This window comes from Psychroflexus sp. S27 (assembly GCF_002810405.1).
GTDB classification, from domain to species: domain Bacteria; phylum Bacteroidota; class Bacteroidia; order Flavobacteriales; family Flavobacteriaceae; genus Psychroflexus; species Psychroflexus halocasei_A.
Window position 1 is genome coordinate 57672 of the sequence record NZ_NEXQ01000019.1, and the last position, 57671, is coordinate 115342.

General features: G+C 33.7%; 55 protein-coding genes and 1 tRNA gene (2 of these 56 cut by a window edge). 24 read left to right on the forward strand and 32 right to left on the reverse strand.

Annotated elements, in window-relative coordinates:
- The 5 genes from CAP47_RS02940 to CAP47_RS02960 all read left to right on the forward strand — a co-directional run.
- Positions 1–373 carry the 3' portion of a GbsR/MarR family transcriptional regulator gene (locus CAP47_RS02940; protein WP_100775318.1) on the forward strand. Its footprint begins 98 nt before the window's first position, so 373 of the gene's 471 nt are visible here — the last part of the coding sequence; the start codon falls outside the window, past its left edge; the stop codon is at positions 371–373.
- Positions 374–398: 25 nt separating this feature from the next.
- Positions 399–1505: an efflux RND transporter periplasmic adaptor subunit gene (locus tag CAP47_RS02945; protein WP_100775319.1), complete on the forward strand. Its 1107-nt coding sequence runs from the start codon at positions 399–401 to the stop codon at positions 1503–1505.
- A 6-nt stretch (positions 1506–1511) separates the two neighbouring features.
- Positions 1512–4661: an efflux RND transporter permease subunit gene (locus CAP47_RS02950; protein WP_100775320.1), complete on the forward strand. Its 3150-nt coding sequence runs from the start codon at positions 1512–1514 to the stop codon at positions 4659–4661.
- Positions 4661–6070 (forward strand): efflux transporter outer membrane subunit, encoded by a 1410-nt coding sequence (locus tag CAP47_RS02955; RefSeq protein WP_100775321.1) that lies wholly within the window; start codon positions 4661–4663, stop codon positions 6068–6070. The genes CAP47_RS02950 and CAP47_RS02955 overlap by 1 nt, the downstream gene beginning before the upstream one ends.
- A 131-nt stretch (positions 6071–6201) precedes the next feature.
- Positions 6202–8277, forward strand: a complete 2076-nt coding sequence (locus CAP47_RS02960) for a M1 family metallopeptidase (RefSeq protein ID WP_192869933.1) — start codon at positions 6202–6204, stop codon at positions 8275–8277.
- A 15-nt stretch (positions 8278–8292) separates the two neighbouring features.
- On the opposite strand, the gene CAP47_RS02965 is transcribed toward CAP47_RS02960, so the two are convergent.
- Entirely contained in the window at positions 8293–8817 is a 525-nt protein-coding gene (locus CAP47_RS02965) for a hypothetical protein (RefSeq protein WP_100775323.1), read from the reverse strand.
- A 116-nt stretch (positions 8818–8933) separates the two neighbouring features.
- On the opposite strand from CAP47_RS02965, the gene CAP47_RS02970 reads away from it, so the two are divergent.
- The 3 genes from CAP47_RS02970 to CAP47_RS02980 are packed head-to-tail and all read left to right on the forward strand — an operon-like array spanning position 8934 to position 12509.
- The gene (locus CAP47_RS02970) at positions 8934–11255 is read left to right on the forward strand and encodes an ATP-dependent helicase (RefSeq protein WP_100775324.1); all 2322 of its coding nucleotides are present in this window, start codon (positions 8934–8936) and stop codon (positions 11253–11255) included.
- The gene (locus CAP47_RS02975; protein WP_100775325.1) at positions 11255–11881 is read left to right on the forward strand and encodes a potassium channel family protein; all 627 of its coding nucleotides are present in this window, start codon (positions 11255–11257) and stop codon (positions 11879–11881) included. Before CAP47_RS02970 ends, CAP47_RS02975 begins: the two co-directional genes overlap by 1 nt.
- A 10-nt stretch (positions 11882–11891) precedes the next feature.
- On the forward strand, positions 11892–12509 hold the full coding sequence (locus CAP47_RS02980; protein WP_100775326.1) for an L-threonylcarbamoyladenylate synthase: 618 nt from the start codon (positions 11892–11894) through the stop codon (positions 12507–12509).
- Between the two features lie 78 nt (positions 12510–12587).
- On the opposite strand, the gene CAP47_RS02985 is transcribed toward CAP47_RS02980, so the two are convergent.
- Positions 12588–13607: a M28 family metallopeptidase gene (locus tag CAP47_RS02985; RefSeq protein ID WP_100775327.1), complete on the reverse strand. Its 1020-nt coding sequence runs from the start codon at positions 13605–13607 to the stop codon at positions 12588–12590.
- A gap of 202 nt (positions 13608–13809) precedes the next feature.
- On the opposite strand from CAP47_RS02985, the gene CAP47_RS02990 reads away from it, so the two are divergent.
- A tRNA-Ser gene (locus CAP47_RS02990) sits at positions 13810–13894 on the forward strand.
- 340 nt (positions 13895–14234) lie between these two features.
- Here CAP47_RS02990 and CAP47_RS02995 read toward each other — a convergent pair.
- From CAP47_RS02995 to CAP47_RS03010, 4 genes are all read right to left on the reverse strand, one after another.
- Positions 14235–14870, reverse strand: coding sequence for an SDR family oxidoreductase (locus CAP47_RS02995; protein ID WP_100775328.1), 636 nt, complete (start codon positions 14868–14870; stop codon positions 14235–14237).
- A gap of 83 nt (positions 14871–14953) precedes the next feature.
- Positions 14954–15658 (reverse strand): type 1 glutamine amidotransferase domain-containing protein, encoded by a 705-nt coding sequence (locus tag CAP47_RS03000; RefSeq protein WP_100775329.1) that lies wholly within the window; start codon positions 15656–15658, stop codon positions 14954–14956.
- 19 nt (positions 15659–15677) lie between these two features.
- Positions 15678–16673 carry an NADP-dependent oxidoreductase gene (locus tag CAP47_RS03005; protein ID WP_100775330.1) on the reverse strand — a complete coding sequence of 332 codons (996 nt, stop codon included), beginning with the start codon at positions 16671–16673 and terminating at the stop codon, positions 15678–15680.
- A gap of 77 nt (positions 16674–16750) precedes the next feature.
- Positions 16751–17329, reverse strand: coding sequence for a TetR/AcrR family transcriptional regulator (locus tag CAP47_RS03010; protein WP_100775331.1), 579 nt, complete (start codon positions 17327–17329; stop codon positions 16751–16753).
- A gap of 374 nt (positions 17330–17703) precedes the next feature.
- On the opposite strand from CAP47_RS03010, the gene CAP47_RS03015 reads away from it, so the two are divergent.
- On the forward strand, positions 17704–19236 hold the full coding sequence (locus CAP47_RS03015; RefSeq protein WP_100775332.1) for a GH3 auxin-responsive promoter family protein: 1533 nt from the start codon (positions 17704–17706) through the stop codon (positions 19234–19236).
- Here the strand turns inward: CAP47_RS03015 and CAP47_RS03020 are convergent.
- The 3 genes from CAP47_RS03020 to CAP47_RS03030 form a co-directional block, all read right to left on the reverse strand.
- Complete coding sequence (locus CAP47_RS03020) at positions 19233–19832, reverse strand: hypothetical protein (protein WP_093240871.1); 600 nt, start codon at positions 19830–19832, stop codon at positions 19233–19235. The genes CAP47_RS03015 and CAP47_RS03020 overlap by 4 nt on opposite strands.
- A 75-nt stretch (positions 19833–19907) precedes the next feature.
- Positions 19908–20552, reverse strand: a complete 645-nt coding sequence (locus CAP47_RS03025) for a DUF2306 domain-containing protein (protein ID WP_100775333.1) — start codon at positions 20550–20552, stop codon at positions 19908–19910.
- Between the two features lie 28 nt (positions 20553–20580).
- A complete protein-coding gene (locus CAP47_RS03030) occupies positions 20581–21084 on the reverse strand; it encodes a DUF421 domain-containing protein (protein ID WP_100775334.1) in 504 nt (167 codons plus the stop codon).
- A gap of 162 nt (positions 21085–21246) precedes the next feature.
- Between CAP47_RS03030 and CAP47_RS03035 the strand changes: the two genes are divergently transcribed.
- Positions 21247–23130 carry a hypothetical protein gene (locus CAP47_RS03035; protein WP_100775505.1) on the forward strand — a complete coding sequence of 628 codons (1884 nt, stop codon included), beginning with the start codon at positions 21247–21249 and terminating at the stop codon, positions 23128–23130.
- 126 nt (positions 23131–23256) lie between these two features.
- Entirely contained in the window at positions 23257–23790 is a 534-nt protein-coding gene (locus CAP47_RS03040) for a hypothetical protein (RefSeq protein WP_192869934.1), read from the forward strand.
- A 5-nt stretch (positions 23791–23795) separates the two neighbouring features.
- On the opposite strand, the gene CAP47_RS03045 is transcribed toward CAP47_RS03040, so the two are convergent.
- The 4 genes from CAP47_RS03045 to CAP47_RS03060 all read right to left on the reverse strand — a co-directional run bounded on the left by CAP47_RS03045 (position 23796) and on the right by CAP47_RS03060 (position 28273).
- Positions 23796–24224 (reverse strand): hypothetical protein, encoded by a 429-nt coding sequence (locus CAP47_RS03045; protein ID WP_100775335.1) that lies wholly within the window; start codon positions 24222–24224, stop codon positions 23796–23798.
- 20 nt (positions 24225–24244) lie between these two features.
- On the reverse strand, positions 24245–24763 hold the full coding sequence (locus CAP47_RS03050; protein ID WP_093240851.1) for a hypothetical protein: 519 nt from the start codon (positions 24761–24763) through the stop codon (positions 24245–24247).
- Between the two features lie 101 nt (positions 24764–24864).
- The gene (argS, locus tag CAP47_RS03055; RefSeq protein WP_100775336.1) at positions 24865–26640 is read right to left on the reverse strand and encodes an arginine--tRNA ligase; all 1776 of its coding nucleotides are present in this window, start codon (positions 26638–26640) and stop codon (positions 24865–24867) included.
- A gap of 112 nt (positions 26641–26752) precedes the next feature.
- Positions 26753–28273, reverse strand: a complete 1521-nt coding sequence (locus tag CAP47_RS03060) for a GH3 auxin-responsive promoter family protein (RefSeq protein ID WP_100775337.1) — start codon at positions 28271–28273, stop codon at positions 26753–26755.
- 77 nt (positions 28274–28350) lie between these two features.
- Between CAP47_RS03060 and CAP47_RS03065 the strand changes: the two genes are divergently transcribed.
- Positions 28351–29145, forward strand: a complete 795-nt coding sequence (locus CAP47_RS03065; RefSeq protein ID WP_093240841.1) for a DUF2797 domain-containing protein — start codon at positions 28351–28353, stop codon at positions 29143–29145.
- Between the two features lie 73 nt (positions 29146–29218).
- On the opposite strand, the gene rpsU is transcribed toward CAP47_RS03065, so the two are convergent.
- The 3 genes from rpsU to CAP47_RS03080 form a co-directional block, all read right to left on the reverse strand.
- Entirely contained in the window at positions 29219–29413 is a 195-nt protein-coding gene (gene rpsU / locus CAP47_RS03070) for a 30S ribosomal protein S21 (RefSeq protein ID WP_093240838.1), read from the reverse strand.
- 83 nt (positions 29414–29496) lie between these two features.
- Positions 29497–32163 carry an AsmA-like C-terminal region-containing protein gene (locus CAP47_RS03075; RefSeq protein WP_100775338.1) on the reverse strand — a complete coding sequence of 889 codons (2667 nt, stop codon included), beginning with the start codon at positions 32161–32163 and terminating at the stop codon, positions 29497–29499.
- A gap of 7 nt (positions 32164–32170) precedes the next feature.
- Complete coding sequence (locus CAP47_RS03080) at positions 32171–32872, reverse strand: queuosine precursor transporter (RefSeq protein ID WP_100775339.1); 702 nt, start codon at positions 32870–32872, stop codon at positions 32171–32173.
- A 104-nt stretch (positions 32873–32976) separates the two neighbouring features.
- Here CAP47_RS03080 and folK point away from each other — a divergent pair, with 104 nt between their 5' ends.
- A complete protein-coding gene (folK, locus tag CAP47_RS03085) occupies positions 32977–34104 on the forward strand; it encodes a 2-amino-4-hydroxy-6-hydroxymethyldihydropteridine diphosphokinase (RefSeq protein ID WP_100775340.1) in 1128 nt (375 codons plus the stop codon).
- A gap of 10 nt (positions 34105–34114) precedes the next feature.
- Positions 34115–35041, forward strand: coding sequence for a peptidylprolyl isomerase (locus tag CAP47_RS03090; RefSeq protein ID WP_100775341.1), 927 nt, complete (start codon positions 34115–34117; stop codon positions 35039–35041).
- A 61-nt stretch (positions 35042–35102) separates the two neighbouring features.
- Here the strand turns inward: CAP47_RS03090 and CAP47_RS03095 are convergent, their stop codons facing one another.
- The 3 genes from CAP47_RS03095 to CAP47_RS12350 are packed head-to-tail and all read right to left on the reverse strand — an operon-like array spanning position 35103 to position 37844.
- On the reverse strand, positions 35103–35636 hold the full coding sequence (locus CAP47_RS03095) for a DUF4136 domain-containing protein (protein WP_100775342.1): 534 nt from the start codon (positions 35634–35636) through the stop codon (positions 35103–35105).
- A gap of 12 nt (positions 35637–35648) precedes the next feature.
- Positions 35649–37670, reverse strand: a complete 2022-nt coding sequence (locus CAP47_RS03100) for a urocanate hydratase (RefSeq protein WP_100775343.1) — start codon at positions 37668–37670, stop codon at positions 35649–35651.
- Between the two features lie 12 nt (positions 37671–37682).
- Entirely contained in the window at positions 37683–37844 is a 162-nt protein-coding gene (locus CAP47_RS12350; protein ID WP_192869935.1) for a DUF5522 domain-containing protein, read from the reverse strand.
- Positions 37845–37934: 90 nt separating this feature from the next.
- Here CAP47_RS12350 and CAP47_RS03105 point away from each other — a divergent pair, with 90 nt between their 5' ends.
- The 4 genes from CAP47_RS03105 to CAP47_RS03120 all read left to right on the forward strand — a co-directional run bounded on the left by CAP47_RS03105 (position 37935) and on the right by CAP47_RS03120 (position 42083).
- The gene (locus CAP47_RS03105) at positions 37935–38852 is read left to right on the forward strand and encodes a 1-aminocyclopropane-1-carboxylate deaminase/D-cysteine desulfhydrase (RefSeq protein WP_317042685.1); all 918 of its coding nucleotides are present in this window, start codon (positions 37935–37937) and stop codon (positions 38850–38852) included.
- The gene (locus tag CAP47_RS03110) at positions 38852–39691 is read left to right on the forward strand and encodes a glucosaminidase domain-containing protein (RefSeq protein WP_100775506.1); all 840 of its coding nucleotides are present in this window, start codon (positions 38852–38854) and stop codon (positions 39689–39691) included. Before CAP47_RS03105 ends, CAP47_RS03110 begins: the two co-directional genes overlap by 1 nt.
- 7 nt (positions 39692–39698) lie before the next feature.
- Positions 39699–40988: a glutamate-1-semialdehyde 2,1-aminomutase gene (gene hemL, locus CAP47_RS03115; protein WP_100775345.1), complete on the forward strand. Its 1290-nt coding sequence runs from the start codon at positions 39699–39701 to the stop codon at positions 40986–40988.
- A gap of 150 nt (positions 40989–41138) precedes the next feature.
- Positions 41139–42083 carry a formate/nitrite transporter family protein gene (locus CAP47_RS03120; protein WP_192869936.1) on the forward strand — a complete coding sequence of 315 codons (945 nt, stop codon included), beginning with the start codon at positions 41139–41141 and terminating at the stop codon, positions 42081–42083.
- A gap of 112 nt (positions 42084–42195) precedes the next feature.
- Here the strand turns inward: CAP47_RS03120 and CAP47_RS03125 are convergent, their stop codons facing one another.
- From CAP47_RS03125 to CAP47_RS03145, 5 genes are all read right to left on the reverse strand, one after another.
- Positions 42196–43656 carry an aminoacyl-histidine dipeptidase gene (locus CAP47_RS03125; RefSeq protein WP_100775346.1) on the reverse strand — a complete coding sequence of 487 codons (1461 nt, stop codon included), beginning with the start codon at positions 43654–43656 and terminating at the stop codon, positions 42196–42198.
- Positions 43657–43717: 61 nt separating this feature from the next.
- Positions 43718–44125, reverse strand: coding sequence for a DUF2752 domain-containing protein (locus CAP47_RS03130; RefSeq protein WP_093240796.1), 408 nt, complete (start codon positions 44123–44125; stop codon positions 43718–43720).
- 3 nt (positions 44126–44128) lie between these two features.
- The gene (locus CAP47_RS03135) at positions 44129–44407 is read right to left on the reverse strand and encodes a CD225/dispanin family protein (RefSeq protein WP_100775347.1); all 279 of its coding nucleotides are present in this window, start codon (positions 44405–44407) and stop codon (positions 44129–44131) included.
- Between the two features lie 6 nt (positions 44408–44413).
- The gene (locus tag CAP47_RS03140) at positions 44414–44740 is read right to left on the reverse strand and encodes a CD225/dispanin family protein (protein ID WP_100775348.1); all 327 of its coding nucleotides are present in this window, start codon (positions 44738–44740) and stop codon (positions 44414–44416) included.
- Positions 44741–44753: 13 nt separating this feature from the next.
- Positions 44754–45113, reverse strand: a complete 360-nt coding sequence (locus tag CAP47_RS03145; protein ID WP_100775508.1) for a DUF805 domain-containing protein — start codon at positions 45111–45113, stop codon at positions 44754–44756.
- A gap of 125 nt (positions 45114–45238) precedes the next feature.
- Between CAP47_RS03145 and CAP47_RS03150 the strand changes: the two genes are divergently transcribed.
- Both CAP47_RS03150 and CAP47_RS03155 read left to right on the forward strand, forming a co-directional pair.
- The gene (locus CAP47_RS03150) at positions 45239–45511 is read left to right on the forward strand and encodes a hypothetical protein (protein WP_238140938.1); all 273 of its coding nucleotides are present in this window, start codon (positions 45239–45241) and stop codon (positions 45509–45511) included.
- A 1-nt stretch (position 45512) separates the two neighbouring features.
- Positions 45513–46040: a Smr/MutS family protein gene (locus CAP47_RS03155; protein WP_100775349.1), complete on the forward strand. Its 528-nt coding sequence runs from the start codon at positions 45513–45515 to the stop codon at positions 46038–46040.
- 36 nt (positions 46041–46076) lie between these two features.
- Here CAP47_RS03155 and CAP47_RS03160 read toward each other — a convergent pair whose 3' ends face one another.
- Positions 46077–47015 (reverse strand): hypothetical protein, encoded by a 939-nt coding sequence (locus tag CAP47_RS03160; RefSeq protein ID WP_153043480.1) that lies wholly within the window; start codon positions 47013–47015, stop codon positions 46077–46079.
- 92 nt (positions 47016–47107) lie between these two features.
- Between CAP47_RS03160 and CAP47_RS03165 the strand changes: the two genes are divergently transcribed.
- Complete coding sequence (locus CAP47_RS03165; protein WP_100775351.1) at positions 47108–48244, forward strand: cysteine desulfurase family protein; 1137 nt, start codon at positions 47108–47110, stop codon at positions 48242–48244.
- Here the strand turns inward: CAP47_RS03165 and CAP47_RS03170 are convergent.
- The 7 genes from CAP47_RS03170 to msrB (CAP47_RS03200) all read right to left on the reverse strand — a co-directional run bounded on the left by CAP47_RS03170 (position 48241) and on the right by msrB (CAP47_RS03200) (position 56209).
- Entirely contained in the window at positions 48241–50703 is a 2463-nt protein-coding gene (locus CAP47_RS03170) for a TonB-dependent receptor (RefSeq protein ID WP_100775352.1), read from the reverse strand. The genes CAP47_RS03165 and CAP47_RS03170 overlap by 4 nt on opposite strands.
- 9 nt (positions 50704–50712) lie before the next feature.
- Positions 50713–52368: a M23 family metallopeptidase gene (locus CAP47_RS03175; protein WP_238140939.1), complete on the reverse strand. Its 1656-nt coding sequence runs from the start codon at positions 52366–52368 to the stop codon at positions 50713–50715.
- 84 nt (positions 52369–52452) lie between these two features.
- Positions 52453–53235 carry a TrmH family RNA methyltransferase gene (locus tag CAP47_RS03180; protein WP_100775509.1) on the reverse strand — a complete coding sequence of 261 codons (783 nt, stop codon included), beginning with the start codon at positions 53233–53235 and terminating at the stop codon, positions 52453–52455.
- 56 nt (positions 53236–53291) lie between these two features.
- A complete protein-coding gene (lpdA, locus tag CAP47_RS03185) occupies positions 53292–54683 on the reverse strand; it encodes a dihydrolipoyl dehydrogenase (RefSeq protein WP_100775354.1) in 1392 nt (463 codons plus the stop codon).
- Between the two features lie 112 nt (positions 54684–54795).
- Complete coding sequence (locus CAP47_RS03190) at positions 54796–55335, reverse strand: hypothetical protein (RefSeq protein ID WP_100775355.1); 540 nt, start codon at positions 55333–55335, stop codon at positions 54796–54798.
- A 2-nt stretch (positions 55336–55337) separates the two neighbouring features.
- Positions 55338–55712 (reverse strand): peptide-methionine (R)-S-oxide reductase MsrB, encoded by a 375-nt coding sequence (msrB, locus tag CAP47_RS03195; RefSeq protein WP_100775356.1) that lies wholly within the window; start codon positions 55710–55712, stop codon positions 55338–55340.
- Positions 55712–56209 (reverse strand): peptide-methionine (R)-S-oxide reductase MsrB, encoded by a 498-nt coding sequence (gene msrB / locus CAP47_RS03200; protein ID WP_100775510.1) that lies wholly within the window; start codon positions 56207–56209, stop codon positions 55712–55714. The genes msrB (CAP47_RS03195) and msrB (CAP47_RS03200) overlap by 1 nt, the downstream gene beginning before the upstream one ends.
- Before the next feature lie 80 nt (positions 56210–56289).
- On the opposite strand from msrB (CAP47_RS03200), the gene CAP47_RS03205 reads away from it, so the two are divergent.
- Both CAP47_RS03205 and CAP47_RS03210 read left to right on the forward strand, forming a co-directional pair.
- Positions 56290–57105 carry a M48 family metallopeptidase gene (locus tag CAP47_RS03205; RefSeq protein WP_100775357.1) on the forward strand — a complete coding sequence of 272 codons (816 nt, stop codon included), beginning with the start codon at positions 56290–56292 and terminating at the stop codon, positions 57103–57105.
- Between the two features lie 4 nt (positions 57106–57109).
- Positions 57110–57671, forward strand: the start of a protein-coding gene (locus CAP47_RS03210) for an MFS transporter (RefSeq protein ID WP_238140940.1). Its footprint extends 764 nt past the window's final position; the window shows 562 of its 1326 coding nt (coding positions 1–562); it begins with the start codon at positions 57110–57112; its stop codon lies beyond the right edge, outside the window.

Sequence of the window (57671 nt, forward strand, 5' to 3'; positions counted from 1 at the left end):
TTTTTCATTGATTATTCTATCAGGGAAAAAGGGAGTGACATTTGAAGAGCTCGTCTGTCGCTTAAAAGCTGGTAAAAGCACGGTTTCTACACATCTAGAAAGTTTACAATTACATAATAAAATAGAATATTTCACTTTAGTTGGTGATAGAAAAAGATATTTTATAGTCAATAAAGATTTAATGCTTAACTCTCTAGATGAATTACAGAAGCAATGGACAGAACAAAAATCACTTTTTCAAGAAGTTTTGTCTTTCAAAAAAGAATGTATGGCTGAGGACGAATCTGGTGAGGAAAACTTTGATCTTCAATTTCAAAAAAACTTCATCGCTTATGCAGATGATATTCTGCAGTCTATCAGTAAAATAAAATAAATCCTAAATACAACAAACACTAATAATGAAAAAAAATATTTTAAGTTTCGTTTTTTTATGTGCTCTATTTGTTTCTTGCGGTGATGATCAACCTCAACAACAAGCAAGAGGACCGATGCAGGTACCCGTCATTGAACTACCAACAAAAACATTGACGGATTTCAACACCTATCCAGTCAGTATTGAAGGTGTTGTCAACAGTGAAGTTCGACCTAAAGTTTCAGGATACATCACTAAAGTTGTTGTAGATGAAGGTCAATCTGTTAAGCAGGGAGATGTTTTATTTACTTTAGAAACAGAATCCTTAAGTCAAGATGCACAAGCTGCTCAAGCAAATGTCAATGCGGCTCGTGTTGAGGTTGAAAAATTAAAACCTCTTGTGGACAAAGAAATTATTAGTAAAAGCCAGCTTGAAACGGCAAAAGCAAAATTAGCTCAAGCTAAAGCTTCATATAGCAGTATTGCTGCAAACATTGATTACGCAACGATTAAGAGCCCAGTTGATGGAGTCGTTGGTTCTATTCGATACAGAAATGGTTCTTTGGTAAGTCCAGAGTCTAAATTAACGACAGTTTCTCAAGTTGATGAAGTTTATGCTTTTTTCGGAATGAATGAAAAAGACTATATCACTTTCTTACAACACGCTGAAGGCAAAGATGTGAAAGAAAAAATTGCAAATTTTCAAGCAGTTAAATTAGAATTAGCCACTGGTGATGTATACGAACATGAAGGCGAAATTCAAACCGTTTCAGGTCAAGTGAATCCACAAACTGGAACAGTTAATTTTAGAGCAAAATTCCCTAATCCAGGTCGTTTATTGGCGAATGGAAATAGTGGACGCATTATGATTCCTGAAACTTATGAAGATAAAGTTGTTGTCCCTGAATCAGCAAGCTTTGAAAGACAAGGTTTAATTTATGTTTATGGTATTAAAGATGATTCTCTGGCAGTATCAAAATCATTTCAAGTTGATGCACGAGTTAAGAACTTCATTATCGTTAAGTCAGGTTTAGAAAAAGGTCAAAAAATTATTGCAGATGGTGTTGGCCAGATCAGAAACAACATGCCTGTTAAACCTCAGTTGAAAGATTTTGACAGCATTGTAAAACCAATTAATAAAGTTTTTAAATAATATAAGATGTTAAAGAAATTTATAGAAAGACCTGTTTTATCAACGGTCGTTTCCTTAATTATAGTCATTTTAGGTATACTCGGGATCACGGCTTTGCCAGTGTCTCAGTATCCTGATATTGCGCCACCAACGGTGCAAGTGACAGCCAATTACCCTGGTGCAAGTGCTGAAACTGTTCTTGAGAGTGTTATCATTCCTATTGAAGAACAAGTGAATGGTGTTGAAGGGATGGATTATATTACATCGACAGCAAGTAATAGTGGTCGTGCCGAAATTCAAGTTTTTTTTAAACAAGGTTACGATGCTGATATCGCTGCGGTAAACGTTCAAAACCGTGTTGCAAGAGCCAATCCATTATTGCCTCGTGAAGTTATTCAAGGAGGTGTGATTACTCAAAAGCAGCAAACGAGTGCTTTGATGTTTATGTCTTTACTTTCTAAAAATGAAGATTATAATTCGACATATATTCAGAACTATTTAAACATTAATGTTATTCCAGAACTCAAAAGGATTGATGGTGTAGGTGATGTTCAAGTTTTTGGTTCTAAAAATTACTCGATGCGTATTTGGCTTCAGCCAGAAAAAATGACTGCTTATAACTTAGTTCCTGCAGATGTTACAGCAGCAATTAACGAACAAAGTTTGGAAGCTGCAGCAGGTTCTTTAGGTCAGAATAATGCAGAAGCTTTTGAGTATGTGATCAAATATCCAGGTCGTTTTAAAACTGAAGATCAGTATGAAAACATCATCATTAAGTCTTTAGGTAACGGTGAATATTTGCGTTTAGCTGATGTTGCTGAAATTGAGTTAGATGCTGAAGGTTATAGTGTTGTTTCTGAAACAAACGGCTATCCAGCGATGAACATGGCAATTTATCAAACACCAGGATCAAATGCACAGGAAATTATTCAAAACGTTCACAAGAAAATTGATGAATTAGAGGTAAATTTCCCTGAGGGTGTAGAGTCTTACATCAACTTAGATACCAACGAATTTTTAGAAGCTTCAATTGATAAAGTGATAACGACACTTATTGAAGCTTTCTTATTGGTATTTATTGTCGTTTTTATTTTCTTACAAGATTTTAGATCAACATTAATTCCAGCGATTGCTGTTCCAGTATCAATTATCGGTACATTCTTCTTTTTGAATTTATTCGGATATTCGATTAACTTATTAACTCTTTTTGCTCTCGTTTTAGCTATTGGTATTGTGGTGGATGATGCTATTGTGGTTGTGGAAGCAGTTCACGCCAAACTTGAAGAAGGTGCTGATTCAGCATTAAGCGCAACCCGAACTGCGATGGACGAAATTACTGGCGCAATTATCTCCATTACACTTGTGATGGGTGCTGTTTTTATTCCAGTGACATTTATTTCTGGTCCAACAGGTGTTTTTTATGAGCAATTTGGTATTACTTTAATTGTGGCGATTGCAATTTCAGCAGTTAACGCTTTGACATTAAGTCCTGCTTTATGTGCTTTATTTTTGAAAACTAATAAAGAAAAAGAAAACAGTAAAAGTTGGTTGCAAAATTTCTACGATAAATTTAATGCAGCTTTTGAAGCGACAACAGAGCGTTACGTTAAAAGCTTATCTTTCTTATTTAAACATAAATGGATTACACCTGCCGTGATTGCTTTTTCAATTTTTGGTATCTACATGGGTCTTGAGAAAACGCCGACTGGCTTTGTTCCAAATGAAGATAGAGGTGTTATTCTTGCAAACATTGAGTTACCAGCTGGTGCTTCTTTAGATAGAACGGTTGGTATTACAAAACAGTTTGAAGATCAAGTGACATCAATTCCTGGTATTAGTGGAATTACATTAGTCAATGGTTTTAGCTTAATTAGTGGACAAGGGAGTAACTATGCAATTGGTTTCGTTAAGCTTGATCCATGGGAAGAAAGAGAAGAAGATTATTTATCTTCTGATGCAATCACGGGTCAATTATTCCAATTAGGCGGAAGTATCACAGGAGCTGAAATGGTTTTCTTTGCACCGCCAAGTATTCCAGGTTTTGGTAGCTCAGCTGGTTTTGAGTTTAAACTACTTGACCGTTCAGGAGGTTCCTTTGATAAATTAGATCAGCAATCCAAAGAGTTTTTAGGAAAACTAAATCAAAGACCAGAAATTCAATATGCGCAAAGTTCATTTAATATGAATTATCCGCAATATGAGTTAGATATTAACATTCCTAAAGCTAAAGAAGCTGGCGTTTCTATCAGTCAAATTTTTGGAACACTTCAAGGTTATATCGGTAGTATTTATGCAGCTGACTTTTCTAGATATGGTAAACAATACCGTGTTTATATACAAGCTAAACCAGAAGATAGAGCTAATGAAACCGACTTAAATATGTTATATGTCAGAAGCGGTTCAGGTGAGATGGCACCGATTACGGAGTTTGCTGATCTTAGAAGAGTTTACGGTCCGCAAGCAGTAACGCGTTTTAACCTCTTTAACTCTGCATCGGTAACAGGTGCCCCAGCGCCAGGTTACTCTTCGGGTAATGCTATTAATGTTGTTCAAGAAGAGGCCTCAAAATTATCAAATGATTTTGATATTGGTTTCTCAGGTTTATCTCGTGAGGAAGTTTCCGCAGGATCACAATCTCTATTTATTTTCTTATTGAGTATAGTGTTTGTTTATTTCATTTTATCAGCGCAATATGAAAGTTATTTAATTCCATTCTCTGTCTTATTTACTTTACCATTAGGTGTGATGGGAGCTTATATATTTACCTATTATTTAGGATTAGAGGCAAATATTTATTTCCAAATTGCATTGATTATGTTACTCGGTTTATTAGCCAAAAATGCTATTTTGATAGTTGAGTTTGCTATGCAAAGGCGAGCAGAAGGTATGAAGCTTGTTGATGCGGCATTAGATGGAGCAAAAGTTCGTTTAAGACCAATTTTGATGACATCACTAGCATTTATTATTGGTTTGATGCCATTGGTATTTGCATCAGGTACAGGTGCAGAAGGTAACAGATCGATTGGAACAGGAGCTGTTGGCGGATTATTAATAGGAACAATTCTCGGTGTATTTATTACACCTATGTTATACATTTTCTTCCAATGGTTACAAGAAAAGATTTCACGTAAGAAACCAAATTCAGATGAATCATCAACTGAAATAAAAGAAGCATAATGAAAAAGAGTCATATTTTTAGAGTTTTAATATTAGGAGCAGTTCCATTTTTGTTGGTCTCTTGCTTTGCTGCTAAAGATTATCAAGAACCTGATTTAGTAGAGCAAGAAGCTCGCTACAGAACAGATAGTTTGCCATCGGATAGTTTAACGATGGCAGATGTTTCTTGGAAAGATATTTTTGAAGATCCCGTTCTTCAAAATCATATTGAAAGAGGTTTAGAAAACAATATTGACATCCGTGTTGCCGTTCAGCAAATGAACGCTGCTATGGCTTATCTTCAACAAGGAAAGGCTGGTTACTTGCCGAGTTTAGGAGTTGAAGGGACTTGGACACACTCCAACTTGTCAGATAATAGCCAACAAGGTGTTTTGTTTGGTGGAGGTGGTGAGTCTGATCAATATCAATTGGCTGCAAACCTTTCTTGGGAAGCAGATGTTTGGGGAAAAATCAGAAGTCAAAAACGTGCTTATGGTGCAAGTTACCTACAAAGTGTTGCTGCTCATAAAGCCGTAAAAACACGATTGATAGCATCAATTTCTTCCACATATTTTCAATTACTTGCGCTCGATGAGCAAATTGAAATTACAGAAGAGACAATTGAAAACCGTGTTAATAGTTTAGAAACAACTTCTGCCTTAAAAGAGGCTGGAAATGTCACTGAAGTTGCTGTAAAACAAACAGAAGCTCAGATTTATACAGCGAAAGCAATTCTTGTTGATTTAAAAAAGCAAAGTAAACTTTTAGAAAATACTCTTTCGATATTATTAGGAGATTCTCCACATGAAATATCAAGAACTTCATTGGATCGTCAAGAAATCAATACAGAATTAAAAACAGGTGTTCCTGCTCAATTATTGAGCAATCGCCCTGATGTTATCGTCGCAGAAAATGCTTATCGCAATGCCTTTGAAATGACAAACGTAGCGAGAAGTCAGTTTTATCCTTCGATTACTTTATCAGCATCTGGAGGTTTTCAGAGTTTAGATGCTAGTGAACTTTTTGATGCTAATTCACTTTTTGCAAATTTAGTTGGCGGATTGGCTCAACCTCTTTTTAATAAAAGAAAAATCAGAACTGGATATGAAGTTGCTCAGTCTCAACAAGAACAAGCTTTATTAAGATTCGAAGAGTCTTTGTTAAATGCAAGTAAAGAAGTTTCTGACGCATTATATTCTTATGATTCTGCAACACAAAAAATCGATTTAAAAACCAAAGAGTTTGAAGCTTATCAATTAGCGACAGATTACTCTGAAGAGCTTTTAAATAATGGTTTGGCCAACTATTTGGAAGTTCTAACAGCTAGAGAAAATGTGTTGAACTCTCAGTTAAATCTTGTTGACGCAAAGTTTGATCAATTAAATTCAATGATTGACCTTTACCGTGCTTTAGGTGGCGGATGGAAATAGTTTATTTGTGATTTAGATTTTTAGATTTGTTGAAAACCTCATTTTTTGAAATGAGGTTTTTTTATGCCCTGTTTTTTAAGCTATCTTTAAAACAAGCTTTATTTTTACCTTTTATAATTGATTATAGACTTATGAAATCTTTCTCTATTCTTTTCTTTTTTCTGCTCACATCATTTGCTTTCTCTCAATCGCAGTCTATTGATGTTCAAAATATCACAGCCCATGTTACAATCAATCCAGATGAAAAACAGATATCAGCTGATTATCGATTTAGTTTTCTGACTAAATCAAAATTGGATACCGTTTTTCTGGACGCTAAAAATTTAGAAAATATCAAGTTTGTCAACACTGAATTTGAAATTTATAACTCAGGAAATAAACTTTTTTTTATTGGAAATTTTAAAAAAGACAAATCTTACACTTTTGATTTTTCATATCAAGTTAAACCAAAACAAACAGTTTATTTTATAAAAAAACTTCCTGAACATGATAACTCTGCGCAAGTTTGGACGCAAGGTCAAGGCAAGTACACTTCTCATTGGTTGCCAAGTTTAGATGATATGACGGACAAAATTATCTTTAATCTCAGCTATACTTTTCCTGATCAATATGAGCTCACAGCTAATGGAGCATTGGTTTCTGAAGAAAAAAATGAAAATCTATTAACAAGGCATTTCGAAATGAAAAATCCTATGAGTAGTTATTTGGTTGCTTTTGCTGTTGGAAACTTCAAAGCCGTCCGCGATACAACTGACTCTGGTGTGCCTTTGAAAATGTATTTACCTGAACAGTACAATGATTATTTCAGATTTACTTATCAAAATTATAACGAGATTTTTTCGATACTTGAAGATAAAATTGGCGTGGCTTACCCTTGGCAAAATTATAAACAAGTTCCTGTCAGAGATTTTCTTTATGCAGGAATGGAAAACACTGGTTTGACTATTTTCTCTGAAGAATTTATTGTCGATGAAATAAGTTATAACGATCAAAACTTCACAAACGTCCATGCGCATGAATTGGCTCACCAATGGTTTGGAAATTCAATCACCGAGAAAAGTTCTGTGCATCATTGGCTTCAAGAAGGTTTTGCAACATATTTTGCATTATTAGTTGAGCAAGAACTTTTCGGAAATGCTTATTTCGAAAATCAACTTTTTGAAGATGCAGAACAATTGAAGTTAGCCAGCGATAGAGGAGAAGGAGAGAAAATAATGAGTAAAAATGCGAGTTCTTTAACCTATTATAAAAAAGGCGCTTGGGCTTTACATGCTTTACGAAATAGAATTGGAGATGCTGTATTTTTTGATTCTGTCAAAGATTTTCTTAACCAAAATGCATATCAAATTGTTGAAGTTGACGATTTTTTGAAAATTGTAGAAGAAAAGTCTGGACAAAGTATGTTAGACTTCAAGAAAGAATGGTTGCTACAAACCTCTTTTCCTGCGGAAGAAGCACTTTCAATTCTGGGTAAGTCAGAATTTATTGATCAATTATTTAAGTTAAAACTAAAACGAGGTAAACCACTCAAAGACAAAATTCTACTTATCAAAAATGCTTTGCTTTCAAGGCATAATGCATTTTTAGGACCAGAAGCTGTTTTGCAAATCATTCCTGAAAAAGGATCCCAGCGAGAAGATTTACTTTATTTAGCTTTCTCGACAGGAAATATTGAAACACGTCAATTTTTAGCCAAAAATTTGAAGCAAATCTCTAAAGATTTAAAAGAGAAATATGAAGATCTTTTAAAGGATCAATCTTACGTAACAAGAGAGCATGCTTTATTAAACTTATGGATGAACTTTCCTGAAGATCGCCGTGATTATTTAGCGCAAATGAAAGGTCAGGAAGGAACAATTCACAAAAATATCGAGTTGTTGTGGCTGATGCTCAAAGTCACAACAGAAAAATCAAAAGAAGCCCGAAAAGCTTTTCATCAATTAACAGATTATACAGACTCAGCTTACGCATATCAGATAAAACGTCAAGCTTTTATATATTTATTTCAGATAGATAAATTAACAGACCAGTCAATTATTAATCTCTCAAAAGATCTTAATCATTCCGTTTGGCGTTATCGTAATTTTGTAAAACAATTACTTACCGAATTAATCAAAGATCAAAATCATCGAGCTGATATTATCAAACTTTTAGAAAAAGATCAATTATCAAATAAAGAAAAAGTCAAAGATATTTTGAAGGTTTAATATGGTAAATCTACTTTACCAAAGCTGTTGAGCTTCATTTTTAAGAAATTCTAAACCAGTTTCACTTGGGGATTGTTTGTCTAATAATTCAGTTAAAACGGCCTCTCTTAATTTTTGAGCTGTCGTGATTTTTTCATTCATATTTATTTGACGAATCAAAGAAATTGTCGCGCCTTTTGAAGCTCTAATCGCTTGCCAAGTTTTATTGCTCACATAAATTTGCTGTATCAAATTATGTTCGTATTCCTGCTCGATCGTAGCAACTAAAAGTTGCTCGTAAGTATGTTTGTCTTCACTTGTTGGATTGACGCGTTGCAATAAATTTCCTGGATGAATACGCTCTAAAAAAAGTGTCAATCTTTCAAAAGCTTGAAGTCTTACTGGTAAACTCTCTTTTTTAAGTTCATTCAAGTCTTCGTTATATTTTAATTGCGCTAAATGATCAGTATGAGTTTTAAAGAAATAATAAGCTACTGCGCCAACAACTAAAGTTGGTAAAAGATAGATAAGTATTGTTAGGATAGAGTCGTAATTGTCCATTGCATTTTTTTTTCAAATATATTAAAGTATTTTAGATGGGTATTTATGATTAGAAAGTAATTCTACTTTGGTATAAATCCTTATTTTTGAAAATCAAATTTTTAAGCTAAAAAACATTGCAAGACCATATTAATCAACTTAATGAAGCCCAGCGTGCAGCTGTTTTACAAAAGGATGGCCCTATGATTGTGATTGCTGGTGCTGGTTCTGGAAAAACAAGAGTTCTCACCTTTCGTATTGCACATTTGATGCACCAGGGTGTTGACCCTTTCAATATTTTATCATTGACTTTTACCAACAAAGCAGCACGAGAAATGAAAAATCGTATTGCTGATATTGTGGGAGGTAATGAGGCTAAAAATTTATGGATGGGAACCTTTCACTCTGTTTTTGCGAAAATTTTGCGAATTGAAGCCGATAAATTAGGTTATCCATCAAACTTTACAATTTACGATTCAAAGGATTCTCAACAATTGATGAGAACCATCATCAAAGAGATGAAACTCGATAAAGATATTTATAAATATAAACAGGTCTTATCTCGTATTTCTTCATTTAAAAACAGCTTGATTACAGTTAAAGCTTATCGTAAAGATCTTGAATTACAAGAAGCTGATGCCATGGCAAAACGCCCAAGAATGGGTGATATTTATCAAGAATATGTAGAGCGTTGTTTTAAAGCTGGCGCGATGGACTTTGATGATTTATTATTACGAACCAATGAACTTTTAACACGTTTTCCTGATGTTTTAGCCAAATACCAAAAACGTTTTAAATATATTTTGGTAGATGAGTACCAAGATACGAATCATTCTCAATATTTAATTGTGAGAGCTTTAAGTGATCGCTATCAAAACATTTGTGTTGTGGGTGATGATGCGCAAAGTATTTATGCTTTTAGAGGTGCAAATATTAATAATATTCTGAATTTCCAGCGTGATTATGATAAAGTTGAATCTTTTAGGTTAGAACAAAATTACCGTTCAACTAAAAACATTGTTGAAGCTGCAAACTCAGTGATTGACAAAAATAAAACCAAACTTGAGAAATTGGTTTGGACAGCGAATGATGAAGGTTCCAAAATTCATGTTAATCGCTTGATGAATGATGCCGAGGAAGGTCGTTTTGTTGCAAGTTCCATTATGGATAAACGCATGCAAGAAAATGCTAGAAATGGTGAATTTGCAGTTTTATACAGAACAAACGCGCAAAGCCGTGCAATAGAAGATGCTTTGCGCCGTAAAGATATTCCTTATCGAATTTATGGTGGGCTTTCTTTTTACCAACATAAAGAAATCAAAGATGTATTGGCATATTTAAGATTAATTGTCAATCCGCAAGATGAGGAAGCTTTTAAACGTGTTGTCAATTTTCCTGCAAGAGGTATTGGACAAACAACGATGGATAGATTGACTTTAGCTGCCAATCATTATAAAAAATCACTTTTTGAAGTTGCAGAAAATATTCATAAAATAGACCTGAAAATAAATAAAGGGACAAAGACAAAACTGATCAATTTTGTCAATATGCTCAAAACTTTTCAAATCGCTGCAAAGGAAAAAGATGCCTTTTATCTTACCGAATTGATTATCAAAAAAACAGGTTTAATTCAAGAATATAAAAAGGATTCTTCTCCAGAAGGTATTACAAGAATTGAAAATGTAGAAGAACTTCTCAATGGTGTTCGTGATTTTGTAGAAGGTCAGAAAGAAGTTGCAGATTCTGATGCAAGTTTAGCTGAGTTTCTTGAAGATGTTGCGCTCGCGACGGATATGGACAAAGAGGTCGATGATGATGATCGTGTCGCTTTGATGACAATTCACTTAGCAAAAGGTCTTGAGTTTCCATACGTATATATCGTTGGTCTTGAAGAAGATTTGTTTCCTTCTGCGATGAGTTTAAATACACGTTCAGAGCTAGAGGAGGAGAGACGTTTGTTTTATGTGGCATTGACCAGAGCTGAAAAAGAAGCTTATTTAACCTATGTGATTTCGCGTTACCGTTGGGGTAAATTAATCGATGCAGATCCGAGCCGATTTATAGAAGAAATTGATGATGATTTTTTGAACTTCATGGTTCCGAAAGATGATTATAAATTTAATTCATTCATCGATAGAGATATTTTTGATGATGATGTTGATAAGTCAAAACTAAGACAAACAAAACCTAAAAGTTCTACACCTCCGCCGAGTCACAAGCCTTCTGAAAAGCAATTGAGACGCTTAAGAAAATTAAAACCAGAAGGAGAGGATCTGTCAGGTACTGCAAAACCTATTCAATTAGAAAGTGGGCAAGAGGTTGAGCATGCGCGTTTTGGTAGAGGAGAAGTGATTGAGGTTACAGGTGCAGGAAATGATGCTAAAGCTTCTATAAAATTTAAAACAAGCGGTGTTAAAAACTTAATACTTAAATTTGCAAAATTAAATATAATTAACTGATGCTCAGTGTTACAAAACTAATTATAGCCTTATTATCTCTTTTCAGTATAGGCTTATTATCAGCGACTTTTTTTCTAGATCCTACTTCTGAGGTGAGTCGACTTATTGAGTATTACGATGTTCTTTTATGTCTTGTTTTCTTTATTGATTTTTGCAGCCAAATGTATAAGGCAGAAAACCGAACAAAGTTTTTCTTTACAACAGGCTGGTTAGATTTGATTTCATCAATTCCAGTGATACATGAATTTAGATATGTGAGAGTTTTTCGTATTTTTCGTGTTTTTCGTATTGTTAAATCCTTTCGCTTACTGATCAATTTTATCAAAACACATAAAGTACAAAGTCTTTATGGCGTGATACTTTTTGTTTCAATCACAACAGTTATTTTGACTTCTACTTTTGTGCTTTATTTTGAGAAAGATGTGGGTAATATCAAAACTGCTGAAGATGCGATATGGTGGAGTTTTGTTTCAGTAACAACTGTTGGTTATGGAGATCATTATCCTGTGACAACAATTGGTCGTGGACTTTCAATACTATTAATTTCAACAGGTATTGCACTATTTGGAGCATTAATTTCTTATATTACAGCATCAGTTGAATCGATCAAAAATCAGGGGAAATAAATTATAAGATATGGCAGAAATAATCAAACTTTACGAAAAAAATACGTCAGAAAAACATCTTCAAAAAATCGCAAAAGTTCTTAAAGATGGTGGCGTTATCATCTATCCAACCGATACAGTCTATGGTTTGGGTTGTGACATCAATAATAATAAAGCTCTGACAAAAGTCGCTCGACTTAAAAATGTTAAGCTTGAAAAAGCAAATTTTTCATTTATTTGTGAGGACTTAAGTAATTTATCAGACTATGTTTCTCAAATTCCAACAAATACTTTTAAAATTTTAAAAAGAAATCTACCTGGTCCTTATACTTTTATTTTACCAGGAAATAATAATTTACCCAATGTCTTTAAAAAGAAAAAAACAGTTGGGATACGTGTTCCAGATAATGTGATTGCGCGTTCGATTGTTAGCACATTAGGAAACCCAATTGTATCGACTTCAATATACGATGAAGATGATTTGGTAGAATACACCACAGATCCTGAACTGATTGCTGAAAAATGGAGAGATCTAGTTGATATTGTTGTTGACGGAGGTTATGGTGATAACACTGCGTCAACTGTGATCGACTTAACAAAAGATGAACCTGAATTAATCCGTCAAGGAAAAGGATCGATAGAGATTTAATGATATTATAATTCTTACTAAAAATGGAAAAGCCAGATGAGAACTCTCGTCTGGCTTTTTTATGAAGTTAAAAATTAATTATTTTTTTAAAGTCGGGTTATCTACAAGAGGACGTTCACTTCTGTTAGCCAATTCCCATGCTGTATAGAAAATGAGTTTTGCTCTTTTCTCTAAAATATCATACTCAATTTTCTCAACAGTATCTGTTGGCATATGATAATCAGCATGAACACCGTTAAAATAGAAGATAACAGGAATATCAAATTTAGCGAAGTTATAATGATCACTTCTGTAGTAGAATCGATTTGGATCATCTTCTTCATTATATTTATAATTCAAATCTAAATTTGTATAAGTTGCATTTGCATCTTCAGAAATTTGATGTAATTCTGAACTCAATCTATCACTACCTATTAAATAAACATAGTTTCCATTGTTTTGATGAGCTTTATCACGTCTACCAATCATGTCAATATTAAGATTGGCAATGGTTTTATCAAGATCATAAATAGGGTTTTCAGTATAAAACTTAGAACCTAGTAAACCTTTCTCTTCACCTGTAAAATGTAGAAAAATAACAGTTCTTTTAGGTTGATGACCATTACGTGCAGCTTTTTTAAAAGCTTCTGCAATTTCCATCACAGCAACAGTGCCCGAACCATCATCATCAGCTCCGTTGTATATTTGTCCATTTCTTTTTCCTAAATGGTCATAATGTGCTGAGATCACTAAATATTCATCTGGCAATTCGCTGCCTTCAATCATAGCAATAACATTTTCTGAATCTCCAAATCTATCATCATAAAACTCAGAAGGTATATTTTGATAGTAAGGGGTATTGTCTCTAATGTCTCCACCTTTAATATTGAGGCTAGCATAGAAATTTTTCAAAAATTCAGCTGCTTTTTTTTGTCCAGGTGTACCAGTTTCACGGCCTTCAAATTCATCTGAGGCTAAAACATTGAGGTAGTCACTTAAATCTGCAGACTTAATAGATTTAGCATATTCGACAGGATCATTAAGGTTTGTTTGATTTTGCGTACTTTTACATGAAAAGGCTGTCACGGCAATCATGCAAATAAGTAATAATTGTTTCATGAGATTGTTTTTTTGCTAATATAAGTAATTTTGATAGTCATAAAGTGAAGGAAGTTTTAAAATATAACTCTCACGTAATTTTTTGATTTTTAGTTGATTGAGATGTTTTTTGATTAAAAGTTGAATTTCTCTATCAAAAACTTAAAAAAATATTTTGAGAATTGAAATAACTGACTATCTTTGCAATCGCAAAACGATGCACGGAGAAATGGCAGAGTGGTCGAATGCGGCGGTCTTGAAAACCGTTGAGGGTCAAACCTCCGGGGGTTCGAATCCCTCTTTCTCCGCAAAAGGAAACCCACAATTTTTAATTGTGGGTTTTTTATTTTCAGAAAAGACGCAAGCCGTTTATTGGCTTGCAAGTCTTAGATGTAAATAAAAAATCAGCGTCGCCTTTTTGGCGAGGTGCGGGTTTCTATGTTTGTTCAGGATACCATATTTTGAATCAACGCAGTTAATCCCTCTTTCTCCGCAAAAGGAAACCCACAATTTTTAATTGTGGGTTTTTTATTTTTAGAAAAGACGCAAGCCGTTTATTGAATCAATTTCAATTGATATATTTATAAATAACTATAATCAATTTATAAAAATTAATCCCGAATATTTGAATTCTAGGATTCGTACTATTTATTGAACAGCTTCCTTTATTGGCGTATCACCAGCCATTATTTCAAAGGTTTCATTAAGCTTGACTTTATCCGCCAGAACTTCAACCAATGTTTTTGCAACATCAGCTCTCGTAATGTTACCACCTTTATTTAATTCAGCGATATCGCCAGTTTGAATTTTTCCAGTTGCATTATCATTAGTCAATGCGCCTGGACGAACAATAACGTAATCTAAACCGCTAGAGCGCAAATACTCATCAGCATTTTGTTTAGCTTTGAGGTAGTCTGTAAGATCGCCACCTTGTGAAGGGTCATCGGTTCCAATAGAACTTAACATGACAAACTTTTTGAGATTAGCTTTTTTTGCTGCATCCACCATTTTCTTGGCGCCATCTTGATCGACTCCAACCACATTTTTACCACCGGAACCTGCTGCGAAAATAACTTTATCAGCATCTTGAACAGTCTGATTGACATCACTTTCTAAATCAGCCAAAATTGTTTGAACTTTTTGATTTTCAAAATGTTCTTTTTGTTCTTGCTTGCGAACCATCGCAATTGGATTATATATTTCTGATTGTTTTAAGATGTTGATGATAATTTTTCCTGTGGTACCATTAGCACCGGCAACTAGTATATTTTCTTTTGTATTCATTGTCTTTTGATTTTAAATTTTAATAATTACAGGAAGGAACTCTCAGAGTAAATTCTCATCTGAAAGTTTAATTTCCCGACAATTTATTTTTTCTTATTTAATTGGTTTAATAACAGTTCAGCTACTTTTTTTGAAGATGCAGGATTTTGGCCTGTAATGAGTAAACCATCTTCTAAAGCGTATTCTTCATAATCGTTGGCTTTACTGTAGATAGCTCCATTTTCCTTGAGCATATTTTCTACTAAGAATGGGACTACTTCTGTAAGTCCTGCCATGTCTTCTTCTGAATTAGTAAAGCCTGTCATTTTTTTATCCTTCACCAAAGATTCTCCAGATTGGTCTTTCGCCTTTTTCAAAGCGGCAGGTGCGTGACAGACAAACGAAATTGGTTTATCTGATTGATAGAAATCTTCGATTAATTTCGCTGACTCCTCACTTTCGGCCAAATCCCATAACGGACCATGACCTCCAGGATAAAATACAGCATCGTAATCTTTAGCAGAGACCTCAGAGAGTTTAAGCGTAGATCTTAATTGCTTTTTCAAGGCTTCATCTTTATCATAACGCTTTGTCGATTCTGTTTGATTTTCGTCTTGTGCACTTGTCGGATCAACTGGAGGCTGTCCACCTTTTGGAGAAGCAAGCGTGACCTTTGCTCCATGATCAATTAAATGATAATATGGCGTGGTAAACTCTTCAATCCAAAATCCAGTTTTATGTCCGGTGTTCCCTAATTCTTCGTGTGAGGTTAAGACGATTAATATGTTTTGTTGCTTGATATTTTTCATAAATTCTTTGTTTTAAAAATTATACTTTAACGATCATTTTTCCTTTGTTTTTGCCTTCAAAAAGATCTAAAAAGGCGTTTGGAATATTGTCAAAACCTTCAACAATCGTTTCCGAAAAATCGAGTTTTCCAGCTTTTAGCCATTGAGATAATTGCTCTATACCTTCTGGGAATTTGTCAGAAAAATTATTGACAATGAAACCTTGCATCAGTACACTTTTTTTAATTAAAATAGGCTCAATACGAGGTCCAGTTGGTAATGAAGTACTGTTGTAAAGTGAAATTGCACCACAAACGACAATGCGTCCAAAGCGATTGATATTTGCATGAACTGCATCAGAAATAGTCCCACCGACATTATCGTAATAAACATCAACACCCTTTGGTGCTGCATCAGCAATGGCTTTAGTCATGTCTTCAGTTGTTTTGTAGTTAATCGCAGCATCAAACCCATATTTAGACTTAAGCATATCAACTTTTTCATCACTTCCAGCGATACCAATGACGCGGCAACCTAATATTTTACCAATCTGACCGACGGTGCTTCCCACAGCACCTGCAGCACCTGATACAACAATTGTTTCACCTTCTTTTGGTTTTCCAACTTCAGTTAAACCGTGATAGGCAGTCAAACCTGTCATTCCGAGGATTCCTAAATAGGCGGATAGCGGTGCTTTATCAGCATCAACTTTGAGCAAGTCTTTGCCATTATGTGTTTGCTGTTCTTTCCAATCTAACATACCAGAAACAAAATCACCTTTAGTATAAGAATCATTTTTTGACTCGATAACTTCGGCAATGATGCCTGAATTAATGGGTTTATTTAGTTGAAAAGGTTCAATATAAGATTCTGCCTCGCTCATTCTGCCTCTCATATATGGATCGACAGAAACATATTTTGTTTTAAGAAGAATATCTCCATTGTTCACTTTAGGAACATCTTCAGATGTAAATTTAAAATCAGATTCTTGTGGTTTTCCGTTTGGACGATTATTTAAAAGAATTGTCTTGTTCATAAAATTATTTTTTTGGTTTTACTTTATTTTAAATTATTTATTAATGAATGTTCATTCATTACTTAAGTCAATTTTTTTTATATTTTAATGGCATCCCATGCACTTTGAAAAGCTTTCTGACGCATTTCATCATTCAGGCTGTAGTAACTTTTTTGTTGAATCGCCAATAAAAATGACAAAGGATAAATTGTGTATGCGTAAAGTATGTAGTTAGAAAGCGGCTTGACGATACCTTCTTCTTTTGCTTTTTCCCATAAATCGAGTAGGGGTTGAAGATGTTTTAAACCTTCCTCTGCAGCAGTCGCATCAATAATTGGCGTGTTGTCACATTGCGACAGAAAAGTCGCTTCATCGATTTTATTTAATTTGTAATCAGCGATGTTATACCATATAATTTCAAAGCCTTTTTTAACAGGTAGGTCGTCTCGATAATCCTTAAAAGCATATTCGCTAAAAGATGATTTGACTGTCAAATACAGTGAGTTGATCAAATCTTGCTTATTTTCAAAGTATAAATAAATCGTTGCTGGTGCAACCTTGGCCAGCTTTGCAATCTTTGACATTGATGCCTTGTGAAACCCGTCGTTGTTGACGAGATTTAAGGTGGCATCTAAAAGTGCTTTCTTTTTATCAGTGACTTTTTCTTGTTGGTTCATTTTTATTTTTTTGTTTAAAATGATTCAGGGTTTTTGCTGTGAGAATTTCATCTGTTGATGATATTTCATCATGCTAGATTTAAATGAATCATAATCTTTACACTGCAAATATATAATAAATGAACGTTCATTCTTTTTTTAGTTTTAGTTTTAACATGACTTTAATTTTGAACTGAAATTAAAAGTCATTTACAGAACTTCATTAGTATTAGCTAAATAGGTGACTATATAATAAAGATTGTTTTTGAATTTGTCTCAAGCTTTTGAAGGTTGATTGCAGATTTCATCCAAATTAACGAATATTTATCAACGAAATGGATTCATAAATTAGTCAATAAATTATCTTTGAGTGAACTTGTTTATAAAAATTCATCATGGCAATTATAGGGTCGGTTATCAAAAACATTATCAATGTCACAGACAGTATTTCAACTGAAAATCATCCAGAGGAAAATCAGCGAAAAGTACTTAAAGAACTTTTAGAAAAAGCCAAAGAAACAGCTTTTGGAAAATATTATGGTTTTGAAAAAATCCTTGAAAGCGATGAACTTGAAAAAACTTTCAGTGAAAAAGTTCCTTATTTTGATTACCATCAAATGAATGAAAAATGGTGGCACAGACTGCATGAAGGTGAAGAAGATATCAGTTGGCCAGGCGCGCCATCTTATTACGCTATAAGCTCGGGAACAACAGGTAAAACAAGTAAAAAAATTCCTGTTTCTCAAGAAATGTTAGATGCAATTAAGCAGTCAGGTATTAAACAAGTAACCGCATTAGCAAATTTCGATTTACCTTCTGATTTTTTTGAAAAAGAAATTATGATGCTCGGAAGCTCGACAAACCTTGATAAAAAAGACGATCACTTAGAAGGAGAAATTAGCGGGATTAGCGCAAGTAATATCCCTTTTTGGTTTAGAGGTTATTATAAACCTGGAGAAGAAATTGCAAAAATTGATGATTGGGACGAGCGCGTGAAGCATATTGCAGAAAATGCGAAGAATTGGGATATCGGTGCTTTGAGTGGGATTCCTTCTTGGATGGAATTGATGCTGAAAGAAGTGATTGATCATCACAATGCTGAAACCATTCATGATGTTTGGCCTAATTTACAAGTTTATACATCTGGTGGTGTTGCTTTTAAGCCTTACGAAAAGAGTTTTAATGCTTTACTAAAACATCCGATCACAGTTATTGATACTTATTTAGCTTCTGAAGGATTCATAGCCTGCCAAACACGGCCAGAAACATCGGCGATGCAGTTGATTACAGATAACGGAATTTATTTTGAATTTGTTCCTTTTGAGCCAGATTATATTCAGCAAGATGGCTCTATCTCTGATGATGCGCCAGTGGTCAGTTTTGCTGATGTTGAAGAAGGAAAAGATTACGTTTTGTTGATGAGCACAGTTTCTGGTGCATGGCGATATTTAATTGGTGATACAATTGCCTTTACAGATAAAGAACGTGCTGAAATAAAGATTACTGGCCGTACAAAATTCTTTTTAAATGTGGTTGGCTCTCAACTTTCTGTTAATAAAATGAATGATGCCATTCAAGAGTTGGAAAATAAATTTGACATTAAATTACCAGAATTTACTGTTTCTGCTGTTAAAGTTGATGGTGAGTTTCATCACGTTTGGCATTTAGGAACTGATGATAAACTTGATATTAGTGAAGAAGGTTTGGCTAAAGCACTTGACGATATTTTAAAAAATGCAAATAAAAATTATAAAGTTGCACGCTCAAAAGCACTCAAAGGTGTCAAAGTAAAAGTCTTGCCAATGGAAGTTTTTTATGAGTGGAGTGGTGCCAACAAGAAAAAAGGTGGACAAGTGAAAATGGAAAAAGTGATGGGTGAAGAAAAATTTAAAGATTTTGAGGCTTTTGTCAAGAAGCAATTATCTTAAGCCTTCTTTTCTTTGATTTCCTCTTTAACCTTTTCCTCAACTTCATCAGGCTCTAAATTGTTAACAAGCTCCATGATTTCTTCAGGTGACATGTAAAGTTTTTTAATTCTGGCTTTATATTCAGAGCTAATACTCGTGTTGTTTAAAATGAAATTTTTTGTAGCTAAAATGTATTCATACATTCCATGTTCAACAGCAAAAGTATCTGCAGCTCTTTCAACTTCCTTAATATGCGCACTTGAAAACAAATATTTCAAGCCGAAAATAATCATATCAAATTTCCCTCTATCTCTGTAATCCATTACGTGACCGAGTTCATGGCCTATCCAGCCAATCATAATATCATCATCAACATCAATAACTTTAAACTCTTCACCTTCAATGTGAAATTTTTCACTGATGAGAATAACATAACTTCTACTTCCTCTGGGCTTTAAAAGGCTAGCAAATTTTGGCTGAGCCTGCATCGTTGACTTGTTAATATTTTTTTTAAACTTAAAAGTAATGGGTGTGTCTTTCAGTTCAGGGTAATATGAAAGTGCTTCTTCAACTTGAGGTTTTATAATGTTAGGAATTGTTTTATTTGTAAATTTCATGAAATGAATCTATGTTTACTTTCAATTTAAATCAAGCTAAGCAAAAAGCTTATTAAAAGACTCATAAAACTTGAATTACTTCTTTAAAGTAACTTTTGGTTTGGCGACTTTTTTTATCCAGTAAAAAATAATAAATCCGCCAATGATTCCAGGTATAAACCACGCTGAGATGCCAGAAATAAAATTATTGACAACGACAAAAGCTGTTGTCGCAGATATGAAGCCACCAATCATTTTGCCAAGATGTAATTTTAACCAAGCTTTCCTTAATCTATCTGGCTTGCGATAGAGGAGAAGATCTTTTACTGAAAAAAATATGCCGACAATAGCAAAAACAACAAGAATCAAATTAATTGTTCTTGAATAAATATAAGGTAAGAAAATCATTAAAGTTCCAGTAAAAATCATCAGTACTGAAATCAGTTTATCAGCCATCAAAACAGGATTTTTCTTTTTAAAATTTAGGGCTCTTTTTCCTGTAATCACAAAGTATAAACTGAAAATACCGATAGCAAACAAAAATGGATTTTCATGATTTGGTAAAACTGAAATGATAAGCGCGCTGATTCCTGAAAGTATCATTCCATAGAAAAAAACAAGTCCTGATTTACGGTGAATATTTTTCCCTTTTTTAAAAATGAGTGCAATAAAACCTGCAATGAGAGCAATGCCACCAAAGCTTGCGTGAATGATGATGAGTAAGTAAATGTATTTTTCCATTCAAAATTTTATTAAAATAATCATTGATTTAACTCATTACATCTTCAGTGATAACTTCATCAATTTTGATGTCATCAGAATTATGTAAGACAGAAATATCTCCTGTGCTTTCAAAAACAACAGCTTTTACATCAGTTAATCGATGTACATTTGCCTCTCGGAGTTTTGCCATCAAGTCGCCTTGATCAACATTACATTGTTTGAGCTTGTCATGAAAAATTTCTCCATCCTTCATTAAAAACTGAGGTTTGTTTGTGAAAAGTTTTTTAAAAGTATCGTTTTTTCTAGTCAGATATGCAAATAGAGCTTGAAACGCAATAATGGAAATTAATGCAATTGCTCCTTTCATAATACTTTGATCTTTATTTATAATGATACTAGCCAATATTGAGCCTATGGCAATAGTAGAGGCGAAATCAAAACTTGACATCTTTGCAAATGTTCTTAAGCCAAAAACTCTAGTGATTAAGATAATAATCGTGAATATTGCGATGACAGAAGCAATGACTAATAAAGCATTTTCTAAGTCCATAAGGTTGAATATTTTAAAAGATGATTAAATGTACTTTTAAAATTTTAGAAAAAAAATATTGACTCAATTTTATGTTTTAAAAACTTTAATTTGAGCTTGATTTATTTCAAATATATTAACTTTTGCGCCGTTAATTTTATCATGCAATTTTGTTTTAAAACTATGTTTAAACTGAACAAATATTATTTTGTTTTTTCTCTTTTATGTTTATTTTTTGTTCAATCTGTTTTCTCTCAGGTGAATAAAAAAGAGAAGGATTCGACAGACACAGTTTATGATAAAATTGAAGATTTATCAGAAGAAACGAAAATTTCAAAATTTTTCCATCGTCTTATTTTTAAATCAAATAAAAAATCTAAGAATAAAACAAAGGTGAGAGAGCGACAGGATCTTGAGCCTTATCAAGGCAAAATTATCAGAAAGATTGAAGTCGATAGCCACGATCCGTTTGGTTTTTCCTTTACAGATTCTACAAAAACAACGAGAAATTGGTTGGAACGGACAGGGAATTTACTTCACATAAAGTCTAAAGATTTTGCGATAAAGAATTACGTGATTATCAAGAAAAATCAAGCACTTGATGTTTCAAAAATTAAGGAATCTGAGCGTCTAATAAGATCTCAGAAATTTGTGAGAGATGTTGAAATCACCGTTCAACCCGTTGAGAAAAGTCAAGATTCAGTTGATGTGATTATCACTTCTTTAGACTCGTGGAGCTGGATACCCAAAGCTTCATTTTCTGGGTCAAAAATGAAAATAAAACTTACAGATTATAATTATTTAGGCTTTGGACATCAGTTTGACATCGGTATGCAAAATCGCTTCAGCTCAGGAAAAATTGCACCGCAATTCTTTTATAAACTACCAAACTTTAAGAATACTTACATCAGTTCGTATGTTGCTTATGAAGAAGACTTGATTGGGAACTACAATAAACGCTTTAATGTTGATCGAAATTTTTTCTCGCCATTTACAAAATGGGCAGCAGGTATTTATGTAGATGAACAATATAAATTAAAATTTTTGCCAGGCATGGATGTCGCTGTTGATGATCCGCAGGCTTTTAAATACAGGTCTCAGGATATTTGGGGAGGTTATTCTTTTCATTTATTTAAAGGGCAATCTGATAGAGAGCGAAAAGCAAATATTATTGCGACTTCAAGGCTTCTTCATGTTGATTACAGTGAAAAACCAAGTGCGGAATATGATAAAATCAACTTCTTTACAAGTGAAACTTTTTACTTGGGTAGCATTGGTATTTCTTCAAGACAATTTTTAGAAGATAGGTTTATTTTTAGAGATGGAATTATTGAAAACGTACCTGTTGGAGATATTTATTCGATCACACTTGGAAATCAGTATAAAAACCAAAGTAACCGATTTTACTTCGGAGCAAAAGTTGCTCATGGAAATTATTACGATTGGGGTTATTTAAATGGAAGTCTTGAATATGGAACTTTCATGAAAGGTTCAGTTCCTGAGCAATCGGCTTATGCGTTGCGTATTAATTATTTTACAAATTTGATAGAGTTGGGGCCAAAATGGCGAATGCGTCAATTTATTAAACCTCAATTTATTATTGGTAAAAACCGTTTAGATTCTTTTGGTGATCGATTAACAATTGATGAAGTGAATGATTTTGGTAATTTTTACGGCAATCAAGAAGGCTTAAAAAACAGTATTGGTATCCCTGGTTTTGATAGTGATTTGTTAGGAACTTCAAAATATGCTTTGTCTTTACAAACGCAGTTTTACTCCTCACGTGAACTTTTGGGATTTAGACTTAACCCTTATTTTAATATGAATGCAGCTATTTTGGCAGGGAATGAATCTTACAGCAGCAATAAACTTTTTTCATCTTTCAGTATCGGACTTATTTTAAGGAATGATTATTTGGTCTTTAATTCTGTTCGATTCTCCTTGTCATATTATCCTGAAATTCCAGCTGAAGGCAAAAATATTTTTAATACTGATAGTAATTATTTCGATGAAGGAGGTTTGCAAGGTTTTGAAATAGGTAAACCTTCCCCAGTTTGGTATAATTAAGTCGTCTTTAAATTATTTTAGAATTTAATTTTTGAAAATATTTTCATTATAATGTTTATCAAATTAGGAATCTTACTTATTGGTTTTACGCAAGCCAGCTTATTGCCTCACTTTATCAAAAAGGCTTTGAAGTTTGTTGATTTAGATCTGAACAAATTTACTTTGAGTTTTTTAAGCAACAAAGATCTATATGGTGATAGCTTTGTTAAAGGTTATAAGTGGCTTCTATTTGTAACGGCTTTTTTAACTTATTTTTTCTTTCTTTTACTCACTAGCTTTTATGATTTAAGAGGTTACAATCAATTAATGCAATACATTGATTTTGGATGCCTTTCCTTAGCTTCGCTAGCTTTTGTACCTCACAATATTAGGCCTTTTAGTAAAGAAGCTGTTAAAACAAATATGCAAAGGATTTTGCATAATCTTTTAGCTGTGATTGTTTTTTTATCACTACCAGGACTTATTCTGACATTTCAGTTGATTGTTTTGGCAGATTTTAAAGTTTTGGGAGTTGTAGGAACTATCATTATCGGATTAATGATGATCTTTGTCGCCCTTTCAATTATTAAAAATGGCATCAATGGGATTACAGAATTAATCTTTATTAATGGCATTAGCTTATGGACTATTTTTGTAACTATAATGACAGTTTTGGGATAGTCTTTTTATAAAACTTTTGTCATTTCAATGACAGTTCTTTCAACAGTCAAATCAGTAGTTTTTGTTTTAGATGCTTCAAATACCTTTACATTTTTGATAATCAGTTTTCTTGTGCTATTTATTCTGTAAATCCATTTTTGTGTTGAATCAGTCTGCGTATAATATAAAAGTTTAAGCTTGTCACTTTTATCTAAAGAATGCTTAGAGGAGAGAATTTCGGAAGCTTCATCATGAGAAAGAAAGCCTTTATTGATAGAAGATTTAAAATTATTAAGAGAAAGACTTTTTTCATCTGGTTCGGTATGTAACAAATCACTGAAATTATCAGGATTGATGTTCGTATTTTCGATCAGATTGGTTTCTTCGTTCTTATTATTATTTTCATGACAAGAGAATAATAGTAATATCAGACTAAAAAGTAAGGTTGTTTTCATTTTAAAATTTACTTTAATGATTAAAGACTAACACTCACACCGCCAATAGGGCGCAAGCCGTTTGAGAATATACTCTCGTTATCTTTGTAAAGTACGTTATACATTAAACCAAAGTAAACTTTAACGCGTCCGCCACTTTGATAACCAGCGCCTAGCCACAAAGCGTTTTCATCAAAACTTGTTGAGTTTGATGTGAGTTTATTTTTTTGAGTTCCATTATAATATTCATAATGCGCTCTCAAAAATAAATTTTGAATCGCATAATAATTCAAATATGGTCCAGTGTTAAGCATGTGTTGTTTTGAGTATTTCCAGTCAGAATAACGATAACCAACCGTGATTCCACCTTCCAAACCTTCAGTGATTTTATAACCTATACTAGGTGCGATACCAAAGCCAAAATAATCGTTACTCCCAAAACTTAAACCAATATTTCCGCCAACTCGCCATCTGTTTTCCGTTTGTGATTTCGAAACATTGATTTGGCTAAAAGCTATTGTTGATGAGAATATAAGTGCAATCAATAATGAGTTTTTCATGGTGATAGGTTTGTGTTAGTTTTCTAAAGATAGAAATTATTCATAAAAAAAGGAATGCACTTAAGATACATTCCTTTAAAAGTTAATATAAATGAAATAACTTACATACGTTGTGGACTCTCAATTCCTAATAAATTCAAGTTTAAAGCAATTGTTTTTGCAACTTGATCAGCGATTGAAATTCTAAATTGTGTGACATTTTTATCCTCAGTAATAATCGGTGAATTTTGATAAAATGAATTGAATAGCTTCACCAAATCATAAGTATAATTACAAATCAAGGCAGGGTTGAGTTCATCTCCAGCTTGTGATATTGTCGATGGCAGTTTTAATAAATGCTTGATGATGTCTTTTTCTTTAAGGTCTAAAGCATTTTTATAATCAACAACTGAAAAATCAGTGACATTTGCTTTGCGTTTAAGCGACTGAATTCTCGCGTGTGTGTATTGAATAAATGGACCTGTGTTCCCTTGGAAATCGATAGATTCTTTAGGGTCAAAAAGCATATTTTTTCTTGGATCTACTTTTAAAATAAAATATTTCAAAGCGCCTTTACCTATTGCTTGATAAAGCTTCTGTTTTTCTTCTTTTTCTAAATCGTCAATCTTGCCTAATTCTTCAGCAATTTCTTGAGCTGATGTTACCATTTCTTCAATAAGTTGATCAGCATCAACAACAGTTCCTTCACGGCTTTTCATTTTTCCGTCAGGAAGTTCAACCATGCCATAACTCAAATGATATAAATGTTCCGCCCAAGCAAAGCCTAATTTTTTTAGAATTAAAAACAAAACTTTAAAGTGATAATCTTGTTCATTTCCTACGGTATAAACCAAACCGTTAATCTGGAAATCTTTAACTCTTTGTATGGCTGTCCCAATGTCTTGCGTTATGTAAACCGAAGTGCCATCTGCTCTGAGCAATAGTTTCTCGTCGAGTCCGTCTTCAGAGAGATCAACCCAAATACTGCCATCTTCTTTCTTATAGAAAATGCCATCTTTTAGACCTTTTAAAACAAACTCTTTTCCGAGGATATATGTTTCACTTTCGTAGTAGTTTTTATCAAAATCAACACCTAAATCACTGTAGGTTTTCTCAAAACCTTCATAAACCCAGCTGTTCATTTTGTTCCATAAAGCAACTGTTTCTGTATCATTTTTTTCCCACTTTTTAAGAAGTTTTTGCGCTTCTAAAAGCAGTGGTGCTTGTTTTTTTGCTTCTTCTTCAGTGCGGCCTTTTTCTGTAAGTTCTTTAATTTCTTCTTTATACTTCTGATCAAAAATCACGTAGTATTTTCCAACAAAATGGTCACCTTTCATTTCTGTTGATTTAGGTGTTTCACCTTGACCAAATTTTTGCCAAGCCAACATTGATTTACAAATGTGAATTCCTCTATCATTGATAATTTGTGTTTTAAAAACTTCTTTGCCATTGGCTTTCAATATCTCAGAAACTGAGTGACCTAAAAGATTGTTTCTAACGTGTCCTAAATGCAGAGGTTTGTTAGTATTTGGCGAAGAAAACTCAACCATCATTTTGTCAGATTTTTCATCTTTCTGCTGTGTTCCAAAATCTTGTGTTGTGATGATTTCTTCAAGCTGATTAACAAAAAATGAATTTGTAAAGCTGAGGTTTAAAAAACCTTTGATGACGTTAAATGCACAAATTTGCTCAACATCCTTAACCAAATGTTCGCCCAACTCTTCTCCAAGTTTAACGGGATTTGTTTTAACATATCTCAATAATGGAAAAACCACAAGCGTTGTATCACCTTCAAATTCTTTCCGAGTTTGCTGAAATTCAAAACTTTCAACGGTAACTTCATGTTTTTTTTGAAGATAATCTTTTACTGAATTTTCAATGCTATGTGTCATGTCCATAATCTTATCATTTGGCTGACAAAGATAATCTAATTATCTACGCCATTAAAGCCATTGTTTGTTTTCTAAAATGTTTTCGGATTGCTTTTTTTGAAATTTTCAAAAGCAAAAGTTAGAGTTGTTGGTTGATTCTTAAAAGCTCCTCAACGTAGTCGCGTTTATTAGAGAGGCGCGGAATTTTATGTTGTCCGCCGAGTTTATCATTTTGTCTTAACCATTCATGAAAAAGTTGTGGTTTTGCAATATTTAATTGAAGTTTATTAAGCGTCATATTGTTGTAGCGTTTAGCTTCGTAATCACTATTGACTTTTTGTAAATTTAAATCTAACCGATCTCTAAATTCGTCTGGATTTTTCGGTGCTTTTCTAAATTCTATAATCCATTCATGCGCGCCTTTTGTTTTACCATCCATAAAAATTGGCGCAGCTGTAAATTCAACAATTTCAGATTGCGTTTCTTGTATAGTTTGACGGATGGCTTCTTCAGCATTTTCAATAATTAATTCCTCACCAAAAGCGTTTATATGATGTTTTGTTCTGCCTGTGACTCTTATTTTATAAGGGTTAATAGACGTGAACTTGATAGTGTCTCCAATTTTATAACGCCATAAGCCTGCATTTGTCGTGATAACAATTGCATAATTTTGGCCGACTTCAACTTCACTTAAAGGAATGATTTTTTCGTCTGGTGTTCTATAAGTTTTCATCGGAATAAACTCATAGAAAATACCATAATTGAGCATTAATAGTAAATCTTTTGAGTTGTTTAAATCTTGAGCGGCAAAGAAACCTTCAGAAGCATTATAGATTTCGTAATATCTGAAATTATCTTGTTTAATAATGGAGTCATATTGCGTTTTATAAGGTTCAAAACTAACACCCCCATGAAAGTAAACTTCAAGTTCTGGCCAAACTTCACTAATTTTTGTTTTTCCTGTTTTCTCTAAAATATTATTGAGTAAAACCAACATCCAAGACGGAACTCCAGCTAAACTTGTCACGTTTTCTTTCATTGTTTCATTTACAATGGCTTCCATTTTTGTGTCCCAATCATTCATCAACGAAATTTCGTTGCTGGGCGTACTTTTGTAGTTTGCCCAAAATGGCATATTATCAATGAGTAATGCTGATAAATCGCCGTAAGACGTGCCTTTATCTTTATAAATTTCTTTACTACCACCAAGTCGTAAACTTTTACCAGTAAATAGTTTTGCATTCTCATTATTATTTAAATACATGCACAAAATATCTTTCCCGGCGGCATAGTGACACTCTTCTAAAGATTCTTGACTGACAGGAATAAATTTACTTTTAGAACTCGTTGTTCCACTTGATTTTGCAAACATCTTGATAGGCGTCGGCCAAATGATATTATTTTCGCCATTTCTGCTGCGTTCAATCGTATCTTCCAAATCTTCATAATAGGTGAGAGGCACGCGATCTGCAAAATCTTGATAACTATTGATCGATTTAAAGTCGTATTTTCTTCCGATTTCAGTATTTTTTGCAAACTGAATAAGATCAGTCAATAACTCTGTTTGAACTTCGTTTGGATATTTTACAAAAAGTTCCATTTGGTGGATTCTCTTTTTTAAAATCCAAGATGCAATTGAGTTAAAAATGGGAATTGGCATGAATTATTTTATCTTTATAACTTCGATTCTAAAGTAAGAAATCATTCGGAATTACACATTAATTAAATACAAAAAATATGATATATCGCTCTGTTCTCAGAAAAATGAGAACTTCATTAGCAGAGGAAGTCAATTACTTTCTCGATATGGATACAGACATCATTCACATGAATCAGCTTCTCAATCGTGAAATTGCTATTTACTTCGTTAAGTATGAGTGTTTAAACTGTCATAAGGCCAAAAAGATATTTCGCCAAGGCTTTTGTTACGATTGTTTTCAGGCTTCGGCTAAGGTTGGTGACTGGATCATGAAACCTGAGTTGAGTACTGCGCATCTGGATCAAGAAGATCGTGATCTTGACTACGAGAAAAAAGTGCAATTGCAACCACATATTGTTTATTTAGCAAACTCGAGTGACGTTAAAGTTGGTGTCACTAGGAAAACGCAAGTGCCAACACGTTGGATAGATCAAGGTGCGCACGAAGCTATTGAAGTTGTTGAAGTGCCAAACCGATATTTGGCTGGTCTTACCGAAGTTGCTTTAAAAGAGCATGTGGCTGATAAAACGAATTGGCGAACAATGTTGAAAAATGAAATAGAGGATAAAAACTTGGTAGATATTAAGAATCAGTTGAGAGAGTTTATTCCTGATGAAGCTCAAGAATATTTTATAGAAAATAATCAAGAAGTTGAGATTCATTTTCCAGTTTTAAATTATCCTAAAAAGTTGAAAAGTTTAAACTTGAGTAAGAAGGATAATTATAGAGGTAAACTTGTAGGAATAAAAGGTCAGTATTTAATTTTTCAAGATGATACCGTTTTTAATGTCAGAAATAACGAAGGTTTCGTTGTTGATTTAGAGTTACATTAAATCGTAAAATAATAAGAAACAGAAAAAGGCTTCAAGTTAATGAAGCCTTTTTTGTATGTTTAAAAAGCGAACTTTATAAGTTCTCTTTCTCTCTTAAAGACTGAATATATTCCGCTTTCTTCATTTGCTGTCTCTTAGCAACTGAAGGTTTTGTAAATTCTTTTTTGCTACGTAAAGTTTGTAAAACTTTAGTATCACGGAATTTTCTTTTTAATCTTTTTAAAGCGCGTTCTATTTTTTCACCGTCCTTTACTTTAACTACTAGCATATGAAAATATATTAAATCGTTTTTATCATTTTAATGGTTTGCAAATTTAGAAATAATTATCTTACAATAAAGTATTTGCGTGTTTAATTTTCATCTTTTTCTTTATTTTCCTTTTCGTCCTTTTCTTTCTTGCCAAATAAACCTTCTAAGGCTCCTTTTATCTTGTCTTTTGTTTCTTCTTTCTGTTTAGTTTTTACAGAATCTTGTTCGGTTTGCGTACTATCTTTTTTGTTGTTGAGTTTGTCATTCAAGAAATCTTTGATTTTGTCTTCAGCTTTATCTTTCAATTTACCTTTTTGTTCTTCAACGATTTTATTTTTTAAATCATTGATGGCTGTTTTCATGTTGAGGTTAATTTTAGGACTATTGTATTGTCCGCTTAAACTAATTGGTAAATCAATTTTGAAGTCTTTCAGCTCTTGACCGCTTAAATTTGCTAACTGTCCGCCAAGTTTGTCTCCCAAATATTTAGCAGGGATATCCAAGTCTAAATTATAGTTAATACTTTTATCAAAGCCTTGTTCACCCTGAACATTAACCTGAATGTCTTCAATGTTAAAATCAAATGGTTTTGTTTTGATTTTACCATCATTGAATTCCAACATTGCGCTGAGATCTTTCAATTTTTTGTTTCCTAGATTGACATTTTCTAATCGATTAGAAATTCCACTGATTAATTTAGATTGTTCGGTGTGTACCTCAGCATTGAGAACGTCAGCAGCAACTTGACCGGCTAAACTACTGAAGTCTAAGCTTAAATCTTTATTGATTAAACCGCTGAAATCAATTTTTAAATTCATTTGACCCGTTAAAGCTTCAGCAATAGGCGCGACATTTTGAAGTAGATGTAGATCTTTAAAAGTATTTTGGATATCAATTAAATCTAAATCTAATTTGACATCAAACTGAGGTTTGTTTGATTTTGTTGAAACTAATCCATCAAGCATGATATTTCCTCCAAAAATTCGAGCATTTATTTTTTCTAAATTAACTGCTTCATTTCTGATGCTTAAAGCGCCTTTAACATTATCTAAATTAAGATTATCATACTGAACTTTTTTTGCATCAAAGTTTAAAACAATGTCTAAAAAGTCAGGTACTTTAAATGCAGTTTGTCCTTGATTTGTTGTTTTTGGTTGATCAGTTTCTTCTTCTTTTGAAGTCTCATTTTGTTCTTCTTCAGTTTCTTCAACTAAGAAATCACTTACAACAAAATTGTTTGACTGCGCATTGAAGTTTCCTTTTAAAACGCCATCTGAAAATACAAATGCCATTAAATTCTTCAGTTCTCCTTTTGCATTAAGATCACTTTGTCCTGTCTTGATATCTAAGTTTTCGAGCTGTATTTGATTTTTATTAAACCTAATAGCTATTTGACTAAGCTTTAATTCGTGCGGAAAAGCTTCATCAACATAGTTGAAGTTGTCTAGGCTTAAATGCCCGTTGATGTTTAAGTTATTGTAATTTTCTTGACTAACTTGCTCTACATTGGCGCGTCCTGCAAGTTCTGCTTTTAGATGTCCGTTAAGGTCTTGCTCAATATCAACTGGGTAAGCTTGCTTAATATTTGCAAGATTAATATTTCCGTCAACATCAAAATCAACAATCATGTCATTCATCAAGTCTGTGACTTTTAATTGTCCTTTAAAGTAGTCTTGCGCAATATTAAATGCAAATTGTTTGACGTCTATATAAGTGTCTTCAACTTTACCAGAGTCATTAATAATTTCAACATTTACATGAATATTATCAATAGATTTAGGTAAATCAGCGTATTTTACTTTTGCGTTTTCGCTATAACCTTTAATGTTGATTTTCGGAATATTTTCATCATCTACACGACCTTTAATAGAACCGTTTAATTCAAAATCTCCAGAGGTGTCAACACCTTCAAGGTTGCCAGCATATGTCTTTGGTACCAAACCTAAAAAGTTTTTAAAACTTGAAGTTGGCATACTAAAGCTAACATCAATATCTTGGTAGTCATCAAAAATCTGAACATAGCCTTCAAAATTTAAAGGCAACTGATTAATCATCGCTTTATTTTCGAGGAAACTAAACTTCATTTGATCGAAATCTATTTCTAAATCTGCGGCTAAATCAATCGAGTTGTCACTCAAATATTCAACTTCATCAAAAACAAAGGTCACAAGGGAGTTTGTTTGAGTTTCTAAAGTTGTTTTATTGGCTTCAAGGTCACCGCTACCATGGTGATTGAAGTCATTTAATTTCAGGTAAGTTTTAGCAGATTTATCATCGTAAATAATTGTTGAATTATTTATTTTATAAGATTGCAAAGCCAATTGCATTCCACCTGATTCCTCATTGACCTCCTCTTTAGGCTGCTCAGTTGTTTCCTTAGCAATATCGTAATTTGCAGCGCCATCTTCATTCACTTTAATGTTGATTAAAGCGCCATCAAGTGAGAAGTTGTCAATCTTGATTGGATCAGATTTGAAGAGTTGAAGTATACCTAAATTTAAATTAATCTGCTCACTGTTTACCAAAGTGTCACCATCAAAAGGAGCTTTGTTAATAACTTTTAAATCAGTTAATTGAACACTCGCATCAGGGAAGCTTCTGAAAAGACTCAAGTCGAGTTCATTCCAATCAACTGTTGCATTTACATTTTTATTAATGACTTTTTTGATTTCAGATTCAATCTGGTCTTCAAAAATAATCGGCGTTAAAACTAAGGCAGCAACCAAAACGAGAATGATTATACCAAAAATTTTGAGGAATTTTTTCATGATAAATTTACTTTTTTAATATTTCATAATTAAGCTCTTCATGAGCCTTGAGGTTAAATTTTTTTCTAAACAAATAAACACTTAAATATAAGAAAGGCGTGTCAATTGCGGCAATGATTACTTTAAATAAAAATCCGCTAAGCAATAATCCGCCAAATAAAGACCAATCTATTTTGCCAAACAAAGAAAGTAAAAATAAAACAGTTGCGGTATCAACAAATTGCGAAGTGAAAGTTGAAAAATTATTACGCAGCCATAAATGTTTTCCTTTTGTCAGTTTTTTCCAGAAATGATATAAATAAATGTCGATATATTGAGCCAATAAATAGGATGCCATGGAAGCGAAAATAGCGATTCCAGTTGCACCAAAAACTTTGTGGAAAGTGTTGTCACCAACTGGGCTCCATTCCGTTGCTGTTGAGGCATCAGAGACTAAAATAATAAGTAAGGAAAATAATGATGCAAAAATACCAGCAGTCACAACTTGATTAGCTTTGCGTTTACCGTAAATCTCGCTAATTGTATCTGTAATCAAAAATGTAATGGGATAGGGTAAAATACCTACAGAGATCTCAAATGTATATAATCCAAAAAAATCATATTGAAAGAATTTTTGGAAAATTAAATTTGAAGCGACTAATGAGGATATAAAAAGCGCAGCTAGAATTAAGTACACGCGTTCGGCAGAAAGTTTTTGTTTTAGGGTCAAAAGTTTTGATGTTGATGTTTATCTTTGTTCGAAATTTTATAATAATGACAGCTGTTGCAAATTATAAATTTGTTCAGCTTTTTGTACTAAACTTTTCTTAACTTTTGAATAAAAATCGATTAACTTATATTGCTATAGGCAGCAATCAAGGAGATAAACTTGGTTATTTACAAAAAGCAATTTCGGAAACATATACACATATTGGTGATGTTCTTCGCGTTTCAAAAGTTTATGATACGCCAGCATGGGGGTTTGAAGGTGATAACTTTTATAATGCTTGTCTTGAAGTGAGAACACGCTTTTCAGCTGAAGATTTACTTCAGAAACTTCTCTCAATCGAGCTTTCAATGGGACGCAAACGCATTGGCAATTCTTACGCAAGTAGACCTATAGATTTAGATATTGTTTTTTATGAAAACGAAAAGATAGAAACTTCAAGCTTGCAAGTGCCACATCCGCGCTTAGCTGAACGTAAATTTGTGCTTTATCCATTAGCTGATTTGATTCCTGATTTTGAGCACCCAATATTGAAATTAACTATTGAAAATTTAAAGAATTCAACACTTGATGATTCAAAAATCACAATAAGTTCAGATGAATTAAAACCTGAATATAACCAGTTGAAACATTTAAATTTTTTAGCGATTGAAGGAAATATTGGTTCAGGAAAAACAAGTTTGTCAACAATGATTTCTGAAGATTTCAATGCGAAGTTGATTCTTGAACGATTTAAGGACAATGCTTTTTTACCAAAATTTTATGAAGATCAAAAACGCTATGCTTTTTCTTTAGAAATGTCTTTTTTGGCAGATCGACATCAACAAATTTTAGATGATATTTCACAATTTGATTTGTTTAGTGATTTTGTTGTCGCTGATTATGATGTTCATAAATCCTTGATTTTTGCTAAGGTCACTTTAGAAGAAGACGAGTTCAATCTTTATAAGAAGATTTTTAAAGTCATGTACAGCGAAGTTCCAAAACCCGATTTGTATGTGTATTTATACCGCAGCACATCACAACTTTTAGAAAATATTAAAAAAAGAGGTCGCGAATATGAACAAAATATAGCGCCAGATTATTTGGAAAAAATCAACAATGGTTATTTAGATTTTATAAAAAACCAAAGAGATCTAAAAGTCAAACTTATTGATATGGCTGATGTTGATTTCGTCAACAATAGAAATGATTACAATGAAATGATTAAAATAATTAATAAATCAATTGCATAAAATAATAAAGATGAAAGAAGGATTATACGCAAATTTTAAAACTAATAAAGGTGATATTCTTGTTGAGCTCACGTTTGAAAAAACACCTGGAACTGTAGCTAACTTTGTAGGTTTAGCAGAAGGTAAACTTGAAAATGATGCAAAAGGCTCGGGAGAACCTTATTATGATGGACTTAAGTTTCACCGTGTGATTCAAGATTTTATGATACAAGGTGGCGATCCTGCTGGTAACGGAACTGGTGGTCCAGGATATAACTTCGAAGATGAATTTCATGAAGATTTAAAACATAATAGAGGCGGAGTGCTATCAATGGCAAATGCTGGGCCAGGTACAAATGGGAGTCAGTTTTTTATCACACATAACGAAACACCCTGGTTAGATGGGAAACATGCTGTTTTTGGCTATGTAGAAGAAGGTCAAGATGTTGTTGATAAAATTCAGCAAGGAGATAAAATTGAAACACTTGAAATTATCAGAAAAGGTGACGCTGCTGAATCTTTTGATGCAGTAGAGGTGTTTGAAAAATTTAATTCTGCCAAAGCAGAAAGAGAAGCAAAAGCTAAGGCAGCACTTGAAGATAAAGTAAAAGCCTTGATTGATGATAGCTATAAAAAAACAAACTCAGGACTTTACTATAAAGTTTTAAATGAAGGAAAAGGCGATCAATTGAAAGCTGGAGAGTCTGTTAATATTCATTACACAGGAAAATTGAGTACAGGTCAGGTTTTTGATTCTTCAATTGAAAGAAAGCAACCTATCAATTTCGTTTTAGGTCAAGGACAAGTGATCTCAGGTTGGGATGAAGGTCTGCAGTTACTATCAAAAGGCGCAAAAGCTCAGTTTGTCATTCCGCCACATTTGGCATACGGTGAACGTGATATTCCTGGCGTTATTCCTGCCAATTCAATTTTGATTTTTGATGTTGAAGTGGTGTAGTTCTAGTTAGCTTTAAAGCATAAAAAAACCGTCTTCATTAAGTTAAAGACGGTTTTTTGATTTACTTCTTATCCTCTTCTTGAGGAGGGTATTGAGCGATGATTTCATGAACAATTTCACTAATTCGCTCAGTTTTCTTATCTGAATCGGTTTCTAAATAACCTTTTCCTATTCCTTGCCAAATCAATTGATTGGTTTCTCGATCAATCACATCGATGTAAAGCGTGCCTTCTGTATTACTTGTAACAGTACTTTGTTGTCCGTAATAATAAGGACTCCAACCCCAAGTGTAACCATAATTATTTTGGTAAACATTAATTTCTTCACGTGATTCTGTAAAGAAGCTGATTAAAAAATCAGGATTTTCCGATTTTGTAAAACCTTTAGCTTTAAGCTCTAAATCAATAGCACGTAAAACTCTTTTTTTGTCAAGATCTGAAATCTTGGCTTCATCAATACCAGGCTTGTAAAATGCAAAAGTATTGTATTTATCAAAGTCAGCTTCTTTATCGTAATCTGTCGCGACTTTCACACTGCTACATGAAGTAATCATTGCAATAAAAATGAATAAGCTGAGTAGTTTTAAGACTTTCATAATTTAAGATTTTTAAGGATTAATAATGTTGTCGTCAACAAAATTAGGAAGTGTTACTTTTAATAAAGGCTCTGTTTCCATGGCACGTTTGATTGTGTCAACAGCACCTTGATTTCTTGCCCAACTACGTCTTGAAATGCCGTTGTTAACATCCCAATGCAACATAGATTTCAACTTTGTTTCTGATGCTTTAGTACCATCAAGTATCATACCAAAACCACCATTAATCACTTCGCCCCAACCGACACCACCGCCGTTGTGAATACTCACCCAAGTTGCACCTCTAAAGCTATCACCAATCACATTTTGTATAGCCATATCAGCTGTGAACTGGCTACCATCATAAATGTTGGATGTTTCACGATAAGGTGAATCTGTTCCAGAAACATCATGGTGGTCGCGACCAAGAATAACTTGACCGATTTCTCCTTTCTCGATGGCTTTATTAAAAGCTTCGGCAATTTTCATTCGACCTTCAGCATCAGCATATAAAATTCTGGCTTGCGAACCAACAACCAAATTATTGTCCATAGCTCTTTTGATCCAAGTGATATTATCTTGCATTTGTTGTTTTATGTCATCACCAGCTTTGCTTTTCAACTCTTCTAAAACTTGTGTTGCAATGTCATCTGTTTTCTGTAAATCTTCAGTTTTTCCAGAAGCACAAACCCAACGAAATGGACCAAAGCCATAATCGAAACACATTGGTCCCATAATGTCTTGTACATAGCTTGGATAGGCAAAAGGTGCATCATTTTTATCTAGCTTATCCTGGCTGACCATATTTCCGTTTGCGTCTTTATAAATTTTTGCGCCAGCACGTGAAGCTTCTAATAAGAAAGCATTTCCGTAATCAAAGAAATAAGTTCCTTTTGCAGTATGCTTATTAATTGCAGCTGTTTGTCTTCTTAAACTTTCCTGTACTTTTTCTTTAAATTGATCCGGATTCTGAGCCATTAATTCATTGGCTTTTTCATAACTCAAGCCTGCAGGATAATAACCGCCAGCCCAAGGATTATGTAGTGAAGTTTGATCACTTCCTAAATCGATGGAGACATTCGCTTCATCAAAAGCTTCCCAAACGTCAACAATATTACCTTGATAAGCAATAGAAACAACTTCACCGTTTTCTTTAGCTTCTTTGACGCGTTTAACAAGTTTATCAGTATCCTCAATCACTTCATCAACCCAGTTCTGTTCGTGACGAACTTTTGTTGCTTTCGGATTGACTTCAGCACAGACGGTGACGCAACCAGCAATATTTCCTGCTTTTGGTTGTGCGCCACTCATTCCGCCAAGTCCAGCGGTGACAAACAAACCACCTTTTGGTGATTTATTAATTTTTCTAAATCCGTTTAAAACAGTAATTGTTGTGCCGTGAACAATGCCTTGTGGCCCAATGTACATATAACTTCCGGCTGTCATTTGTCCATATTGAGAAACGCCAAGCGCATTGAATTTTTCCCAATGATCAGGTTTTGAGTAATTAGGAATCACCATTCCGTTAGTGACAACCACACGTGGTGCTAATTCACTTGATGGGAATAATCCCATTGGATGACCAGAATACATGGCTAAAGTTTGCTCGTTAGTCATTTCAGCCAAATATTTCAAAGTTAAGCGATATTGAGCCCAGTTTTGAAAAACAGCACCATTTCCGCCATAAGTAATGAGTTCATCTGGATGTTGAGCAACTGCGTGATCCAAGTTATTTTGTATCATCAGCATAATTGCTTTTGCTTGTATGCTTTTTCCAGGATATTCATCAATTGGTCGTGCATAAATTTTATGTTTTGGTTTGAGCCTGTACATATAAATTCGACCGTATTCCTCAAGTTCTTCTTTAAATTCTTCTGCTAAAACTTTATGATGCTGAGGTTCAAAATAACGCAAAGCATTTTTTAAAGCGAGTTTTTCATCTTCAGCAGAAAGTATCTTTTTACGCTTTGGCGCGTGATTGATTTTGTTATTTAAAGCTTGTTTTTCAGGAAGTTGATGTGGAATTCCTTCTAAAATTTCTTCAGAAAATGTCATATTGTTCAATTGTTATTGTGTGTTTTTATCAAATCCATAAGGACAATGTCTGCAACCGCTTTTACAACAATAGCCGCGTTTAAGGTGATATTGTTCAGTGAAACAGCGATAGCCTTCAGGCGTTAAATAATAATCGCCTTCTTCAAGTGGAATTCTTTTTTTAAAAAAGCTCATAGACAAATTTACAAATTCAAATGTTTATTTAGATTTTGCTTGTAATTTTGTAGCGAAATAAAAGATTTTTTAATCCTAAACTTCATCAGTATCGCAAATTTCTTTAAAAATACACCAATTTCTGAAAATCAACGAATTGATAAGTTGAATAATGTTGAAATTTATTTGAAGCGTGAAGATCAGATTCATCCAGAAGTTTCTGGGAATAAGTTCCGAAAACTAAAATATAATTTACTTGATGTTCATGAAAATCAGACTGTGTTGACTTTTGGAGGCGCTTTTTCAAATCACATTCTTGCAACTGCAAAAGCCTGTGAAATGTTAAACTTAAATTGTATAGGTGTGATTCGTGGTGATGAATTGGGAGTCGATTTAGTAAAAACTTTGTATCAAAATAAAACTTTAAGAACTGCACATGAGGCTGGAATGCAACTTTATTTCGTATCACGACAGGATTATCGGTTGAAGGAACAAATGGATTTAGTTCAAAGACTATCAAATCGTTCAGATTTGTGTATAATTCCTGAAGGCGGAACTAATGAAAAAGCAATTTTGGGTTGTCAGGAAATTCTTACAGAAGAAGATAAACAGTTTGAATACATCGCCTGTGCTTTAGGAACTTCAGGTACATTTGTTGGTTTATTAAAATCATCAGAATCTCACCAACATTTATTGGGCTTTCCTGCTTTAAAAGGTGATTTTTTTAAAAATGAAATTCAAAAATATACGCAACGTCAAAATTACACGTTAGAAGCACAGTATCATTTTGGAGGTTATGCAAAGTATAATAAGGATTTAATAGATTTTATAAATCGGTTTAAACAAAAGTATCATGTGCAACTCGACCCAATTTATACGGGGAAAATGATATACGGTTTATACGATATGATTGAGAAAAATCAATTTCAAAAAAATACTCGTATTTTAGCGATTCATACTGGCGGTTTACAAGGAATTTATGGGTTTAATGCTAAATTGCGTTCAAAAACTAACTATGAAATAATATGATGAAAAGAACTCTATTACTCAGTTTATTGGTCATTGCATTTGCGCTTCACTCTTGTGGAGCCAAAAAAAATGCTTCTAAAAAATCAGGAGAAAGACCACAGCCTAAAGAAACTGTTCAAAAACAAGTACCACATCCCGTGTCTGAGAAGGATTATGATGATCCAAAACTCAAGGAAGAAACCAAAGTTGTCGAAGTGCCTACTCTGTCTGCTGTTGAGCAATATATTTATAATTTTGCAGGAATTGCACAAGAAGAGATGAGACTTTACGGTATTCCAGCGAGTATCACCTTAGCACAAGGTATTTTGGAGTCAGGGAGTGGAAAAGGTGATTTAACACGAAGAAGTAATAATCATTTTGGGATCAAATGTAATGGATGGCAAGGAGAAAAGGTTTACCATGATGATGATACAGCACAGGAGTGTTTCAGAAAATACATCGATCCAAAATATTCATTTAGAGATCACTCATTATTTTTATATGAACGCTCGCGATATGCGTTTTTATTTGATTATGAAAGAGAAGATTATAAATCTTGGGCTAAAGGCTTAAAACGTGCAGGGTATGCAACAGATCCTCGTTATCCTCAGAAGTTAATCAGTTTGATTGAACGTTATGATTTGCATAATTATGACCTTCAAGTTATTGGTAAATCCGAAGGGAAAGATTTACCAAGACCAAGAAAAATTACACATGATAAAAATGTACATCATGTTAGAAGTGGTGATACATTATATGGTATTGCTGAAAAATATCATTTATCAGTTGAAAGAATAAAAAAATTAAATAATTTGAAATCAAACCATCTTTCAATTGGTCAAATTTTAAAATTAAAATAAAGTAGATATGATTTACAAAAGAAGTAGTGCTTTGTTTGATGAAGCAAAAAAATATATTCCAGGTGGAGTCAATTCTCCAGTGCGTGCATTTAATGCTGTCGGTGGCGACCCGATTTATATCAAAAAAGCTGAAGGTGCTTACTTGTATGATGAAGACGGGAACAAACTTATTGATTACATCGCTTCTTGGGGGCCGATGATTTTGGGTCATGCTTTTCAACCTGTCGTTGATGCAGTTATTGAAAAAACTAAAAAAGGAACCTCTTTTGGAACGCCAACTGAAATTGAAACTGAAATAGCTAAATTAGCTGTTGAAATGGTGCCAAATATTGATAAAATTCGTTTTGTTAATTCAGGAACTGAGGCTTGTATGAGCGCTGTAAGATTGGCAAGAGGTTATACAAATCGTGAGAAAATTATCAAATTTGCAGGTTGTTACCACGGACATAGCGATTCGTTTTTAATTCAGGCAGGAAGTGGCGCTGTCACTTTTGGATCGCCAAACTCTCCTGGTGTGACAAAAGGGACTGCTCAAGATACACTTTTGGCAAACTATAATGATCTTGAAAGTGTAGAGAAATTGATTGATGGAAATCCGAAACAAATAGCTTGTATTATTCTTGAGCCAATCGCTGGAAATATGGGATGCATCTCGCCAACAAAAGAATTTATTGAAGGCTTGAGAGAACTCTGTGATGACAATGATATTCTGTTGATTTTTGACGAGGTGATGACAGGTTTTAGACTTGGAAAAGGTGGAGCTCAAGAATATTTAGGAATTAAAGCTGATATTGTCACTTTTGGTAAAGTGATTGGTGGAGGTTTACCCGTTGGCGCTTTTGCAGCATCGTCTCAAATTATGAATTATTTGGCGCCAGAAGGACCAGTTTACCAGGCAGGAACATTAAGTGGAAATCCATTAGCAATGTCTGCTGGTCTTGCGATGCTAAAAGAATTAAATGCAAATCCAAAGATTTATAAAGAATTAGCTGAGAAAACAGAATATTTACATAAAGGTTTTCAGAAAGTCATTAATGATAGCGGTTTGACAGCTCAAGTTAATCGTGAAGGATCTATGATTTCAGTTCATTTCTGTGAAAACAAAGTCAATGATTTTGAATCTGCTGCAGAAGGGAACAACGAAACTTTTAAGAAATATTTCCATGGTATGTTGAATAGAGGTGTTTATTTGCCACCAAGTGCTTTTGAAAGTTATTTCTTAAATAATGAATTATCTTATGAAGATTTAGATGTGACAATCCAAGCTTTTGCTGATTTAGCACCTGAATTAAAATAATAAACAGACAATAATTATTTGAAAAAGCTCCAGTTTATATAAATTGGAGCTTTTTCTGTTTTTATTAAGGTTCTACTATTTATTTAAAATAAATTTAATTGCTATTTTACATGATTAAAGAATATAAATACATCGATATAAGAGCGAAACATGGATGAAGAAAAAGATAATATTAATAAAAGAGAAGGCCAAAAAGTTAGAGGAAGCAAGCAAAATGAAGAAGATGAAAAGGAGAGAATAAGAGAGATTGAAAAAGAAGAGAATCAGGAAAAACATCAAAAAGACTTAGAAGAAAAATCTAAAAGAGTATCTGATGATAAAGGCTATTCTGATATTTTAAGTCGTGTTATTAATGAAGGCGAGAAAATATTTAATTTAAATAAAGTTACGGTATTACTAAGCTCCACGATTGCAGGATTAGAAATAGGTTTTAGTTACTTACTTATTTGCGCTTTGTTTTATTTATTAAATGGAAGTATAGACGAACAGATTATTTATAAGCTTTTTGGTCTTGCTTATCCATTAGGTTTTATTTTGGTAATTTTGGGTAAATCAGCATTATTTACTGAGCAAACTTCAGTATTGGCATTACCAGTTCTCAATGGTCAGCGCAGCATTTGGGAAATGCTTAAAGTTTGGGGAATCGTAATTTCTGGAAATCTAATTGGCGGAATTTTATTCGTCTTTTTTATAGGTTCAACGGCTGCTGAATTGAATTTATTTGATCAAAAAACCATAGCAGATATTGGGATTCACGTGATAGACCAAAAGTATTGGGTGATTTTTTTAAGTGCTGTTTCTGCAGGTTGGCTCATGGGATTGTTAACTTGGCTTTTAAATACAACCGATGAGATTTTAACGCGTATTGTATTAATTTTCCTAATTACAGGAACTATAGGTTTTGTAGGTTTGCACCACAGTATAGTTGGAAATTTGGAAGCTTTTGGTGCTTTGCTATATTCTGATTCAATAGACTTAATGAATTATTTATCATTTCTCATCTTGGCACTTTTAGGTAATGGTGTAGGTGGTGCAATTGTTGTCGGGTTATTCAAGTACAGAATCTTTGAAACTAATGAAAAGCAAGGAAGTTAAGTTTATTAAATATTCTTCATTCTTTAAATAAGAAACAGAATTAATTAAAACAAAAAGCTCCAATCTTATATAAAATTGGAGCTTTTTTGATTGTTTTAAAAACTATAAATATTTATTTCTTAGGAATATTTTTTAAAACTTCAAGTGTTAAATCCCAGAATTTTTGAGTGCTCGAAATGCTAGCGCGTTCATCTGGTGAGTGCGCGCCTCGAATTGTAGGACCAAAAGAAATCATGTCCATCTCAGGATAGTGGCTTCCAATAATTCCACATTCTAAACCTGCATGGCAAGCAGCAACATCTGCTTTTTCACCGTTTTGTTTTTGATAAATTTTATCTAAAACAGTTAATATTTCAGAATCTGGATTTGGCGACCAACCAGGGTAATCTCCTGTCAACTCAACTTGAAATCCAGCTAAATCAAATCCACTTTTTAGTGAGTTTGCCAAATCATTTTTTGTGCTATCAACTGAAGAGCGCGTTAAGCAGTGAATTTCTATTTTTCCTTCTTCAACAGATACTCTTGCAATATTGTTTGATGTTTCTACCAAACCTTCAACGTCAGGACTCATTCTGTATACACCATTATGAGCTGCGTAAATTGATTTCACAAGTAAATCTTGAACATCAATACTCATCACTTTTGATGGCGTCTCAACTTCTTCCAATTGAATCTGAAGATTTGGTTCTAGACTTTTATATTCAGTTTTAATCTCGTTTGCTATATTTTCAAAATCCTTTTTAAATGCATCAAGTTTTGATTTATTAACACTCACAACAGAAACACTTTCTCTTGGGATCGCATTGCGTAAACCGCCACCATGAATTTCATGGATTCTCATCTGTTGTTTTTCGTGAGCTTGGAAAAGAACTCTGTTCTGAAATTTATTAGCGTTTCCTAGACCTTTGATGATATCCATTCCTGAATGACCACCATTTAAACCATTAACTGTAATTTTCATACCAACAGAATCTTCTGGTGTTGATTCTTCAATATAAAAACGCGTTGCTGAAATATCAACGCCACCAGCACAACCAATGCCTATTTCATCATCTTCTTCAGTGTCAAGATTTAAAAGAATATCACCTTTTAATATTGTACTGTCAAGGTTTTTAGCACCAGTCATTCCTGTTTCTTCATCAATCGTAAACAAGGCTTCGATAGTTGGGTGCTCAATGCTATCACTTTCAAGAATAGCCATCATTGTGGCAACACCTAAACCATTATCAGCGCCAAGTGTTGTGCCTTTTGCACGTACCCAATCACCATCGACATACATGTCAATACCTTGTGTATCAAAATCGAAATCAGTGTCATTATTTTTTTGGTGAACCATGTCGAGGTGAGACTGAAGAACAATCGTTTTTCTGTCTTCTAAACCTTTCGTTGCTGGTTTTTTAATGATAACATTTCCTTCATTATCTTTTAAAGTTTCAAGATTTAAGCTCTTTCCAAAATCTAACATAAACTGAATCACACGTTCTTCTTTTTTAGAAGGACGAGGGACAGCATTTAGTTTTGCGAAATTTGACCAAATTTGCTTCGGCTCCAACTCTTTTATTTCTTTGCTCATCGTCTAAATTTTTATTTGCGAAAATAAGAATTCTAAAACTCTTTCAGATGAGTTTTAAGATTTAAGGTGCCAAAAAAGTAAAGGGTTCAAAAGGAATATTACGACCAATCCAATAAAAAATTATTGTAAAAAATAAAATCATGGGTGTGGCTTTATGGTAAAGAAGATTTTTAGTTTTTTGAGGATAATAATGCTTTCTGAGCATGATAAATCCGTTGTAGGTCAAAACTAGTATTGCTAAAACGATAAGAATGTTATGCTGTAATCCACTGATGATGTTTCCATTAAGAACATCATGGATTGCGCGCTGCGTTCCACAGCCAGGGCAATGTAAACCAGTGAAATAATGGAAAGGACATTGCGGAAAAAAACTAAATTGAGTTGGATTAAAATTCAAATACAGGCTTGAAGCTGCAATAGCAATGAAGCCCAAACCTGTATAAGTGAATATTTTTAGATTTTTGCTCATGATTTAAATATCGTCAGGAACAAAGGCTAAGAAAAATCCTATACCATATATCGCAAAGATAAATAAATAGCCAATAGCTGCGACTGCTAATGAAACGATCCACCAAGTTTTAGCATTTTTAGAAGCTCTTTCGGCGCCAATATAATCACCAGCTATAAATTTTGAGTTGACTTGGCTAGCGTAAACAATACTAACAATGCCTAAGGGTTGGCAGCATAGTAATGTTGAAATAATAGCCATCGCTAAATGGTTATTGGGTGGAGTTGTGGGTTTTTCTTGCATAATTTCTTATTGTAAGCTTTGCTGTCTTTCCATTTCTCTTTGAAACTCTTCCATAAAGGCATCACCAGCAAAAGCAAAAAAGAAGACTGCATAACCAATAACTGCTATAAAACTTAGGACTATCGCGACGATCCACCAAGTTTTCGCATTTTTAGAAGCTTTTTGTGCACCTGCATAATCGCCTGCTTGAAATTTTGAGTTGACCTGACTTGCATACACGATACTGACGATTCCTAATGGATTACAACATAAAATGGTTGAAATAATAGACATCGCTAAGTGATTGCTTGGCGGTGTTTGCATTTCTTGGTTTTCTACATTTAAATTTTCCATGATTTGATAAGATTTATAAATTAGGGTTAATATTTTTTGGGTTAGGTCCGTAAGTGTTTGAATCAGATTCACTGTCTTGAAGAAGTAAAATCAAAACCCAAATTGTCCCGATGAGAGGAACGAAGGCAGCAAGAATCCAAAGTCCGTTGCGACCTGTGTCTTGAATTCTTCTTACTGCAACAGCTATCGAAGGAATGATAAGAGCAATCACATAAATTGAACTTATAATTGTCATCCCAAAAAGCCAATAATCAATTGTGCTAATTAAAAATGAAATGAGAAAATTCATGAAAACGAACATCCAATATTCTTTACGTCTTGTTCGTCCAGAAAAGTCTGCATACTGACGCAAAACTTTGAGATACCATTCCATTTTTATCTTAAATTTTAGATTATTTAAAATTAACATAATTTTTAGTTATTCAAAATCTATCACATTTATTTTTTTTAAGAAGTTTTATGTGTTTTGATTTTTAACTTTGCAAACAAATTGGCAAAATGATTAACACAAAAAGACAAACGATAAATGCTGTTCTCATCATTATAGGTGCGGGCTTACTTATTTATGATTTGGTATCCGTAGATGATATCGTTTATATAAAAATAGCAGGATTAGTAATTTTAATGATAGGTCTATACAATTCTACAAAACAATGGGCGTCAGATAATCCGAAAAATAAGGATGAAAATGAAGAAAATATTACAAAAAATCATCTTGATGAAGACTATAGCGTAGAAGACATATCTGATGAAGATTCAAAATTAAATTAATATGAAAGTCGGAGATAATGTTGAGTTAATTGATGATGCAATGGTGGCCGAAATCATTCAAATAAAAGAAGATTCTTATGTGATTGAAAGCGAGGATGGCTTTCAGATGGAAGTATCTAAAAATGAAGTTGTCCCTATGTTAAATCATCTTGATGTTGATTTCAATAAAGCTGATGTCAAACAAAAAATCATTGACGATTTATCTCCAAAAAAGAAAAAATCCAAAAAAGTATTGCGTGAAGTTCCTGTGATTGAAGTGGATTTGCATATTCATAATTTAACAGATTCAACGCGACACATGTCTAATTATGAAATGCTTAATATTCAGCTTAATGAAGCTCAGCGGAGGATTGATTCTGCAATAAAGCATCGTCATAAAAAAATTGTTTTTATTCATGGTGTCGGTCAAGGCGTTCTGAAAGCTGAATTAGAAACATTGTTTAGGCGTTATGATCGAATTACTTATTATGACGCAGATTATAAAACTTATGGCGTTGGAGCAACAGAAATCTATATTTACGACAATTAAATTCTAAACATTGAAATTATACTTTTAAATAGATTTTTACTCTGGATTTGCTAAATCCTCCTCAACTGTTATTTCTATTTTTCCCAAATTTAATGTTGAAAGTGTGACAGTTTCATCACTGTTAGTATTTTTTAAAGTCACATCATTAATCACGATTTGAACTCTAAATTTTCTTGTCACCACATTTGGTTTATACTGATCAATGACTAAACTTTCAGTGATATTAGGGTTGAGGTAATTTGGTACACCTTCAGCATTTGTATCATCAGCCGGATTCAAAATTGGTTCTGGGTTTCCGCTATCAAACGCGTTGATATCTTCATATCGCGTGATGACGCCATCATTGTCATCATCTTCATCTAGATAATTTGGGATACCGTCTCCATCAAAATCAGGATAAACATTTGGATTGTCTTCATTGATAATTTCAACTTCAGTCAAAACATTATCATTGTCATCATCAACATCTAAAAAGTTAGGAATCCCATCTCCATCAGTGTCATCGTCAAAAAGGTCTCCGTTGTTATTGACATCTTCAAGTTCTTTAGGAACGCCATCATTATCATCTTGCTCATAAACGACTAAAGCGATTCTTGCAAATCCGCCAGAAGTACTTTCAAACTCTTCAATAACTTGAGGAACACTTGGGGGAACATTTTGACAGAAATAATCATTGGAATTTGTAGCAGACGATAAACGTCGATAATTAATTTTATTAGAAGAATTTATTTCTATAATTAAATCTTCGGGTGCATCAAACCCAGGGTAAGATAATTCAAAGTCAGCACTTGTAAATTTGAATGAAACCGCTTCAGCAGTCTCTTGGTCAACATAATGCAACACATATTCATTGTTATCCTGACAAATATTAAGCGGTGTTTCTTCTGAAAAATTAAAATTTGTATAAATGATATCACCATCATCACATGACATTAAAACCAAACACATCAAAACCAATACCTTTACCTTCTTCATGACAATTTTTTTCAAAAATATGATATCTATCTTATATAAAATAAGCCTCTTCTCTATATTTTAAAGTATTTTTGCACAAAATTATTATCCAAATGAAGAAAGTATATTTTGATAACGCAGCGACAACACCAATGCGTGAAGATGTCATTAATCATATGGTTGAATTAATGCAAGATAATTTTGGTAATCCTTCATCAACACACGCAGTTGGCCGAAAAGCTAAAGCGATGATGGAGTTGAGCCGAAAGAAAATTGCCAAACATCTTGGTGTTAAGTCAAGTGAAATCATTTTTACTTCTGGCGGAACTGAAGCTGATAACATTATTATCCTTGGCGCTGTCAAAGATTTAGGCGTTAAAAGAATTATTACTTCAAAAATTGAACATCATGCAGTGATTAACTCATCTGAATTTATTTCAGAAAAAAGTGGAGTTAAACTTGATTACGTCAGCTTGACCAAAGAAGGTTTAATTGATTATACACATCTTGAGCAACTATTAGCTGAATCTGATGAAAAAACATTGGTGTCTTTAATGCATATCAATAATGAACTAGGTCATATTACAGATATTAAATATGTTGGCGAATTATGTCAAAAATACAATGCACTATTTCATAGCGATACTGTCCAAAGTTTAGGTTTTTATCCTGTTGATTTTACCGACGTTGCTGTTGATTTCATTACAGCAAGTGCCCATAAATTTTATGGACCTAAAGGAATTGGTTTTGCAGTGATTAAAAATCAACCAAAAATTAAACCCTTAATTTATGGCGGTTCCCAAGAAAGAGGACGTCGTGCTGGTACCGAAAATACTTTTGGTGTTGGCGGGATGGAAAAAGCACTGACTTTGGCTTATGAGAACATGGATAAAGAACATGCACATGTCAAAATGCTAAAAACATATTGCATTGATCTTTTGAAAGAAACTTTTCCGAAAGTTAGAATTAATGGTTTATCTGGTGATTTTGAAAAAAGCTCACACAAGGTTGTCAATTTTACTTTACCACATCCAAATTTCCAATCGGATATGTTGATTTTACAACTCGATATGCATGGCATTTCTTGCTCAAAAGGAAGTGCTTGCCAAAGTGGAAGTCAGATAGGTTCTTTCGTTTTAAATGAAATTTACGGAGAAAATCAGCACGGCCTTCGTGTTTCTTTCTCAATTAATAACACAAAAGAAGAAGTGGCTTATTTTGTTAAAACATTAAAACAAATTTTAGACTAAAAACGCGTTGAAAGTTTAACGTTAAAGACACGCGGGCTCAAGTAATTTGGGACCGCGTATTGATTTTTAGAATTTGCATCTCTCACAAATGTGTTTGTGATGGAGTTCAGTCTGTCAAACATATTGAAAATTTCAAAACCAATATCAACTTTCTCAAAAACATCCAGCCATTTTGCTTTGTTTAAATTCTCTTCTGGTTCTTTTAAAGCAAAGAAAAATCCGACATCTACACGTTGGTAATCAGGCAAACGTGTTTGATAATTATAAGGGTCAGCGAATTTAGGTGAGCCACCAGGCAAACCTGTGTTGTAAACCAAATTCAAATAAAGTTTAAGCTTGGGAATATTTGGGACGTAATCCTGAAAAAGAGCAGCAAACTTTAAACGTTGATCCATCGGCCGTGCAATATATTCACTTTTACCGTTTTGCTTTTCTTCTGTTTTAAGATAGCTAAAACTAAACCAGCTTTCTGTCCCAGGAACAAACTCACCATTCAATCTTAAATCCAATCCGTAGGCATAAGCTTCAACATCGTTTCTAGCTCTATATCTGATTCTGACGTTTTCAACAGTGTACGGATTCACGTCCGTCATTTTTTTATAATAAGCTTCAGACACAAGTTTAAAAGGTCTGTCCCACATTTTAAAACTGAAATCATTTCCAGCAACAATGTGTACGGATTCTTGAGCCTTAACTTCTGGTAAAACTTGCCCAGTTGAATCTCTTAAAGCTCGATAAAAAGGAGGTTGATGGTACAAACCGCCAGATAATCTAAAAACCATATCTTTTTTCCAATTTGGTTTTAAACTTACCTGAGCTCTTGGGCTGATAATATGTTGGGTTTTACTATTGATCTGATCACCTTTCACTGACCACACTTGGCTTCTTACACCAGCATTGAACCACATTTTAGCTTTGTCAAAGTTTTTTTGGTAACTCCATTGCGCATAAGCTGATATGCGATCGATTTGCGTATTGTTTTTTGCACGAATATCGAAATAAGGAACAATATCTTCCTCGTAAGGATTATAAGGTTCATCATTTGCAAAGTTTGGATCTAAAGGTCTGATGAAAAAACCAGCTGAATCGATCATTTCATATTCTTGTAATCGATCTCTGATATCTTCATGCTTGTAAGCTGCACCATATTCAATGAGATGGTCATCAACTTTAATTTTCCCTTCATGATTGAAGTTAACGATTAATGCATCAAGTTTGTTTCTCGCATGTTTGTATTGTGCGCCTGCGCCTTCTGTAAATTCAACGTCACCAAAATCATTATCGCCGAAACCTGAATTCACAGCGCCGAGTCTGTAATTTGCAATAATGTCATAATATTCTTGTTCTTTTGTGTGGTAAATTGATGAGGTAAGCTTTGCAGAATAATTATCATTGACTTTATATGAAGCAGATAAAGCACCGAAATAAGTTTCATACTTATCTTGTTCTTCACCTTGATAACCTATGATTAAAGCTTTAGGATCTTGAAGTGTCCCGAAGTTTGTTTGCTTTGAATAGGGTTTATATTCATAAGTGTTGATGGCAATATTTCCTAAAAAACTCAATTCAAACTTTTTGTTAAATTGGTAAGTTAAATAGGTTTGTGCATCGACAAATCTAGGTTCAAAATCAGCATCAGTTTGTTTAGCGTTTACGAACAGACTGTTATCGCGATACCGTAATCCTAGAATTCCTGTTAATTTTTTATTTTTAGAAATACCTTCTACTGAAGCACTTCCACCTAATAAGCTCGCTTCAAAACTTCCACCAAAATCAACTGGTCTTCTGTATTCAATATCAAGAACAGAAGAAAGTTTATCGCCATATTTTGCTTGAAAACCACCAGCCGAAAAATTGACATTTCTGACTAAATCAGTATTTACAAAGCTCAAGCCTTCTTGTTGTCCACTTCTAACTAAAAAAGGTCTATAAACTTCAATACCATTGACGTAAACTAAATTTTCATCGTAATTTCCGCCACGTACGGCATATTGTGTACTTAATTCGTTATTGGAATTAACGCCTGGCAGAGATTTTAAAATATTTTCAACACCAGGATTTGCACCAGGAATACGTCTGACAGTTTCAGGTTTTAAAACAGTGACGCCTTCTACACGTGAGCGACCTTCTTGAGTAATCACAACTTCACCTATTTGCTCAATATCAGTTTTTAAGACAAAGTTGATTTCTCTTGATTCGCCAGCTTCTAAAGTAATTTTAAGTTGAATGGGTTTAAAACCAACATGTGAGACTCGTATTGTGATTTGTCGATTGGCTGGAACTTCAAGTTCATAAAAACCATTTTGATTAGTGCTTGTGCCTTCACTGCCAAAAGAAATATTTGCTGAAGGTATTATGAGTTGATTATCGTCAAAAACGAGTCCTTTAATTTCTGCATTTTGAGCAGATAATAAGCTGTAAAAACAACAAAATAGTAAACTAAGGTAAAGTGATTTCAAGAGGTTTTCTTATTTTTTTCGATTAAAATTTGCTTCAAATATACGTGTATTTCCAACTTTATCAGTCACAACAACCTTAAGTTTATTACGTGTTTCTGTCACAGCATTATCATTAAAATCGTGAGTGAGTATTTTTGTTTTGTAATCATATTCCATCAAAATGAATTCGCCGTTCACGGTTGCATGAAAGGCATCAATGCCAGTTTCAGCATCATCAATTTCTAGTTTTAAATATCTGTAGTTCGACATCCATTTTCCATCTCTGAAATTGACTGGTTTTATCGTGGGTTTTTCATTATCAAATTTTAAACCATAGGTTCCGAAATCTTTGGTGTAGGTGACAAAACGATTTTTCTTCTTTTTGGTATTTGAATAATAATAACTTCCCCATGGGAAAATTTTTGCGATGTATAATTTAGATTTATCCTCTTCTGAAAACTCGCTGACATCAAAGCCTATCGACATACTTTTATGAAGAGGTGTTGTGTATTCATGAACTTTAATTTCATTAAAACCAAATTGAATATCGAGGTAGGTATCTTCGTAAAGTGCATTTTTGGGAATATAAACATCAATTTGATTGTTATCAAAAGCTGATGCATAATTTGATTGTGCAAAATAAGGGGTTCGCTTTTCTTCAATTTCAGGGAGCTCTGAAGCTCTTTTAGTTTCTACAGGAATTTGAATTGTTTTGGTGTTTCCCATATAATCTTTTAAATCAATTCGGTAAGTGATGCTTGTGCTATCTTGATCCATCCTTAAAATACCATCGTGATCATTTTTTTGAGCTAAATCGAGATTCAAATTAGACTGTAGAAATAACTTTTGAATTCTTTTTTTATGTTCTTTAAAGAAAGCATAATCAATCATTCGGTTGATGTATCTTGTTTCAGCAAATGAAAATCTATCAAATTTTGTTTCAAAAATCTTTTTACCATTTTCAAAGGCTTCAGCTGAATATAAGCCATTTTTATTATAAGCTAAATCAAATTGATCATAAGCATCAAAGCCAAACCCAATTTCGCCAAAAGCATCAATAGCTTCGGCTTTATAAGTGTCTTTTCCTATTTTGGAAAGTTTAATTTTTTTACGACTTCGTTTCCCGTCTACAATGGATTCTTTGGTGAGAGGGTAGGCGTAAAGTCCTCTTATCATCGGTGCTTTCGTGTCTTGTATGTCTTTAAAACCAAACAAAAAAGGATTCATCGGTCTTGAATTGGAGTCTCTAATTTCAAAATGTAAATGCGGGCCACCACTAGAACCTGAATTTCCGCTATAAGCGATGAGTTCACCTTGATTAACTTTTATCTTATCTTCAGCGGGAAACAGCTCGATTGTGTATGATTCTTTTTTGTATTGCGCTTGTTTCACGTAAGCTTCGATATCTGGAGAAAAGTGATTGAGGTGCGCATAAACCGTTTGATAACCATTCGGATGCGTGATGTATATCGCTTTCCCGTAGCCGTATCTTTGAATTTTGATTCGGCTGATATAGCCTTCTGCTGAAGCTTCAACAGGAAGTTCAGTCCTGCCTTGTGTTTTTATATCCATCCCAGAATGAAAGTGATTTGACCGTAATTCGCCAAACGTGCCAGACAATAAGATGGGAATATCAAGTGGTTTATGAAAGTAATTCTGAGGGACTTCACTCTCAGTTTGACTCATAGCCATCTGATGAAGGCATAAAAATAATATACCTAAAAAAACATTTTTCATAGAAGGATGCGTTAGACCTTAAAAATATAAAATTTATTTGATTTGTCGCTGTCTCACTGCTTCGAAAATTAGGATAGCAGCAGAAACAGAAACATTCATTGAGTCAATTTGTCCTTGCATAGGAATAATGACATTTTGAGTTGATTTATCACGCCACTCTTGTGATAAACCCTCTGCTTCAGTACCAACGACAAAGGCAGTTGCTTTATTATAATCAGTTTCTAAATATGAATTAGAATTCTGAAGTGTTGCCGCATAAATTGAGATTTCATTTTTATTTAAAAACTCAATGATCTCAGAAGTCTGCCCAACAGCAATTTGATTTGTAAACAAAGTGCCAACACTTGAACGAATGATATTTGGATTATATAAATCTGTTGTTGGGTTTGCAATGATCACAGCATCACAATTAGCTGCATCTGCAGTACGTAAAAGTGCGCCGATATTGCCAGGTTTTTCAGGAGCCTCAGCGACTAAAATCAAAGGGTTTTGATGTTCGAATTTTAACTGATCAAGTTGATGTGCTTTAGGCTCAACAACTGCGATAATGCCTTCTGTTGAACCTCTGTAGGCAATTTTTTGATAGATTTTTTCTGAAATGTTAAATACTTCAGTACTAGGAAAATCAATTTTTTGATCAAAAATGTTTTCGCATATAAAGACTTGTTTGAAATAGTAATTTGCATTTCTTGCGAGTTCAACCTCTCTTTTGCCTTCAATAATAAAGGTATTTAATTCTTGCCTCGTTTTACTTTTTTTCTGAAGTTGAACAAGTGTTTTGATTTTCTGATTTTGTAAACTTTCGATGTGTTGCATAAATAAAAAAGCTCCTGTTTTGGCAGGAGCTTTCAAAAATATATAAAAAAAATTTATTAAATATGAATAACTTCATCATAAGCAGCTGCAACAGCTTCCATGACTGCTTCACTCATTGTAGGGTGTGGGTGAATTGTTTTCAGAACTTCGTGCCCAGTTGTTTCAAGTTTACGACCCAAAACAGCTTCAGCAATCATGTCTGTTACACCAGCGCCAATCATATGGCAGCCTAACCATTCGCCATATTTTGCATCAAATATAACTTTGACAAAACCATCTTTTGTTCCAGCAGCACTAGCTTTACCAGATGCCGAGAATGGAAATTTACCAATTTTTAATTCATAACCAGCTTCTTTAGCTTGCTTCTCTGTCATACCAACACTTGCAATTTCTGGGCTTGCATAAGTACAACCAGGAATATTACCATAATCAATTGGTTCAACTTTTTGACCAGCAATTTTTTCAACACAAAGGATACCTTCAGCAGAAGCAACGTGAGCTAGGGCAGGACCGTGTGTAATATCACCAATTGCGTAGTAGCCAGGGACATTTGTTTGGTAGTAATCGTTAACAACAACTTTGTCTTTCTCTGTTTTGATACCAACATCTTCAAGACCGATATTTTCGATATTTGTTTTGATACCAACTGCAGATAAAACGATGTCAGCTTCAAGAACTTCTTCGCCTTTTTTCGTTTTAACAGTTGCTTTAACTTTTTTACCAGAAGTATCTAGTTTTTCAACAGAAGAATTCGTCATCACTTTGATGCCTTTTTTCTTATAGATTTTCTGGAATTGCTTTGAAACATCTTCATCTTCTACAGGAACTAAATTCGGCTGAAACTCAACAATTGTCACTTTTGTTCCCATATCATTATAGAAGCTAGCAAACTCGCTACCAATTGCGCCAGAGCCTACAACAATCATAGATTCAGGTTGTTTCTCAAGTGTCATCGCTTCACGATAACCAATTACTTTTTTACCATCTTGAGGTAAGTTTGGTAATTCTCTAGATTTAGCTCCAGTTGCAATAACAATATGATCTGCCTCGTAAGTTTTCTTTTTATCTTTAGAATCGGTGACTTCTACTTTTTTGCCTTTTTTGACTTTTCCGTAACCGTCAATAACATCAATTTTATTTTTCTTCATTAAAAATTGAACACCTTTGCTCATTCCTGATGCAACATCACGGCTTCTTTTCACGACAGCACCAAAATCTTTATCAGCTTTTTCAACTTTTAGACCGTAGTCGCTAGCATGATTCAAATATTCAAATACTTGAGCGCTTTTCAGAAGTGCTTTTGTTGGAATACATCCCCAATTTAAACACACACCGCCAAGGTTTTCTTTTTCTATGACTGCGGTTTTTAACCCCAGTTGGGAAGCGCGAATCGCTGTTACATATCCTCCAGGACCACTTCCTAAAACAATCAGATCGTATTTACTCATATTGTCAATTTTTAAAATCTAAAATTTGTGCACGAAGTTACGTAATAAGTTTTAAAAGATGAATTTTTTAAGGATGAGTTCATCTTCAAAAAACAAAAAACTTCTATTATAATTAAAGGTCTAATTGGTGTTCTTCAAGAGATTTATCTTGCTGCACCATATCTTCTTTTAAGTTTTGATAAGTGTCAGTCCTCAAACTATTAGCTTCAGTTGCTGGTAGGATGACAACTCTAAAAATTTGATTATTTGTAAATTCAGGACCTAAGGCATTTAAATTAACATTACCATCAAGAAAAATGTTGACATCAAAAAAAGTATGATTAAAGTTGTAAGAAACTTGATCACCAAAGTCTAAATAAAAAGTTTGTGGCAATGGTGACCATACATCAACAGGACCAGTAGGGTCGCTGATTTGGCTTTCTAATAAATAAACTAAGACAACATCTGTTTCGAAAACCTCCACAGATAATGGAAACTCTGAAACAGCGCTATAATTGTTTTGAGGATTAAAATTCACTTCAATGTCATAAACATGACCAATTTCAGAATCACCACCGCTTCCTGGAGGTCCTGGAGGACCAACTGGTCCACGATCTCCTTCACATGCAATAAACGCAAAGGCAATAGTAAAAAGTATAAGTATTTTTTTCATAATTATTGATTTTTAAAATTTAAACAGACAGAGTTAACACAATAACGTTTACCAGTTGAGGTTGGGCCATCATCAAAAATATGACCGATATGTCCACCGCAATTACTACATAAAATTTCGATTCTCATCATTCCTAGTGATGTATCTTTTTTGTATTCGATAGCGCCATCAACTGAACTGTCAAAACTTGGCCAACCACAATTGCTTTCAAATTTTGAATTGCTATCAAATAAAACAGCATCGCATGCTTTACAATGATACTTTCCATCATCAAAGTGTGTATTATATTTTCCAGAAAAAGGCGGTTCAGTGCCTTGTTCTCTTAAAACGCGATACTCCTCTTTCGTTAGTTTTTCTTTCCAATTTTTTTCTTCCATTATTTAGATTTTTCTTGATCAGTTATAAATTTCATTGCAACTCCATTGATACAATGGCGTTTTCCTGTTGTTTCTTTTGGACCATCATTAAAAACGTGCCCAAGGTGACTTCCGCATTTTGCACAAATCACTTCTTGTCTTTGGTAGCCCAGCTTCCGATCAGTTTTTAATTTAATATTGCCTTCAAAAGGTCTGTCAAAACTCGGCCAGCCTGAACCGCTGTCATATTTATACTTTGCGTTGTAAATAGGATTCTTACAAGCTGCACAAACAAAAGTTCCTGACTCATCAATTTGATTGAGTGGACTTGAGTTTCTAGGCTCAGTTGCAGACTTTCTTAAAACCTGATATTCTGCGGGAGTTAGTTCTTTTTTCCATTCAGCTTCTGATTTTGTAATTTCAAACTCTGAAGCTTCTGATTTATTACTATCATTTTGTGCTTTGGAATCACAAGAATAAAGTCCGATAGTCAATAACATTAAAAGTATATATTTCATTTTTAGCATAAAGTTAAGGCTTATCATTTGTTTCTATTTTTAAAAAATATCTAAATTTGACTTAAACATAAACAACAACCATGAAAAAATTAATCATTGTCTCTATTCTCGCTCTATTGTTCACAAATTGTGCCGAGAATCCATTTACAGGTAAAAAAACTTTAGCACTTGTCCCAAATAATGAAATCTTGCCGATGGCATTTCAACAATACAATCAAGTATTAAAAGAAAATAAAGTCGTTAATGGAACAAAAGAATCTAAAATGATTAAAGAAGTTGGCCGTAAAATAACGATTGCAGCTGAAAAATGGCTTGATGCAAATGGTTATAAAAATTACACAGACAACTACCAGTGGGAGTATAATCTTATCGAAAGCGAACAAATTAATGCATGGGCAATGCCGGGTGGAAAAGTTGCATTTTACTCAGGAATATTGCCTGTCGCAGAATCTGAAACTGGTATTGCAACAATTATGGGACACGAGGTTGCCCATGCATTGGCTAATCACGGTCAACAACGTATGAGCGCAGGAACTTTGCAAGAAACTGTTGGTGCTGTTGGTGCAGCCGCGCTTAGTGGTGAAGATGCTGAGAAACAAGAAATTTTTAATGTTGCTTACGGAATGGGAAGTCAAGTTTTAGTGATGTTACCATTTAGCCGTAAACATGAAACTGAAGCTGATAAAATTGGTTTAACACTCATGGCGATGGCTGGTTACGATCCCGCTGAAGCACCTAATTTATGGATACGCATGTCTGAAGCAAGTGGAGGTGGTGGGCAACCAGAATTTTTGAGCACTCACCCTTCAAATGAAACAAGAATTAACAATTTGACTAAATGGGCAGAGGAAGCAAAGCAGACTGCTAGGCAGTATGGTGTAACATCTTTTAAATAATATTTTGTTACAAAAAGGTCATCCCAAATTATTGAATGCCTGGGCGTTTTACGACTGGGCTAATTCTGTTTATAGCCTTGTCATTTCGTCAGCTATTTTTCCGATTTTTTATGGCGCTTTAACTTTGGTTAAAAATAGTGATGGTGATATTATTAATGATCAAGTTGAATTTCTTGGTTATTCTTTTAACAATAATGCTCTGATTGGCTATATCACGGCTTTTGCGTTTTTAATTATTTCAGTTTTAAGTCCTCTTTTAAGTGGAATTGCTGATTACAGTGGTAGTAAAAAGTTTTTCATGAAGCTATTCTGCTATGTTGGCGCAGCAGCTTGTATAGGTTTATATTGGTTTGATTTAGAAAATCTTTGGTTTGGTCTGTTGTGTTACCTTTTAGGCTTAATTGGGTTTTGGGGAAGTATTGTTTTTTACAACTCATATTTGCCAGATATTGCTTTTAAAAATCAACAAGATAAAGTCAGTGCAAAAGGCTTTTCTTTAGGCTACATCGGAAGTGTGATTTTGCTTCTTGTCTGTTTGAGTATGATTTTAGGCTATGAGTTTTTTG

Bases quoted from the DNA above. Each gene is read 5' to 3' on its own strand.
- CAP47_RS02945 (WP_100775319.1), top strand. From the start codon at position 399: ATGAAAAAAAATATTTTAAGTTTCGTTTTTTTATGTGCTCTATTTGTT.
- CAP47_RS02950 (WP_100775320.1), top strand. From the start codon at position 1,512: ATGTTAAAGAAATTTATAGAAAGACCTGTTTTATCAACGGTCGTTTCC.
- CAP47_RS02955 (WP_100775321.1), top strand. From the start codon at position 4,661: ATGAAAAAGAGTCATATTTTTAGAGTTTTAATATTAGGAGCAGTTCCA.
- CAP47_RS02960 (WP_192869933.1), top strand. From the start codon at position 6,202: ATGAAATCTTTCTCTATTCTTTTCTTTTTTCTGCTCACATCATTTGCT.
- CAP47_RS02965 (WP_100775323.1), bottom strand. From the start codon at position 8,817: ATGGACAATTACGACTCTATCCTAACAATACTTATCTATCTTTTACCA.
- CAP47_RS02975 (WP_100775325.1), top strand. From the start codon at position 11,255: ATGCTCAGTGTTACAAAACTAATTATAGCCTTATTATCTCTTTTCAGT.
- CAP47_RS02980 (WP_100775326.1), top strand. From the start codon at position 11,892: ATGGCAGAAATAATCAAACTTTACGAAAAAAATACGTCAGAAAAACAT.
- CAP47_RS02985 (WP_100775327.1), bottom strand. From the start codon at position 13,607: ATGAAACAATTATTACTTATTTGCATGATTGCCGTGACAGCCTTTTCA.
- CAP47_RS02995 (WP_100775328.1), bottom strand. From the start codon at position 14,870: ATGAATACAAAAGAAAATATACTAGTTGCCGGTGCTAATGGTACCACA.
- CAP47_RS03000 (WP_100775329.1), bottom strand. From the start codon at position 15,658: ATGAAAAATATCAAGCAACAAAACATATTAATCGTCTTAACCTCACAC.
- CAP47_RS03005 (WP_100775330.1), bottom strand. From the start codon at position 16,673: ATGAACAAGACAATTCTTTTAAATAATCGTCCAAACGGAAAACCACAA.
- CAP47_RS03010 (WP_100775331.1), bottom strand. From the start codon at position 17,329: ATGAACCAACAAGAAAAAGTCACTGATAAAAAGAAAGCACTTTTAGAT.
- CAP47_RS03015 (WP_100775332.1), top strand. From the start codon at position 17,704: ATGGCAATTATAGGGTCGGTTATCAAAAACATTATCAATGTCACAGAC.
- CAP47_RS03020 (WP_093240871.1), bottom strand. From the start codon at position 19,832: ATGAAATTTACAAATAAAACAATTCCTAACATTATAAAACCTCAAGTT.
- CAP47_RS03025 (WP_100775333.1), bottom strand. From the start codon at position 20,552: ATGGAAAAATACATTTACTTACTCATCATCATTCACGCAAGCTTTGGT.
- CAP47_RS03030 (WP_100775334.1), bottom strand. From the start codon at position 21,084: ATGGACTTAGAAAATGCTTTATTAGTCATTGCTTCTGTCATCGCAATA.
- CAP47_RS03035 (WP_100775505.1), top strand. From the start codon at position 21,247: ATGTTTAAACTGAACAAATATTATTTTGTTTTTTCTCTTTTATGTTTA.
- CAP47_RS03045 (WP_100775335.1), bottom strand. From the start codon at position 24,224: ATGAAAACAACCTTACTTTTTAGTCTGATATTACTATTATTCTCTTGT.
- CAP47_RS03050 (WP_093240851.1), bottom strand. From the start codon at position 24,763: ATGAAAAACTCATTATTGATTGCACTTATATTCTCATCAACAATAGCT.
- argS (WP_100775336.1), bottom strand. From the start codon at position 26,640: ATGGACATGACACATAGCATTGAAAATTCAGTAAAAGATTATCTTCAA.
- CAP47_RS03060 (WP_100775337.1), bottom strand. From the start codon at position 28,273: ATGCCAATTCCCATTTTTAACTCAATTGCATCTTGGATTTTAAAAAAG.
- CAP47_RS03065 (WP_093240841.1), top strand. From the start codon at position 28,351: ATGATATATCGCTCTGTTCTCAGAAAAATGAGAACTTCATTAGCAGAG.
- rpsU (WP_093240838.1), bottom strand. From the start codon at position 29,413: ATGCTAGTAGTTAAAGTAAAGGACGGTGAAAAAATAGAACGCGCTTTA.
- CAP47_RS03075 (WP_100775338.1), bottom strand. From the start codon at position 32,163: ATGAAAAAATTCCTCAAAATTTTTGGTATAATCATTCTCGTTTTGGTT.
- CAP47_RS03090 (WP_100775341.1), top strand. From the start codon at position 34,115: ATGAAAGAAGGATTATACGCAAATTTTAAAACTAATAAAGGTGATATT.
- CAP47_RS03095 (WP_100775342.1), bottom strand. From the start codon at position 35,636: ATGAAAGTCTTAAAACTACTCAGCTTATTCATTTTTATTGCAATGATT.
- CAP47_RS03100 (WP_100775343.1), bottom strand. From the start codon at position 37,670: ATGACATTTTCTGAAGAAATTTTAGAAGGAATTCCACATCAACTTCCT.
- CAP47_RS12350 (WP_192869935.1), bottom strand. From the start codon at position 37,844: ATGAGCTTTTTTAAAAAAAGAATTCCACTTGAAGAAGGCGATTATTAT.
- CAP47_RS03110 (WP_100775506.1), top strand. From the start codon at position 38,852: ATGAAAAGAACTCTATTACTCAGTTTATTGGTCATTGCATTTGCGCTT.
- hemL (WP_100775345.1), top strand. From the start codon at position 39,699: ATGATTTACAAAAGAAGTAGTGCTTTGTTTGATGAAGCAAAAAAATAT.
- CAP47_RS03120 (WP_192869936.1), top strand. From the start codon at position 41,139: ATGGATGAAGAAAAAGATAATATTAATAAAAGAGAAGGCCAAAAAGTT.
- CAP47_RS03125 (WP_100775346.1), bottom strand. From the start codon at position 43,656: ATGAGCAAAGAAATAAAAGAGTTGGAGCCGAAGCAAATTTGGTCAAAT.
- CAP47_RS03130 (WP_093240796.1), bottom strand. From the start codon at position 44,125: ATGAGCAAAAATCTAAAAATATTCACTTATACAGGTTTGGGCTTCATT.
- CAP47_RS03135 (WP_100775347.1), bottom strand. From the start codon at position 44,407: ATGCAAGAAAAACCCACAACTCCACCCAATAACCATTTAGCGATGGCT.
- CAP47_RS03140 (WP_100775348.1), bottom strand. From the start codon at position 44,740: ATGGAAAATTTAAATGTAGAAAACCAAGAAATGCAAACACCGCCAAGC.
- CAP47_RS03145 (WP_100775508.1), bottom strand. From the start codon at position 45,113: ATGGAATGGTATCTCAAAGTTTTGCGTCAGTATGCAGACTTTTCTGGA.
- CAP47_RS03150 (WP_238140938.1), top strand. From the start codon at position 45,239: ATGATTAACACAAAAAGACAAACGATAAATGCTGTTCTCATCATTATA.
- CAP47_RS03155 (WP_100775349.1), top strand. From the start codon at position 45,513: ATGAAAGTCGGAGATAATGTTGAGTTAATTGATGATGCAATGGTGGCC.
- CAP47_RS03160 (WP_153043480.1), bottom strand. From the start codon at position 47,015: ATGAAGAAGGTAAAGGTATTGGTTTTGATGTGTTTGGTTTTAATGTCA.
- CAP47_RS03165 (WP_100775351.1), top strand. From the start codon at position 47,108: ATGAAGAAAGTATATTTTGATAACGCAGCGACAACACCAATGCGTGAA.
- CAP47_RS03175 (WP_238140939.1), bottom strand. From the start codon at position 52,368: ATGAGTCAAACTGAGAGTGAAGTCCCTCAGAATTACTTTCATAAACCA.
- CAP47_RS03180 (WP_100775509.1), bottom strand. From the start codon at position 53,235: ATGCAACACATCGAAAGTTTACAAAATCAGAAAATCAAAACACTTGTT.
- lpdA (WP_100775354.1), bottom strand. From the start codon at position 54,683: ATGAGTAAATACGATCTGATTGTTTTAGGAAGTGGTCCTGGAGGATAT.
- CAP47_RS03190 (WP_100775355.1), bottom strand. From the start codon at position 55,335: ATGAAAAAAATACTTATACTTTTTACTATTGCCTTTGCGTTTATTGCA.
- msrB (WP_100775356.1), bottom strand. From the start codon at position 55,712: ATGGAAGAAAAAAATTGGAAAGAAAAACTAACGAAAGAGGAGTATCGC.
- msrB (WP_100775510.1), bottom strand. From the start codon at position 56,209: ATGAAATATATACTTTTAATGTTATTGACTATCGGACTTTATTCTTGT.
- CAP47_RS03205 (WP_100775357.1), top strand. From the start codon at position 56,290: ATGAAAAAATTAATCATTGTCTCTATTCTCGCTCTATTGTTCACAAAT.